This window comes from Deinococcus sp. Marseille-Q6407 (genome assembly GCF_946848805.1).
GTDB lineage: Bacteria > Deinococcota > Deinococci > Deinococcales > Deinococcaceae > Deinococcus.
Genome location: NZ_CAMPFU010000001.1, coordinates 360,762 through 408,075, shown reverse-complemented (window position 1 = coordinate 408,075; position 47,314 = coordinate 360,762). Strand labels below are relative to the sequence as shown.

Here is a 47,314-nt window from a genome sequence, read left to right as displayed (position 1 = left end):
TTGGGGAACTTTTGTGCCCACTCCATCAGAGCGCTGAAAAAGAGGCTTGTCACCGCCTGGCAGCGGGTCCGCTATATTCACCTGCCCCGTCAGCTTATGGACGCCAACTTACGCCGCTATCAATAGAAGAGGTGCGGGTCTTTCTGTCGTTCGTGGAGACCCATCTGTATCTGCATGTCACTTACGAGGAACTGCTGATGCGGCGCACCGGCCACCCGGCCGCCGTACAGGGCCGCGCCGCACATCAGCGGCTGGCAGCTTACGGCGAGGGCCTGCGCGCCCGGCTGCTCTCGCAGGGGCCGACCCAGCCCCTGCTGGAAGAACTGCACCACGTGATGTGCACCTGGCTGCTGGGCCACGTGCCACGGGTGGACCTGGGCGTGCCACTGGCAGCGACCCCAGCGCCCGCGCCTGGGCCGGCCGCAGACACAGCGACGCCGCTGCCCCGGCTGCCACAAGCCGGCTGAGCCAGGATTTGCCCCGGCCACAGCGCCGGCAGCTGCCCCCAATTCAGTTGCCCAGAATCTCGCTGAGGTTGCCGCCCGCAGCCCCGGCGGCGCCACCGAGACCCAAGGTGCCTGGGCCGCCCAGGGTGGGTGCCAGCCAAACCCGGCCGGTGCCGCGGTATACCTGCAGATAGCCCTCGCCGGTGCGGCCAGACCCCAGCAGGCTGCGGGAGCTGCGTTCCACGCTGAACTGGAGGCCAGCGGTATAGGCCAGCACCAGGTTGCCGTCCACCTTGAGGGTATCGTCCTGCAGTTCCAGCACGTCGAATTCGCTGTGGTACACCGGACTCTGCAGGCAGAAGACCCCGCTGCCGCTCAGGCGCGGCTGCACGCGGCCCTCGCCGCTGCCCAGCGTGTTGGCCAGGCCACGGTTCACATGCCGGCCCACCGTGATCTGGCCGGCGGCCGCCACAAAGGCACCGTCGTCTACGATCAGGTCCTCGCCGCGCAGTTCGCCCAGCAGGTAGTGCAGCCGGGTGGGCTCGGTGGTGATCTGGCCGCTGCCCCGGTACACCGTCTTGAACAGTGTCTCGCCGGTGGCGGCTGCAGTCACGGCGCCGCGCAGCAGGCCGCCCAGCCCGCCGCCGCCCTGTGACCCACCGGAGGCAGAAGCTTCCAGCTTGATGTCGCCGCGCAGCCACTGCAGGGCGCCCGGTTCCAGTACGGCGTGCCCACCGTTCAGTTCGACCCGCAGCTGCCGGTAGGGATCAGGGCGGTTCAGGGTCTGATGAAAGCCATGGAGCGGTTCTTCCAGCGGCTGGGCCGTGTATACCAGCACGCTGACCGCCGCGCCGGGCGTGGTGAGGGTCTGGGTCATGCGGGGTTGCCAGGTATAGTTCATAGCCCCAGGTACGTGGTGGCCAGGCGAAAAGTTCCACCAGCAGCCGAGAAAAGCAAAAAGATGAGGATTCTTAGCTCAAAAGTCGCTGTTCCTGTTGGCTGCCCAGCCCTGTCAAAAGAGAACCTGACCAGGTTGATATTTGGGGACCAGAGAGAAGCACACAGAGAATTTGAGAGAGTCAAGTTGGAAGAACAAGTGCCCTGAAACGCCTCCCCGTTTTTTGAGGGGAGAGTCAGAAAGCTTTACTCGGCGGCTTTCTGCTCTTATACTTCCGCTACGGAGGAAAGATGAACTACAAAAGACTAAGTGAACAGGTCCTTGAACTGACCAACCCCCAGCGCAGCGATACCTTTGTGCGGCAGTTTCGTGAAGCGGTGCGGCAGGGTGAACTGAAGGCCATTTATCTGCCCGGAGAACGCTTTACCCTGCCCAAGGAATACACCCGGCGCGGCAAAAGCGGCACCTACCAAAAAGACACCAAGGAAATGCTGTTTGAATACACCCCCGAATTTGAACAGTGGTTCGACGAGAAGAACCGCGAACTGGCTGTGAGCCGCAAGGGCGGCAGCATCAAGGCCACGGTGGAAACTGTGGAAGCCGGCCTGGTGGACTTTGAAGCCCTGGCCCGCGAAACCCAGGAGAAGATGCAGGCCAGCTTCGAAAAGGGCCAGCAGCTGGGCAAGTCACGGACCCGCAAGACCGGAACCCGCAGCCGCAAATAAGTCCCCGGCGCGGTGCCCCTTCTTTCCCCGCCGTGCGCGGGGTTTTTTGTTTCTGCCTGCCGGCTGGCACCGGCCGGGACACCAGGGGTATTCTGGGCGCCATGAATGGAACTCCCCCACCCCAGCCCACCGAATCCAGCCCACCTGCGACTGCCCCGGGGCTGCTGCTGGTGATGACCGGAGCGTCCGGCGTGGGCAAGGGCACGCTGCGCGCCCGCTGGCTGAAAGACCAGAACGTGTTCTATTCGACCTCCTGGACCACCCGCGCCCCGCGTGAAGGCGAGCGCGACGGCATAGATTACGTGTTCGTGGACCGGGATACCTTCAGCGAGCACATTGACCGGGGCGAATTTCTGGAGCACGCCGAGTTCGTGGGCAACCACTACGGCACCCCGCTGGGGCCTATCCGCGACGCACTGGCCCGCGGGCAGGACGTGGTGCTGGAAATCGAGGTGGAAGGCGCACGGCAGGTGCGCGAACGCCTGGGCAACGAAGCCGTGATGATCTTTATCATGCCGCCCAGCCTGGATGAACTGCGCCGCCGGCTGGTGGAACGCGGCACCGAGAGCCCCGACAAGATTGAAAAGCGGCTGGCCCGCGCCGGCACCGAGATGCAGCAGAGCGACATGTTCGACTATCTGGTCGTCAACGACGATCTGGAGCGGGCGGTGGCCGACCTGCACCGCATTCAGCAGGCCGAGCGCAGCCGCCTGATTCCGGCGGCGCAGCGTTCCCCCGAGCAGCAGCAGCTGGCCGGCGCCGCCGAGCATCTGCGCACCCGGAGGGCCTCATGACCCCGGCCCGCGCCCGCCTGAGCCTGGTGCAGGGCGACATTACCCGGCAGCCGGCCGACGCCATTGTCACTGCCGCCAACAGTGGCCTGCGCGGAGGCGGCGGGGTGGACGGCGCCGTTCACGCCGCTGCCGGCCCCGAGCTGCTGGCGGCGCTGCGGCCCATCGGCGGCACCCCCACCGGCACCGCCGTCATCACGCCGGCTTTCCGGCTGGAAGCGCGGGGCGTGCGCTGGGTGATTCACGCGGTGGGGCCGGTCTGGCACGGCGGCGGGCGCGGCGAAGCCGGGCAGCTGGCCGGGGCTTACCGCCAGAGCCTGGACCTGGCCGCCGAAGCCGGCGCCCACAGCGTGGCCTTTCCGCTGATCAGCGCGGGCGTGTACGGCTACCCGCTGGAAGGCGCCCTGGACATCGCCCTGAGCGCGCTGCTGGCAGGGCTGGAACAGCACCCCGAGCTGGAAGCCCGGCTGGTGCTGTTCGGGGAACCCACCTTCCGCGCTGCCGAAGCCGCCCTGGCCCGGCGCTGAGCCGGAGCGGGCGGCGGCCCGGCGCCCAGGCTGGGTTTATTTGGCCTTGGTCAGAATCCGCACGCTGAGCAGTTTGTCCGGCACGGCGCCTTCGATGGGCGCTTCACTGCCACCGTCGCTGGTGGCGGTGCGGGTCAGGCTGCTGAGCGTTTCCTGACCGCTGACCACCTTGCCGAAAATGGTGTGGCGGCCGTTCAGAAAGTCGGTGGGCGCAAAGGTGATAAAGAACTGGCTGCCGTTGGTGCCGGGACCGGAGTTCGCCATCGCCAGCAGGTTCGGCTCGTTGAAGGTCAGGTTCTGGCGAATCTCATCGGGGAACTGATAGCCGGGGCCGCCGGAGCCCCATTCGGCTTTCTTGGACTCGTCCACGCTGAGGGGATCGCCGCCCTGCGCCATGAAGCCGTCAATCACGCGGTGGAAGCGGGTGCCGTCATAAAAATGATTGCGGGCCAGGTGCACGAAATTGTTCACCGTGACCGGGGTGTCGTTTTCCAGCAGGTCAATCAGGACCTGTCCGCGCGAGGTGTCGAACAGGGCGTAGTAGTCGGTGCCGTCTTGCAGGGTGCGCTTGGGCGCCTCGCTGAACTTGCGCACCGGCTCCTGGCTGAGGGGGTCCAGCGCCGTATAACCGGCCGGAATCTTGCCCGGTTCGGTCACGGTGGGGGCACTGCTGGTGCTGGCCGCCGAAGCGGTCGCCGTATCTGAAGCGGCCTCGCCGGAAGCCTCAGTGGCCGCAGCGCTGGCCCCAGCGGCGGCGCCGGAAGTGGTGGTCGAGCTGGTGGTGGTCTTGGTCTGCTCCTGGCAGGCGCTTAGGGCGCCCATGCCCAGCAGGGCCGTGAGCAGCAGCGCGGGGGTCTTGGCAAAGTTCATCGGGTGTCAGTCTAGCCACAGACAGTGGGAAGCGTGTTAAAGGGTGCCCGCTTCCCCCCTGCCCGCCGGCCCTCCCCCACTCCGCCGGCTTACAGCTCAGGCAGGTAGGCGGCCACCTGCGGCAACAGGTCACGGGCCGTCAGGTCCAGCCGCACCGGCGACACGCTGATCAGGCCGCGCTGCACCGCGCCGTAGTCGGTGCGTTCGTCCTCGTGGGCGGGAGCGGTGCTGGTGCCGGCCACCCAATGGTACTCGCGGCCTTCGGGGTCGCGGCGCGAATCGATGCGGTCTTCCCAGCGGTGCATGCCCACCTCGGTCACCTGCACGCCCTGCGGGGGGCCGCCAGGGAAATTCACGTTCAGCAGGGTGCGCGGCGGCAGGCCACGCGCCGCCACCTCGGCAGCCAGGCGGGCGGCGTAAGCGGCTCCGGCACTGAAATCGTACTCGCCATCGGGGCCGGCCTGCTGGCTGAAGGCGATGGACGGCACCCCCAGCGCCAGCCCCTCGATGGCGACCGCCACCGTGCCGGAATGGGTCAGGTCGTCGCCCAGGTTGGGGCCGAGGTTGATGCCGCTGACCACCAGATCCGGCCGGGCCAGCAGGTGAACGCCCAGCACCACGCAGTCGGCCGGGGTACCGTCCACCCGGTAAGCCGGAATCCGCTCTCCGAAGCCGGCCGCCGCCGTGTGCTTGAAGCGCAGCGGCCGCCGGATGGTGATGCCGTGGCCCACCGCCGACTGCTCCACGTCCGGCGCCACCACGAACACGTTGGCCTGTTCCGCCAGGGCCAGCGCCAGCGCCTTGATGCCCGGCGAGAAAATCCCGTCGTCGTTAGCGACCAGAATGGTGGGCTTGCCCGGGTCGGCCGGCTGAAAACGGGGCGGGCGCTCGGGCTGGGGCGCCGGGGCACCCGCTGTGTCAGGGGAAGCAGACGGGTGCAGCGGTTGGGGCTGTTCGGCAGTCATGCTGTCTATCCTGCCATGCGCCCGGCTGCTGGCCGTCAGGCCCCTGTCTGCCCCGAGCGGCCATCCCTGCAACACAAAAGCGGCCGCGCAGGACCGCCTTTGCTGCTCAGCGCCGTATTCAGCGGCGCTTGGTAGAGATGGTGCCCTTGTCGCTGTGCACGGTAACCCGCTTTTGCAGCACCTGTTTCTTGCCGCCCAGCCCCAGCACTTTGGCCAGCAGCAGGGCCGGCACCGCCAGCACTGCCGAGACGGCGTTCCACACAGCACCGGTCAAGCTGGGCAGCACCGGCTTCGGCGCGCTCTGCTGCATGGTCAGCATGGAGTGGGGCTGGTCCATCCGGGCGCTGCGCTGCCAGGCCCGCTGGCGCTGCTGCGGGGACAGGGCGCCGCCGGTTTCGGCTGCGTAGGCAATCGCGCGGGCTTCACGCGGGGTCAGGTAGCCTTCTTCCTTGATCTGGGCGCTGAGGCTGGCCTCGCTGGACCCGAAATGCTTGGCGTAGGCGTAGGTCAGCTCGGCGCCGAAAAACAGAATCATAGAGTTGTAGTAAATCCACAGCAGCAGCAGAATCACCGAGGAGTAGGCCCCGAAAGCGCTGGTCGGCGCAAAGTTGGCAAAGTACCAGCTGATAACGACCTGCAGAATGGAGAACAGCACCGCCGTGATCGCCGCTCCCACCAGCACATCCTTCCATTGCAGGCGCACGTTGGGTAGCTCGCGGTAGATCACCGCAAACACGCCGGTCAGTAGCACCGCACCCAGAATCAGGGTGCCCAGCCGCGCCAGAAAAGCGCCGGCGCCCCAGGCCTGGCCCAGCTGCTGCGCGATGGCCGACATGTAGGTGTTCAGCGCAAAGAACAGCAGCATCACCACCCCGAAGCCCAGCACCATCAGCAGGCCCTTGCCGCGGGTCCTCAGCTGCCCGGCAAAGCCGCCAGTGGCCTCGGACGGCACGTTCCACAGTTCGTTGAGCGAGCCCTGTAGCTGCACGAACAGGTTGGTGGCCCCCCAGGCCAGTGTCAGCAGACCGATCACGGCGCCGGCGGTGATGCCACCGCTGAAGTCCACTTTGCCCTTCTGGCCGTCAAGCATGGTTTGCAGCGCCGTACCCACATCGGCCCCGAAATTGCTGGCCAGAAAGTCCACGATGCGTTGCTGCACGCTGGGGTCGGCCAGCAGGCTGGTCAGAAAGGTGATGGCCAGAATCAGCAGCGGCACCAGCGCGAAGATGGTGAAGTAGGTCAGGGCGGCGGCCAGGCGCGGCGCGTTGTCCTTGCCGAAGGACGTGGCCGCCTCGCGCACCAGCAGAGCAGTTTGGGGTACAGAAAGCATCTTGCCTAGCAGTCTAATCGCCCCTGCCCCGGCGCGGCGCCCGCAGACACTCACAGGCCGTTTAGGGTTCTGCCGGGGGAGGGCCCGCTTGCTGCGGGAACTCGCCCCTGCCCCGTGCAGCCACCAAGACACCGGGAGCACTTTTAACGGCTGAAAGGCTGAGCGGCAGCTGCGGCCGACGACCACCGCCCTATGACAAACGGTCAGATCTCAATTATGCTGTCTGGTATGCCCAGTCCTAATCAATTGACCCGCTACTACGATGTGAAGCGCGACGCGAATGGGCAGCGCTACGTGGAAGTCCACGTGACCGGCTTTCCGCTGCTGCAAATTCCGCTGCTGAACAAATCCACCGGCTTTTCCCGCGAGGAACGCCGGGCGCTGAACATCGAAGGATTGGTGCCGCCGCATACCAGCAGCCTGCAGGAGCAAAAGACCCGCACCTACAACTCCTACCGCAAGCAGACCAGCGATTTCGAGCGCCACGAATTCCTGCGGGCGCTGCAGGACCGCAACGAGGTGCTGTTCTACGCGCTGCTGCTGGACCACCTCGAAGAGATGCTACCGATTCTCTACACCCCCACGGTGGGCGAAGCGGTCAAGAACTTCTCGGACATCTACCGCTATCCGCGCGGGCTGGCCGTCAGCACCGACGACATCGAGCACGTGGAAGAGGTGCTGGACAACGTGCCGCTGAACGACGTGCGGATGATCGTGGCGACCGATTCCAGCGCCATTCTGGGCATCGGGGATCAGGGCTTTGGCGGCATGGCGATTTCTATCGGGAAGCTGAGCCTGTACGTGGCCGGCGGCGGCCTGGGGCTGGACAAGACCCTGCCGGTGGAACTGGACGTGGGCACCGACCGCAAGGACCTGCTGGACGACCCCCTCTATCTGGGGCAGCACCACCGCCGACTGACCGGCCGGCAGTACGACGAATTCCTGGACCGGTTCGTGGAAGCGGTGGCCGAGCGCTACCCGCAGGCCATTATTCAGTGGGAAGATTTTGCGCGGGGCACGGCTTTCCGGGTACTGGAACGCTACCGCCGGGTCATTCCCAGCTTCAACGACGACATTCAGGGCACCGGCGCGATGGCCGTGGCGGGCCTGATCAGCGCGGCGCGGATCAAAGGCGAAACGCTCTCGGATCAGGTGTTCGTGGTGGTGGGCAACGGCGCCGGCGGCATCGGGGTAGCCGACATGATCCGCGAGGGCCTGCGGCGTGAGGGCCTGGACGAGGAGCAGATTCGCCAGCGGCTGTACGTGGTGGGCCGCACCGGGCTGATGGTGGAAGGGCTGGGCTACGAGAAAGACGCCTTTCAGCAGGTGTTTATCCAACCGCGCAGCGCCGTGGAAGGCTGGACGCTGGCCGGCGAGCAGCCCACGCTGCTGGAAACGGTCCGGAGTGCGCGCGCCACCGCCGTGCTGGGCCTGACCGGCTCGCCGGGTCTGTTCAGCGAGGACGTGGTAAATGCCATGCTGGAACACACCCCGCGCCCGATCGTCTTTCCGCTGTCGAACCCCACCAGCCATATCGAGGCGCACCCGGCCGACCTGCTGCGCTGGACCGACGGCCAGGCGATTATCGCCACCGGCAGCCCGTTTCACCCTATCGAGCACGGCGGGCGCGAGTACCGCATCGGGCAGGGCAACAACGCCTTTATCTTCCCGGGCCTGGGTTTCGGCGCCGTGATGAGCCGCGCCCGCGAGATCACCGACGGCATGGTGATGGAAGCGGCGCAGACCCTGGCCGACTGGACAGCCGAATATGCCGGTGAGGAAGCGGTCTTTCCCGCCATCGATCAGCTGCGGGCGGTCAGTGAGCAGGTGGCGGTGCGGGTGGCCCGGCGGGCCATCGCTGAAGGCGTGAGCGCCGAGCGCCGGATTCGCAACATGAGCGACGAGGAGCTGACGGCCTTTATCCGCGAGCATCAGTGGACGCCGGAATATCTGCCGTTCCGCCGCGCCGCCGACGCCGAACTGGCCGGCGGGCTGTAAGCTCTGGCCCGGCGCGCACTCCAACTGGCGCGCACTCCAAACAGAACCCCCAGCCGGGAATCACTCCAGGCTGGGGGTTTTTGCTGGGTCTGCGTCCCCTGGCGTCAGGCTGCCGGAGCCAGAATCCACAGCAGCACGTAAGCCACCATGAGAAAGGGAGCGGCGCCAGTCATGATGCCGAGCAGCACCACCAGAACCCGCAGCAGGGTCAAGTCGGTCTGAGGCAGGTAACGGCGTTGCAATCCGGCCACCACGCCGGCCAGCATCTTGCGGCTTTCGTCGCGGCGGAATTCGGTTGCCGGACGCTCGGGCAGGGGATCTCTTTTCATGCTCCTAGCTTAACGGCCGGCCCCGGCTCCCGCATCCTTCTAAAGGTGGAGGGGAGCCAGCAGCCGTGACCCCGACCTTAGGCCTGGGAAGAAGCCTGGGCCTGCCGCTGACGTTCCAGCGCCGCTTCGACCAGACCGGCAAAAGGCGGGCTGGGGCGCATCGGGCGGCTCTTGAACTCGGGGTGCGCCTGCAGCGCCACGTAGTAGGGGTGGACATTGCGGGGCAGCTCGATGGTTTCCACCAGGCCGGCGCCGCGGCCGTTCATGCCGGGCGTCACGCCGCTGATGACCAGACCGGCGTCTTGCAGCTGCGGCACATAACGGGGGTTCACCTCGTAGCGGTGGCGGTGGCGCTCGGTCACCACGCCGCCCTGCGGCACGCCGTACATCTCGGCCACGCGGGTGCCGGGGGCCAGCTGCATGGGCCAGTCACCCAGTCGCATGGTGCCGCCCAGACCTTCCACTTCCAGCTGCTCGGGCATCAGGTCAATCACCTTGTCCTCGGCGTAGGGGTCGAACTCGGAGGAGTTGGCGTCCTTGATACCGGCCTGGTGCCGGGCGTACTCGATGACGGCCACCTGCATGCCCAGGCAGACGCCCAGATAAGGCACGCCACGCTCGCGGGCGTACTGGGCGGCGCGAATCTTGCCCTCGATGCCGCGAATGCCGAAGCCGCCCGGCACCAGAATGCCGTCGGCATCGCCCAGCAGGGCTTCGATGTTTTCGCCGCTTTCGGAAAGTTCCTCGGCGTTGACCCACTTGATGTTGACGCGGGCGTCGTTGGCGATGCCGGCATGGGTCAGCGATTCCAGCAGGCTGAGGTAAGCGTCGGGCATGGCGGTGTACTTGCCCGCAATGGCGATGGTGACCTCGTTTTCCGGGGTCTTGAGGGTCTTGACGGCGTTGGTCCAGACATTCAGGTTGGGGTGGGTGCGTTCCAGACCCAGCAGGTCCTCCACCGCCTTGCCCAGGCCCTGTTCTTCCAGCGCCAGCGGCACCTCGTAGATGTGCGGCACGTCGTAGCTGCTGAACACCCGGTTTTCACGCACGCTGGTAAAGGCGGCGATCTTGCGGGTGATGTCATCCGGCAGTTTTTCCTTGGAGCGCACCATCACGATGTCGGGGCTGATGCCGTAGCTACGCAGCGCCGCCACCGAGTGCTGGGTGGGCTTGGTCTTGAACTCGTTGGAGGTGCCCAGGTACGGCACCAGCGTCAGATGCAGGAACAGGACATTCTCGTCGCCCTCGTCAAAGCGGAACTGCCGGATGGCTTCCAGGAACGGCAGCGATTCGATGTCACCCACCGTGCCGCCCACTTCCACCAGCACGATTTCGGCGCCGGCCGTTTCACCGGCGGTGCGAATCCGGCGCTTGATCTCGTCGGTCACGTGCGGAATCACCTGCACGGTCTGCGAGAGGTAATCGCCGGCCCGCTCCTTGCGGATGACTTCCTGGTACACCTGCCCGGTGGTGATGTTGCTGCCCTGGGGGATATCCAGGTCAAGGAAGCGCTCGTAGTTGCCGATGTCCAGGTCCGTTTCGGCGCCCGAAGCGGTCACAAAGCACTCGCCGTGCTCATAAGGGCGCATGGTGCCGGCGTCGATGTTGATGTAAGGGTCGATTTTGACAGCGGTGACTTTGTAACCACGGGCCCGCAGCAGCGCGCCCAGGCTGGCGCTGGCGATGCCCTTGCCCAGGCTGCTGACCACGCCGCCGGTAACGAAGATGTATTTCATGCTGAACTCCTTCCGGAAAGAAGCGGTAGGGAGAAGAAAATGGAGATGATACCGGCGAACACGGCTTCTCTGGCCTCAGGGCGGCTCTGGAAAGGCAGGATGGCCCAAGAGAGGCAAACTGGAATAAAAAAAGCCGTGGCAGCTAGGCTCACGGGGTTTCAGGATAGCACGGGGGCGCCGGGGCGCAGAGAGGCCGGGAACACCAGAAAGCCCTGGTCCCTCTGCGCCCTTCTCCCCCGGCAGCCTCAGCTGTGGCGCTCGGCAGCCGAGGTGCCGGCGGCCATCAGTTCGGCCAAGCGTGCGGCCGTGTTCTGGGCGCCCATCTGCCGGGCGGCGTCCAGGGCGCTGAAGCCGGCGGCGTCACGGGCGTTCAGGTCGGCGCCACGGTTCAGCAGCAGTTCCAGCATCTCGCTGCGGTCGAACATGGCGGCCAGGAACAGGGCGGTGCGGCCGTCGGGGCCGGGGCTGTCCACATCCACGCCCAGGTCCAGCATCAGGCGCACCATGTCCAGCTCACCCTTGAAGGCGGCGGCCTGAAGCGGAGTCTGGCCCCGGTCGTTGGCACGCGACGCGTCGGCGCCGGCTTCCAGCAGCACCCGCACCACTTCCGGCTGGCTGTTGTAAGCGGCCAGCATCAGCAGGGTATCGCCCTTTTCGTTGGTCAGGTTGACCGGCACACCCTGTTCCAGCCAGCCCTGCACCTCGGCCGCCTCGCCGGCGCGGGCCAGGTCGAACATGCGCTGCAGCAATTCCAGAATCTGGGGGTCAAGTTCGGAGGCATGGGTCATGCGCCCCAGTGTGCCACAGCTGCTTGCCGCCGCATGGTGAGGCACCCGGCCCTTTGCACTTGGCCCTTTCTCTACGGATTCTCTGCGGGCCAGCTCCCAGCTCTAGGCCGGCTGCTCAGCCTGCTTTTCCTGAGTCAGTGCGGCCAGCTGCTCGCCGGCCAGCCGCATCAGCGCCCACTGCCCCGCCAAGAACCACAGCCCCAGCAGCAAGGCACCCAGATTCAGCAGCCACACGGCCGGCGTCAGCCACTGCCGGGCCTGCTGGACCCGCGTCAGCCAGCCCTGGACCTCGGCCTGCTCGGCGCGCAGCTGCGGCAGGCTGGGACGATGTTCCAGCAACTCCGCCCAGTTGCCGGCCACCGTCTGCAGGCCCTGCAGGGCCTGGTCGGTCACGCCGTTCTGGCTCAGGAACAGCCCGATGATGGGCGCCGAGCGGGCCTGCGCGGCCAGGTCGCCCAGCGTGCGCACGGCGTCCAGCGTCTCGGGGCGGGCCAGCAGGTCCAGCGGGGCCAGTGAAGCGGTCAGCTGCTCCAGGCCGGTGTTCAGGTTGGTCAGACCGGCGCTGGCCTGATCCAGCCAGTGGGCCAGCTGCGGCGCGAAGATCAGGGTCAGGCCCCAGGTGCCCAGCGTGAGCAGCACGGACAAACCTATGCCCAGGCCCCCCAGCAGGCGGGCCAACCGCCAGAACGCGGCCGGAGGGCGGGGACGGGTGGGGGCTGGCGTCATGCCGTGCATTGTACGGCTGGGACGGGAGCGGCAGGGGGGCCACAAGTCAGCGCCCCCGGCCGGAAAGCCCCAGAACAAGCTGAGGCGCCGGCCGGGGGCGCTGCGAAAAAGCAGTCTAGCGGGCGATTTCGGTGGCGCGGCTTTCGCGTACCACCGTGACCTGCACCTGCCCGGGGTATTCCATGTCTTGCTCGATGCGGCCGGCCACGTCGCGGGCCAGCAGCGTGGCCTGCGCGTCGCTCACCTGATCCGGCTGCACGATCACCCGCACCTCGCGGCCGGCCTGAATGGCGTAGGCCTGCTGCACACCGGGAAACGACACCGCAATTTCTTCCAGGGCTTCCAGGCGGCGGGTGTAGGCTTCCAGCTCCTCGCGGCGTGCGCCGGGGCGGGCCGCGCTGATGGCGTCGGCAGCGGCCACCAGCACCGAGTACAGCGTCTCGCCGTTTTCGGGGTCGTGGTGGTGGGCGATGCCGTCAATCACCTCGTGCGGCTCACCGAAGCGGGCCGCCAAGCTGATGCCGATCTCCACGTGGGTGCCTTCCACCTCGCGGTCGATGCTCTTGCCGATGTCGTGCAGCAGCCCGGCGCGGCGGGCCATCACGGCGTCCAGGCCCAGTTCGTCGGCCATGATGCCGGTCAGGTGCGCCACCTGAACAGAGTGCTTGAGGACATTCTGCCCGTAGCTGGAGCGGAAATACATTCGCCCCAGCAGCTGCAGCAGCCCCGGCTTGAGGCCCACCACGCCCGCCTCGATGGCGGCTTCCTCGCCCTGGGTGTGAATAAAGGTGCGCATGTCCTCCTGGGCGCGGCCCACCATCTCCTCGATGCGGGCGGGGTGAATGCGGCCGTCTTCCAGCAGGCCTTCCAGCACGTGCCGGGCCACCTCGCGCCGCAGTGGGTTGAAGCTGCTGAGCATCACCGCTTCGGGGGTGTCGTCGATGATCAGGTCCACACCAGTTAGCGCCTCAAAGGCCCGGATGTTGCGGCCCTCGCGGCCGATCAAGCGGCCTTTCATGGCGTCGCTGGGAATCGGCACCACGCTCACCGACAGCTGAGCGCTGGTTTCAGAGGCGCTGCGCTGAATGGCCTGGGCAATCACGCTGCGGGCCTGCCGGGCAATTTCCTTGCTGCTCAGATCGGCGGCGCTGCGGACGCGGGCGGCCTTTTCCTCTTCCAGCTCGGCGTCCAGGGCGCTCAGAATGCGCTCGCGGGCTTCCTCGCGGCTCAGTCCGGCCACCTCCTGCAAACGGGTACAGACCTCAGCGGCGCGGCTCTGTAGCTCCTGTTCCTGTCCAGCCAGCTCGCGGGCCTGACGCTCCAGGCGTTCTTCCAGGGCGTCGAGGCGTTCGCCGCGCACGTCCAGCTGCTCGGCGCGGCGGCTCTGGCGTTCCAGCTCGCGGTTCATGGCCTCGCGCTCGTTGCGGTATTCCTGGCGGTCGGCGTTCAGGCGCTCGCGGTCCTCGGCCATCTCGGCCTTGAGAGAACTGCGCTCGGCGGCCAGCTGTCCGCGCTCCTGTTCCAGCTGCAGCCGGTCGGCGCTGACCGTGTCGCGCAGCGACTGAAACTGCTGGCGCTGCTCGGCCAGCTGGCTGCGGCGGTCCTCCAGCTGCTGGCGCTGCTCGCGCAGTTGCTCGGCCAGCTGGGCACGCTGCTGTTCGGTCTGTTGTTGGGCCTGTTGGAGAATCTGTGCAGCCTGCGCCTCGGCGTCAGCCTGGGCGCTGGTCCGCAGGGCCTGCACGTCACTGCGGGCCTGCTCGCGCAGCGCGGCCACCTCGGCCTCGGCTTCCTGGCGAATGGCTCCGGCCCGCTCAAGGGCCTGCTGCTCGTGCTGTTGCTCGACCTGCTGGCGGCGCTGGCTGCCCAGCTGCTGCCCGGCCCAGAACGCGGCCATGATTCCCAACAGAGCCAGAATGATGTATGGGACTGTCAAATAAGGCTCCTTCCTGCAATGGTTCTGATGTCTGGAGAAAGTGGTTAAAAACTGGAGAAAGCGGCTGAACACCGGCAGAGGCCTCTGCATAGGCGTGGGCCCGGCAGGACAGCGGCAAAGAGGGGCGAAATTGAGCACCCGAAAGTGAAGAGATGGTCCTCCAGCTCAGTGTAGCCTGTCGGCCCTTCGCTTTAGACCGCTCGCCTCTCCGGCTCTGGACCTTCTCTATCCATGCTCCGGCGTAGGCGTAGGCGTAGGTGTGGGTGTAGGCGCAGTGTGCCCCCAGCCCGGCGGCCGGCGCAGGCCAGATGTTAGACTGGCATGTTTAGCCCGCCGAGCAAATCCCGCTCAACCGCTACGCTTCAGACAGAAACCTCCCCGGCCGCCCCCGGGCCTGCCACCCACCCCAAAGGAGTTCCGTTTTGCCGCGTTCTGCCCAACCCAAAACTGCCAAAACTGCACCTGAAAGTGCACAGCAAAATGCACAGCCCAAAGCTGCCCCGGAGGAGAAGACGGCCGTGGCCGACCTCTCGCCTGACCTTTCGCAGGTGGCCGGCGTGCCCGAAGACACCGGCCAGCCCAGCCCGGCCGGCCGCCGGGCCAATGTGCGCCCGCCGGCCACCCCCGTCACCCAGGCGTCTAACCTGATTGTGCGCGGCGCCCGCGAACACAACCTCAAGAACGTCACGGTCGAGCTGCCGCGCGACCAGTTCATCGTCATTACCGGGGTGTCGGGCTCGGGCAAAAGCACCCTGGCCTTCGACACCATCTACGCCGAGGGCCAGCGCCGCTACGTCGAGTCCCTGAGCGCTTATGCCCGGCAGTTCCTGGGCCTGATGGAAAAGCCGGACGTGGACGCCATCGAAGGGCTTTCACCGGCCATTTCGATTGACCAAAAGACCACCAGCCACAACCCGCGCTCCACGGTGGGCACCGTCACCGAAGTCCATGATTACCTGCGGTTGCTGTTCGCGCGGGTGGGCACGCCCTACTGCCCCATCTGCGGGCGTAAGATTGAGCGCCAGAGTCCCAGTGAAATCACCGACCGGCTGCTGGACGGCTACCCGGACGCCCGCGCCATTCTGCTGGCGCCGGTGGTGCGCGGCCGCAAGGGCGAGTACCGCAAGCTGTTCGGTGACCTGCGGCGCGAGGGCTTTGCCCGCGTGCGGGTAGACGGCGTGCTGTATGAGCTGGAAGAAGCCGAGAAGCTGAAGTTGGAAAAGTTCGAGAAGCACGATGTGGACGTGGTGATTGACCGCCTGAAGCTGCGCGCCGACGACCGGGGCCGCATTGCTGAAAGTGTGGAGCTGGGCCTGCGCCGCGGCGAGGGCCTGCTGCGGGTGATGCTGCCTGATCAGGGCGCCGAGGAACTGTATTCCGAGAAATTCGCCTGCCCCGAACACGGCAGCGTGCTGGAAGAACTGGAGCCGCGCTCCTTTTCCTTCAACAACCCCTACGGCGCCTGCGGCGACTGCTCGGGCCTGGGCTACAAGCAGAAATTCTCGGCCGAGCGGGTGGTGGACCCGGAACTGTCTATTGCGGGCGGGGCCATTTTGCCCTGGTCCAAGAAGGGCTCGACCGGCGGCATCTACTACTGGGACAAGCTGCGGGCGCTTTCCGAGCACCTGGAATTCGACCTCAAAGCACCCTGGCGTGACCTGCCGCAGAAGGTGCAGGACATCATCCTGAACGGCATCGACGAGCCATTCGAGGTGGTCTACCGGCGCGGCGGCAAGGAAACCATGCGCTTTATGACCGAGTATGAGGGCGTGCTGCCCAACCTGGAGCGGCGCTACCTGGACACCGAGTCCGACTACATGCGCGAGAAGCTCGAAGAGATGATGGAGCTGCAGCCCTGCCCCACCTGCGGTGGCACCCGTTACCGGCCCGAAATCCTGGCGGTGCGCGCCGGGGGGCTGAACATCGCGCAGGTCAGCAGCATGAGCGTGCTGGACGCCGACACCTTTTTCGGCCGGCTGGCCGAGAACGCGGTAACGGCGGAGGACGCTGCGCCCTACGTGAAGGGCAACCTGGGCGGCACGGCGCAGGCGGCCCCGGCGCGGCACCCCGAGTACCGGCTGAGCGAATTCGGCGCGGCGGTAGCGGCCCCGATTCAAAAGGCCATCCGCACCCGGCTGAGCTTTCTGGTGGACGTGGGCCTGGATTACCTGTCGCTGGACCGCACCGCCAATACTCTTTCCGGCGGCGAGGCGCAGCGCATCCGGCTGGCGACCCAGGTGGGCAGCGGCCTGACCGGCGTGCTGTATGTGCTGGACGAGCCCAGCATCGGACTGCACCCCAAGGACAACGGCCGCCTGATCGGCACCCTCAAGAACCTGCGCGACCTGGGCAACACCCTGCTGGTGGTGGAACACGACGAAGACACCATGCTGGAAGCCGATTATCTGGTGGACATGGGCCCCGGCGCCGGGGTCCACGGCGGCGACGTGGTTTCGGCCGGCACGCCCCAGGAGGTCCGCGACGACCCCAACAGCCTGACCGGCAAGTACCTGCGCGGCGAGCTGGAGATTCCGCTGCCCGACAAGCGCCGCCGCGGCAATGGCCGCCGGCTGCGGATTTTCGGGGCCAATCAGCACAACCTCAAAGACGTGGATATCGAGATTCCGCTGGGCATCATGACGGTGGTCACCGGCCCCAGCGGCTCAGGCAAGAGCACCCTGATTCACGACATCCTGCACGCCACGCTGGCCCGCGACCTCAACGGCGCCAAGACCAGCCCGGGCCGCTACAACCGCATTGAGGGCCTGGAACACCTCGACAAAGTCATCGAAATCGACCAGTCGCCCATCGGCCGCACCCCGCGCTCCAACCCGGCCACCTACACTGGCGTGTTCACCGAAATCCGCGACCTGTTCACCCGCACCCCCGAGGCGCGGCGCCGGGGCTATCAGGCGGGCCGCTTTTCCTTCAACGTGAAGGGCGGGCGCTGTGAGCACTGCAAGGGTGACGGCGTCATGAAAATCGAGATGAACTTCCTGCCAGACATCTACGTGCCGTGCGAGGTCTGTCACGGTGCGCGCTACAACCGCGAAACGCTGGAAGTCAAATACAACGACAAAACCATCGCCGACGTGCTGGACATGACGGTGGAAGACGCCTGCGAGTTCTTCGAGAGTATTCCCGCAATCGCCGGCAAGCTGCAACTGCTGCTGGACGTGGGTCTGGGCTACATGAAAATCGGGCAGCCCAGCACCACGCTCTCGGGCGGTGAGGCGCAGCGCATCAAGCTGGCGACCGAACTGGCGAAAAGAGCGACCGGCAAGACCATCTACATTCTCGACGAACCCACCACCGGCCTGCACTTCGAGGACGTGCGCAAGCTGATGCTGGTGCTGGAGCGGCTGGTCGAGGGCGGCAACACCCTGGTGATCATCGAACACAACCTGGACGTGATGAAGTCCGCCGACCACATCATCGACCTGGGGCCCGAAGGCGGCGTGCGGGGCGGCACGGTGGTCACGGCCGGCACCCCCGAACAGGTTGCCGCGCACCCCACCAGCTACACTGGGGAGTACCTGCGGATGGTCCGGGGCCTGGTCCCGGCGGCGCAGAGCGAAATCCACTCTTCTCCGGCGGCTGGCAGCAAGTCCGCTCAAGTCGGGGCCGCCAGCAGCAAGGCCACCAAGGCAGAAGCTGACAAGCTCGCACCCAAGCGCAGCGCCGCCAAGGCGGACAAAGCGGCGGAGCCGGCCAAAAAAGCCCCCGCAAAAAAGACCCCGGCAAAAAAAGCTGAGACGGCCGCCGCAAGCAGCAAGCCCCGCAAGGCCGCCGGACAGAAAGGCAAGAAGGCATGAGTCACCCAGAACAGCCCCACCAGGACCCCCGCAGCGGCGCCGCCCCGGAAGAACGCGCCGGGGACGGAACCAATAGCGCCGGGCAGCCCCGCCCCGCCTGGGCCGAGCCGGAGCAGACGGCCAAAGCAGGCCAGCCCGCCGAGCAGGTGGTGGCCGCCGTTCCCCAAGTCACCGAAGTTACAGAAGTCAGCGAGGTTGATGCGGCGCCCATGACCGAGCCGGCCGGCCGGCCGCTGGGCCGGGAGGCCGACGAGGTGGTGGCCGCGCCTGTTGAGCCGCGCCGCACCGGCCCGCAGCTCTCTCCGCAGGAGCGGCTGCGGCGGCAGAACTGGCTGGGCCTGGGCGGCCGGGTCATCGGTGGGCTGGTCACGCTGGCCGCGCTGCTGGCGGTGCTGAGCAGCGGCTGGGAATGGAGCAACGTGCTGTTCCTGTGGGTGCTGCTGGCCATCTTGGCCGACGAGTTCGGCGGCTGGTTCGGATACATCGCCGCCTTTATGGGCCTGCTGACCCTGCTGATGGGCAATCAGCCGGACGACACCTGGAAAGTGCTGCTGCCGCTGGTGGGCGGCGCCCTGCTGGCGCTGCTGGTGGTCAAGCATTCCGGTGGCTGGATCGTGCTGCCGTTCGCAGCGGCGGTGTTTGCCCTGCCGATCATTGCAGCGGCGCAGTTCGGGCACCTGCTGGACGAGAACCTGCTGCTGGTGGCCGACCCTAATTTGCAGCGCAGCGCCCTGCTGGCGATGCTGATGGGCCTGGGCGTCAGCCTGGTGCGGCAGGTCATCCTCTGGATCGTGGACCTGACCGGCCGCCGCGCCGAGCGCCGGCTGCTGCATGCCGATCAGGCGCCCGTGCGCTGAGCCCGTCACCTCTGATTTCCCAGAAGTACTGCCCACCCGGGCAGCGCTTTTTTGTTATTGGCACCCAGCCCAATCAGCGCAGGCGCGGGCGGCGGGGCAGCTGGCTCTGTCTGCGGCCTCACCCCCGCCGTGTAGAATCGGCTCTAACTATGACCAAACTGCAGGGAAACAAGAGCAACAATACGGCGCTGATCCTCGGCACCCTGATCGCTGCCGCTTTGATCGCGCTGGCGCTGTTCGCCGGACGCGGCAAGAACGACGCCAAAGCCCAGGCCGATACGGCCAGCGGCGCAGCTGTCAAGGCCCAGTTCGACCTGAGCAACAAGCCGGTGGTCGGTGAAGCGTCGGCGCCGGTCGAGATGATCGTGGTGGAGGACTTCAAATGCCCGGCCTGCAAGCAGTTTGAAGGCAGCATTTTCCTCAAGGTGGAAAACGATTATGTCCGCTCGGGCAAGGTAAAAGTGTACTCGGTAACCTGGCCCTTCCTAGCCGAGATAGCCAAGCTGCCCGAGGACGATTCCAAGTACGCCGCGCAGGCGGGCGAGTGCGCCTTTGAGCACGGCGGCAACGACGCTTTCCGGCAGTACAAGACCATCCTGTTCCGCGCGCAGGAAGACGAGAACAAGGTCTGGGCCACCAAGGAACGCCTCAAGGAGCTGGCCGCCAACGTGCCGGCGATTGACCAGGCCAAGTTCGGCGAGTGCCTGGACAGCGACGCCACCGCCGCCCGGGTGGACGCCAACGAGGCCGAGGTCAAGGCCAGCGGCGTGAATGGGACCCCCAGCGTCTTTATCAACGGCGACAAGGTCGAGAATCCCGGCGACTACGCGCAGCTGCAGCAGGCGATTGACGCCGCGCTGGCGAAGAAATAAGGGCCAGGATAAGGGGCTGCTGAGGGCATGAACCGTTCGACCCGCCTGTATCTGGCCTGGGTGGTGGCGCTGGCCGCTGCGCTGGGCAGCCTGTACCTTAGCGAGGTGCTGGGCTACCGGCCCTGCAAGCTGTGCTGGTACCAGCGCACCGCCATGTATCCCCTGGCGCTGACACTGGGCATCGCCGCTTTCCGGGACGACCTCAGGTTCCGGGTGTATGCCGTTCCGCTGGCGCTGGCCGGCATCGTGACGGCCCTGCTGCAGAACGCCGAAGTCTGGGGCTGGATCGGGCAGCTCAAGGCCTGCTCCATAGACGCCGGGCAGGAGCCCTGCACCACCATCTGGCCGCTGTGGTCGCAGCTGTTTGGGGAGGGAGCCTCGGCGCTGAATTCCATTCTGACCATTCCGGTGCTGAGCATGACCGCCTTCGGGCTGATTCTGCTGCTGCTGGCCTGGCCGGCGCAGCGGCGGGAAGAGCTGGGGCGGGGGCAGCTGGGTCAGGAAGCTGCCGGGGCCCCCTATACTGAGCCGCATGACCGCGCCTGACCCGACCGCCCCCGCTGCCCAGCCGGCCCAGGCCGACCGCCTCAGCAGCGAGCAGCTCCAGCATCTGGCCTTTCTGGCCCGGCTGGAACTGAAACCCCAGGAAGAAGAAGCCATCAAAGAAGAGCTGAACGACCTGCTGGGCTACTTTCAGCAACTCCAGGCGGTAGACACTGGGGGCGTGGAGCCGCTACAGCGGCCGCTGCCCCTGTCCGGCGAGCTGCGTGCCGATGAACCCGGCATGACCCTGTCACAGGCTGAAGTGCTGGCCCTGGCCCCGGCCAGCGAGCAGGGCTTTGTGCGGCTGCCGCGCACCCTCGACACCGAGTAACGAGTGCGCCGCCGGCACTGAGACGGCTCCGGCGCTCGCCCCGGCTGCCGGGCGCGCCTTTTTTCTGATTCATTTTCTTTTTGCTCTTTCTCCCTTTTGCCGAGGTGCCCCATGCAAGACATCCGTTTTATCCGCGAGAACCCTGACGTTATCCGCAAAGCGATTGCCGACAAGTTCCTCGAGCTCGATCTGGACGAGGTGCTGGCGGCCGACCGCGCCGTGCTGGACGTACGCCAGCAGGTCGAAGCGCTGCAGGCCGAGCGCAACGCCAACGCCAAGCTGGTCCCGAAAGCCAGCGCCGAGGACCGCCCGGCCCTGATTCAGAAGGGTAAGGACCTGGGCCAGCAGCTCAGCGACCTGGAACCGAAGCTGCGCGAACAGGAAGAGGCGCTGCGCGGCCTGCTGCTGCGGGTGCCCAACATTCCCCACCCCTCGGCGCCGGTGGGCCCCAGCGACGAGGAAAACGCAGAACTGCGCCGCGAAGGCCAGCTGCCGGCCTTCGACTTTCAGCCGCTGGACCATGTGGACCTGCTGGAGCTGCAGGGCTGGGCCGATCCCGAGCGGGTGGCCCGGGTGTCGGGCAGCCGCTCGTACCTGCTCAAGGGTGAAGCGGCACGGCTGGAGATGGCGATTCTGACTTTCGCGCTGGACTTTCTGGCCGAGCGCGGCCTGGAGATGCTCAGCACCTCGGCGCTGGTGCGCCCGGAAACCCTGGTCGCCACCGGACATTTTCCGGGCGGCGAGGATCAGGTCTACCGCCTTGAAGGCGAGGACCTGCTGCTGGCCGGCACCAGCGAAGTGCCGCTCAACTCGCTGTACGCCGGCGAAATCCTGGCGGGAAGCGACCTGCCGCTGGCTTACGCCGGTTTCAGCGCCGCCTTCCGCTCCGAAGCCGGCAGCGCCGGGCGCGACGTGCGCGGATTGATCCGGGTCCACGAGTTCCGTAAGGTGGAGCAGTACGTGATCTGCCGGCCTGAAGACGGCCCGGCCTGGTTCGACAAACTGCTGGCCAACGCCGAAGGTATTCTTCAGGCGCTGGAGCTGCCCTACCGGGTGGTGCAGAATTCCACCGGCGACATGGGCCTGGGCAAGCACCTGATGATGGACATCGAAACCTGGGTGCCCAGCGAGGAAAAATACCGCGAAACCCACTCCTGCTCGTACCTGACCGACTGGCAGGCCCGCCGCACCGGCCTGCGCTTCAAGGGTGAAGGTGGCAAGCCTCAGTTCGCGCATACCCTCAACAACACCGGCATCGCCAGCCCGCGTATTCTGGTGCCTTTCCTGGAAAACCACCAGCAGGCCGACGGCACGGTGAGGATTCCGGCGGCGCTGCAGCCTTATATGGGTGGCCGCGCGGTGATCGGCAAGCCCCGGCGCTGAGAAAGGATGACGGAAAAGTAAAGGCTCTTTCAGATTCCCGTCAGGACCCCCCCAGAATGTAGTCATGAAAACATTTTTACCTGTTGCCACATTGTTGGCTCTTGGTTTCGCTTCTGCTCAGGCTGCTCCGGGAGCGGCTGCACCCACCAGCTGGCTGGGACAAAAGGTGGACCCGGCCCAGACCACCTTCTGCCGCACCCACGGCTGCAGATTGGTCACGGTGCGCCAGAACGGCGAGGGAACGATGGGCTGGCATGACGGCACACAGCGCACCTACCGCCTTGGGGACGGCAGCCAGATGCAGGTGGAGGTGCGCCCGCAAGGCTGGATCAGCACTGCTCGGCTGCTGACAAAAGGCCAGCCCCAGAAGAACGGCACCACCGCCATGAATCCGGCCCATTACCCGCTGGCCGCCGAGTTCCTGAGTGCAGTGACCGGCCGCCGCTTCAGCGCCGAGAAGATTGCGGCCTGCGAGCAAGCTGGGGTGGCCCTGAACGACCCGGAAGTCTACGGGCCTGCCGCGCCGCTCTCGCACTGGACCACACCGGGCGGGCTGCCGTACAGGGCCCGCTGCGGCATCAACAGTCAGGTGGGGGTGTGGGCCGGCTGGCAGCAAGCGTGAATTAGACTGCCGGCATGACTGCACCCCAACCCCTACAAGATCCTGCCGTGCTGCGCCACTTCGGCCAGACTCCCACACAAGTCCAGGCTGCCCTGAGTGCCCAGCTGGACGCCTTCGAGGCCGAGCTGCGTACCCGCGAACACGACTGGACCACGGTGCAGCCGGGCCGCGAGTGGTCGCCGGCGCAGGAAGCCGAACACGTTGTGAAAATCAACAGCGGCATCACCCGCCTGTTGGGTCTGCTGCTCTCGGACCGCGAGCTGCGCCCGACGCCGCAGACACCCGGCGTGCTGAACGTGCTGAAAGACGGTAAGCGGCAGGCCCCGCCCGAAAGCCTGCCGAGCGCCGCTGGTCTGCCCTGGCAGAGCTGGGAAGAAGTCTGGAGCGGGCACCGCGCCGCGCTGGAAACGGTGGCCGCCGGCATCCATGAAACGCCGGGGCGCACGGCCTGGCACCCCTTTTTCGGTGAGTTGGACGCCCTCGACTGGCTGCGAATGGTGGCCGCGCACCTGCACAGCCACCGCGAACTGCTGGAACGGAGCGCCGCGGCCCGGCAGGACTGATAGACCAGCAAGACCGAGTAGTGCGGGCGCTTAGCCCTCACCCAGCTCTGCTGGTCTAGCCCAGCTGGTCTATCAGCGCGGCCGCGTCCACCTGCAGGTTCAGCGCAGCAGCGTCGGCGGCGGCTGTGATTTCCAGGCCCTGCCGGGTGACCCGCAGGTCGTCCAGCTGAAAGCCGCCAGGCTCGGCGCGCAGGCTCAGCCCCGGCCGGAGGGTGGCTGGCAGCCCCGCTGCGGCGCTCTGTTCCAGCGCCGTCAGCTGCGGCGCTAGGTCGAAGCGGGCAATGCGGGCCAGGGCTGCACTCAGGCGCTCCGACAGGAACGGGGCGAGCCACCGCTGCCCGGGCAGCTCGGCGTCCAGCTGCACCTGCACATTTTCCAGGGTGACGACCCGGCCGCCGGGCCGTAGCCAGGGCCGCCCGCCCACCCAGGCAGTGATGCGGCGCGGCCGGCCCAGACCACTCAGGGTCAGCCGCGCCGTCAGGTCCAGGCGCTGCTCCTGTGGCGAGCCGGCCACGTCCAGCCCTTCCAGCTGCAGGCGGGGTGCCCAGCCGGGCAGCGGCAGTTCCGCCAGCTCACGCTGCGCCGCCGCAGTGACCAGCCGGGCCAGCGCCACAAACGGCAGCAGCACCGGCGCCCGCAGGTGCAGCTCGCCGGGACCGCCGGCCTGTGCTGTCACCCGCAGCTCCGGCAGCAGTGCGCGGCCCGCCGGTGCCCGCGGCGGCTGGCCCAGTTCGGCGCGCAGGTAGCCTTCGGCTTGCAGGGTCAGCTGCAGGGCGTCGCCGCGCAGCCCCAGCCCGGCCACCCCCAGCGTCTGCGGCATCGCCTGTGCGTAGGCAGGCCCCAGCGCATCCACTTCCGCGTTGCCGGCAGGCAACGGCAAAGGCCAGGGCTGCTGCAGCTGCGTCCAGACCGTCTCGGCCCGCTCACGCAGTCCGGCGGCCTCGCTCACGGCGTGGGCCACCTCTTGCGTGACCCGTGTCAGCTGTGACCGCACTGCACTTTCGGCCAGCGCCGCCACGCTCAGGCGGGTTCCCGGCAGCAGTTCAGCCGATAGAGGCTCGGTCCAGCGCAGTTCGCCGCTGACCTCGGCGCCGGCTTCCCAGTCGGAGCGCAGATAAGGCCGGAGCCGGAGCCGCACCGTGGCCGCCCCGCTGAGGTCACGGGTCAGCGAACTGGACAGGCGGTCGGCCCAGCCGGCGCCGCTGCCCGGCAGTTCAGGGCGCACCGAGAAAGTGGCCTGCAGCGGCACTTCCAGCTCCAAGGCATCGCCGCTGCCTCCCTCACTGGCCGGCACCACCTGAATATCGCCCTGCCGGGCCACCACGCCGTAGATCCGGATGCCAGCCCGTCCGCCCAGTACCCGCTGCTCCCTGTCTATACGGGCAAATTCACGCGGAATGCGGGCATTGAGTGCCTCGCGCACGCCGGCCAGCGGTACGGTGACCGGCAGGCTGAGACTGGACAGCGGCAGCGGTGCCGGCGGCAGAGCATTTTCTGGCACAGCGTTCGGTGGGGCGGCATCACTGGAGGTCATGTCGCCTTTCACCTTATCCCGGCTTCCCCGCTGCGTTCACAACCTTCAGCTTAGGCTGGGCTTTACTGGCGGCTGGCCCGCCACAGCAGCAGCGCGCCGGCCAGCAGGGCCACCACGTCCGGCCCAAAAGCGGCCACCGGCGCAGGCAGAGCGCCATTTTCACCCATCACCCGGAACACGCTCCAGGTGGCGTAGTAGGCAAAGCTCAGCAGCAGTGCCCAGACCAGCCCCAGGTTCAGCCCCGAGCGGAAGGTATACAGCGCCAAGCTAACCGCGAAAAAGGCCAGCGCCAGCGCCGAAAGCGGCTGAGCGAACTTGCGGTACAGCGCCGTGAAGTCGGCCGGTGAGTGAATACTGCTTTCCCGGTACGAGTCGGTGCGCTGCTTGAGGGTCGCCAGCGGCAGGTAAAAAGGGTCCAGACCCTTGCCGCCGTCAAAGCTGGCCTGCACGTCCTGCACCGGCAGATGCCCGGACTTGAAGGTCAGCACCGTGACCGGACGCGCGCCCTGATACGACACCCGCTGACCGCCGCGCAGTTCCAGCACGTTGCTGCCCGCCGCCAGGGTGCCTTCACTGGCCGTGATCACCTCGCGGGGGGGCAGCCCCGGCTGCATGGTCACGATGCGCAGGTTGTGCAGGGTGCCGTCCTCGCCCACGCTCCCCACGCTGATGGCGCGGTTCAGGGCGTCACGCAGCACCAGGCCGCCGCTGGCCGTCTGCGCCAGCCCAATCACCCGGGGGTTGTCCAAAATAATCTGGCGCTGCACGCTCTGGGCCTGCACCTTGGCGCGGGTGACCAGCGCCTCGTTGATGCCGAACGACAGCAGCGTGACCAGCCCGGCCAGCAGCAGCACCGGGCGGAACAGCGTGGTGCCGGGAATCCCGCCCGACAGGGCCGCCTTGATCTCGCTGTCGCCGCTCAGGCGCGAGAGGGCCAGCAGCGCGGCGAACATCAGCGCCAGCGGCAGCCCAAAAGCCATCGCCTCGGGCACATTCAGCGCCAGCAGCTGCGCCACCAGCGCGGGGCTGGCGCCCTTGGCCAGCAGCGGGGCCAAGACATCTTCCAGGCCCTTGAGCATCAGCAGCACGATCAGGGCGCTCAGGGCCGCCACCAGCAGCGGCAGGATCTCAGAGAGGATATAGGTCTCGAACCGTTTCATGCCTGGTCTCCCTTCATGGCCGCTGGTGCCGGCTTCATGGCCTTTAGCCTCACCGCAGCCTCCAGGCCAGCGCCGCTGCCAGCACGATAAAAATCAGGTTGGGCAGCCAGGCCACCAGCGCCGGAGACAGCGCTCCACCCGCTGCCAGCTGCGGCCCCAGTGTCCAGGGCACGTAATACACCACGATCACCAGCAGCACCGCCGCAAAAGCCCAGGCGCGGTTCGGCATCAGCAGGCCCAGCAGCCCGGCCGCCAGCGCAAAAATCACAGCGGTAAAGGAATCGGCGGTGCGGCTGGCCAGCTGGTGCTCCAGCGTGCGGCGCTCGGCCCCTTGCAGCTCAGGGTCGGTCAGGTCGGCGCGCAGCTGGGCGCTGCTCAGCTGGTCGGCCTCGGGGCGGGGCGGGGCCAGGGTGTCCTTTTCTGCCAACGTCAGCGGCCCGCTGGTCTGCTGCGGCACGCCACCGGGCCGAGTCACCCACGGATCGGTCAGGGTCCAGGTCTGGGCAGCGGTGTTCCACACACCACTGTCAGCCGTGATCACCTCATTGCCGCGCTGCACCATCACGCCGTTCAGCAGGGCTTGCTGTGCTTGCTCGCTGCTAGACACTCGCCCGGCGTAAAACAGCGTCTCCCCTTCCGAGTAAGCGTACATTTCCTTGGTGGGCGGCTGCGGAGTCATGCCGTAGATATCGTACCAGGCGTCGTACCAGCGGGCATTGGCCCAGGGCGCCACCCAGCCGGAGTTCCAGAAAGTCAGCGCCCCGACCACCAGGAAAGGCAAAGCCAGCGGCCAGACCAGCGAAAGAGGCCGCACGCCCGAAGCGTACATCGCCTTGATTTCGCTGTCGCCCTGCATCCGCCCGAACGAAAGCAGCACCGCGAACGGCACCGCCAGCACCAGCGAGCGGTTGAGCAAAGTAGGCAGGTTATACAGCAGCGTCGACAGTGCCTGCTGCGGCGAGGCGTGGTAGTTCAGGAACACGCCCGCCGTCTGGCTGATCACGTCGGTCATCTGCAGCACCACGAACAGCAGAAAACCCATCACATACCACTTCAACACGTCAAGCAGGATGTAACGGGTCAATCTGGACATAAGTTCTATTTTAAGCGCAGCGGATGAGAAGCAGCTAGAGCCAGGGCGGGCTTCAGTTCTCGTCCTCGTAATACTCGAAGCGGAAGGTACCGATTTCTACGGTGTCGCCTTCGCGGGCGCCGGCGCGCTTGAGGGCGTTGTTCAGGCCCTGGCGCTTGAAGAGGTTGGCCAGGTACTCGGCGGCGTCTTCCAGGTGCCGGGCAAAGCGCACCAGTTTGTCCTCGAAGCCGCCCCCATGCACCGTCCAGATGCGCTCGTTCTCCTCGCCCTCGCCGGCTTCTTCCTCGTGGAATTCGATGCGCAGCGGTTCTTCGCGGACCGTATCGTCTTCCTCGTCCAGCGCGTGCGTCTCGGCCCACAGCTCGCGGCTGGGCAGCAGGTCGAAGATGGTGCCACGCAGGTCGTCCAGACCCTGGCCCTCGCGGGCACTGACCGGCAGCACCGCCAGGCCGAACTCGGCCGCTAGGTCGTCTTCCACCATCAGGGCCAGGTCTTCTTCGACCAGTTCCACCTTGTTCAGCGCAATCAGCGCCGGGGATTCCAGCAGCTGCGGGTCGTAGGAACGCAGCTCGGCCTGCAACTGCCGCAGTTCCTCAACCGGGTTCACGGTCACGTCCAGCACGTACACCAGCAGCCGGGTGCGGCTGATGTGGCGCAGAAATTCCAGGCCCAGGCCCTTGCCCTCGCTGGCCCCTTCGATGATGCCGGGGATGTCGGCCAGGGTAAAGCGTTCGTCCGTGCCGGGCCGCTCCACCACGCCCAGGTTGGGGCTGAGGGTGGTGAACGGGTAATCGGCAATGCCGGGCCGGGCGTTGCTCAGCGCGGCCAGCAGGCTGCTTTTGCCCGCATTGGGGTAGCCCACCAGGCCCACGTCGGCAATCAGGCGCAGTTCCAGCCGCAGCCGGCGCTTCTGGCCGGGAATGCCCAGCTCGGCAAAGCGGGGGGCCTGCCGGGTGGCGCTGACAAAGGTGGAGTTGCCGCGCCCGCCGGCGCCGCCCCGCGCCACCACTTTTTCCTGGCCGGCTTCGGTCAGGTCGGCAACCACCCGGCCACTGTCACGGTCAAAGGCGGTGGTGCCCACCGGCACCTCGATAAAGAGGTCCTCGCCGTCGCGGCCCTGGCGTAGCCGGCCTTCGCCGTAGCGGCCGTTTTCGGCCTTGAACTTGCGCCGGCCCACCATCCGCTCCAGCGACTCCACGCCTTCCACGGCCCGCAGAATCACGCTGCCGCCATGCCCACCATGCCCGCCGTCGGGGCCACCTTTTTCCAGATATTTGGCCCGGTGAAAGCTCATGGCACCGTCGCCACCGTTTCCCGCCGCCACTTCGATTTCCAGGGTGTCTCTAAAAGCCATCATTTCTCCCTTGGGCGCCTGACGGGCACCCCTTCAACTTCATAAAAAAACACCCTCCCCGGAAGCGGGCGAGGGTGCGGGGGCTCAGCGTGTGCGGAGCCGGTTACTCGACGCTGATGAAGCGGCCCTTCTGGCCACGGTCGTTGAACACGACCTGCCCGTCCACCAGGGCGAACAGGGTGTGGTCGCGGCCCATACCCACGTTGGGGCCGGCCTTGAACTTGGTGCCGCGCTGGCGGACCAGGATGTTGCCGGCCAGCACCTTTTCGCCGCCGAACTTCTTCACGCCCAGGTACTTGGGGTTGCTGTCGCGTCCGTTCTTGGACGAACCTACGCCTTTTTTGTGTGCCATTTCAGATTCTCCTTAAGAGGGTAAGTGGGCTTAGGCCGTGATGCCGGTGATCCGGATCGCGGTGTAGCTCTGGCGGTGGCCGGTGCGGCGGCGGAACTGCACGCCGCTCTTGTACTTGCGCACGTAGATCTTTTCGCCGCGGCCGTGCTCCACTACTTCGGCGTTCACGGTGTAGCGGCCGGCGTCGTCGCCGTAGGCGGTCTGTTCGCCGCCCACCAGCACCGGAGTAAAGTCCATCTTGTCGCCGGCTTCGCCCTGCAGGCTCTCCACGCGGATTACGTCGCCTTCAGATACGCGGTACTGTTTTCCACCGCTCTTGATAATTGCAAACATCTTGTTTCCTCCCGCTGCGCCGCCTTGTCTGCCCCGGTCCGGTTTCTGGATTTCGGTCAGGGTGCCCCCTCCGTCTGACCGCCGGCCTCCAGCGAACTGGAAGGCGGGGAATCACTGGGCAGGGCCGAACGTGCTTTCTGGGCGCAGGCGCATAGCCCCACGTCAAGCAGGGCAACCGAAGGGGGATTTTATCATGCGAGCGTCCTCCGGAGCAACCAAGCACCCCCGTCGGGAACCCGGGGCCGCTCAGCCGCGTACCGGCCACCATGAGCAGCGCAGCCGGAGGCCCGGTGCCGGCCGGGCATGCGGCCCGCGGGTACACTAAGAGCCAGCTCCCCCTTTTCCCCCGCACCGCTTCAGACCAGACAGGAGCGCCATGAAACGCAGCACACCCAAAAAGACTTCTGATTCCTCCGACTTCAGCCAGCAGCGCAAGCGGGACCGCCGCTTCGCCACTACCGAGGTGCAGGACGTGCCAGTGGTGATTCTGCACGAGACTCCGCCGGAGGTCAGCAGTCCGCTGGTCAGCCCGACAACGACCCCAGCCGCGCCGCTGGGGCAGCCTGTTCCACATTTTTCGGCCAAAGGGCGGCAGGGCCTGCAGGTTTATGCGCTGAATGAACTGGAACGTCTGGAACAGGCCATGCGCTCCCTGGGGGCCGACGTGCGCCAAAGCCGGGTCACGCTGCACTGGCTGCCCGACACCGCCGACCGGCGCGGGCGCGAGGGCCTGCAGCTCGTTGCGGTGGCCGACCTGGGTGGGCGGCTGTTCACGGTGCAGCCGGACCAGCGCGACCCGGCCGCCGCCGAGCTGACCGCGCTGCAGGCGCAGGCCCTGCAGGCAGGCGACCGCATTGCGGTTACGCCGCAGGACTGGGCGCAGGTGGACGCCTGGCGCAACTTCGGCGGCGAACCGCTGCGCTGGGTGCAGCAGATAGAGGGCAGTTCCTTCTCCTGGCTGCCCTGGGTACTCATTACGGTCACGACGTTTTCCAGCGGCCTATGGTGGCTGGGGATAGCTTGGATTTTCGGCAGCATGTACCTGTTTTCCGATGACCGGGTGCGCGATTACCGCAGCGGCTACTTTGAGAACCGGGGAGCAGCGCCACCGTTCAGGGAATGGCTGTGGCACACCCTGCGGAGCCCCACCGCAGCCAATCTGGTGCCGGGCGCGCTGGCTCCGGTCACGAAACCCGTGCCGACTGTATCCAGCGCGCCCGGGCAGGCAGAAGTCCGGACAGAAGCCTCCGCAGCGCCCACTGCCACCCCAGCCGCCTCTACCCCCAGCGGCGGCGGTAGTGACGCGCTGACCAGCCGGCTCCCGGACGACCTGGCTGCCGGGCTGCAGATGGTGCGTGACCGGGTGGCCGACCTGCCGGAGGAAGACGTGATCACGGCCGAGGGCTACCGCCTGCGCGGCCTGGCCGAACGCTGCGAGGAAGCGGCGCGGCTCTACCTGCGCCTGCCGGCCGGCAGTGCCGCCGCCGCGACCGCTGCCGCCGAGGTGCGGGCCATGCTGGAAGACAGCCTCCAGTCTCTGTCCCAGGCCGGGTCGCGTTCTCAGCAGCAGCAGGAAGAAACCCTGCGGGCCATTCAGAACCTGCGGCAGTCCAGCGTGCCGAGCAGCGATCCTCTGCGGCTGGACTGAGCGGGCCGGCGAGTAGGACTGGATCTCACCCCTACTGAGGCTGGGTCATCACCTGAAAGGCCCAGCCGCGCGTGCCGGCCGGCAATTCCAGCGGCGGCACCGCGCCCTGCCAGCGGGTGACCAGCAACACCAGTTCGCCCGCGCTGTCGGCTTGTGCCGGGCTGTGCAGCACCTCGGCGCCCAGAAAGCCAGGCAGACTGGCCCACGCCTGTGCCAGCGCCCAGAGGGCCGCCGCGCCGCCCCGCCGCTCTGCAAAATGAACCCAGTGGCCTTCTTCAACCGAGTGCGTCATGAACCCAGCCTACGCGCTAGCCTGGGCAGGCATGAGTGACGCCCCGCCCCAGTTTCCGCCCGACCCCGCCGCCCCGCGCCCGCTGCACTACGCGCCGCCAGAGGGCTGGACGCGGGTGCTGCTGACAGCGGCCTGGGACGGCAGCGCGTACGGCGGCTGGCAAAGTCAGCCCAACGCGCCCAGTGTGCAGGACACCCTGCACGCCGCTCTGACCCGGCTGGGGCTGGACGCCGCCCGCCCGGTGGCCGCCGGCCGCACCGACGCCGGAGTCCATGCCCTGAGCATGCCGGCGCACGTGGATCTGCAGGCCCCCCGCATCCCGGCGGAGCGGCTGGCGCTGGCGTTGGCCCGTCAACTGCCGCGCAGCGTGGTGGTGCTGGACGCCCGCTCGGCCCCGGCAGGCTTTCACGCCCGCTTTTCCTGCACCCAGCGGCAGTATCTCTACCAGATTCTAAACGCCCCGGCGCGGCATCCGCTGGAAGAGGGCCGCTCGCTGTGGGTACGCGGCGCGCTGGACCTGGCCGCCATGAACGCCGCCGCCGAGCACCTGACTGGCCTGCACGATTTCGCGGCGTTTGCCACCAAGGAGGACCGCCAGACCGTGCGCGAGTTGCAGCGGTTGGCAGTCACGGCCTCAGCCCTACCTTACGGCCGGCGGGTCACTCTGGAAGTGGTGGGCGAAAGCTTCCTGCGCCACATGGTGCGCGGGCTGGTGGGCACCCTGCTGGCGGTGGGTCAGGGCAAACTGCCCCCGGAAGCGGTGGCGGACATCCTGGCCAGCACCGACCGGCGGCAGGCCGGCATCAACGTGGCGCCGGATGGACTGTATTTTGCCGGTGCTCACTACGCGGGGTTCCCGAACCTGTACCCAGCCAGGCGCAGCGGCTAGAAGCGCTGCCGCTGCGCCCCGGGTCCTCTGCCCGCCTTACTCGTAGCCCAGTTCGCGCAGGGCTTCGGGGTCTTCACGCCAGCCGGGGATCACCACCACTTCCAGGCCCAGGAACACTTTGGCGTTCAGCAGGGTTTCCAGCTGCTTGCGGGCGGCAGTGCCGATTTCGCGCAGCTGCTTGCCGCCGCTGCCGATCACCATACCCTTGTGGGCCACCTTTTCCACCACGATCTCGCCCTCAATGCGCTGCAGGCCGTCGTCGCGCTCGGTCCAGCGGTTGACCCGGGTCGCCACCGCGTAGGGCAGTTCGTCGCGCAGCCGCACCATCGCTTCTTCGCGGATGATCTCGGCAGCCCACTGCTCGCGGCTCTGGTCGCTGGCGCTGCCCTGCGGAAAGAAGAACGGGTTTTCCGGCAGTACGTCCAGTATCTGCTGGCGCAGCGCCGTCACCTTGGCGTCATTTTTCTGGGCGCTCAAGCTGGTCACGCTGGTGTCGCCCTCGCGGCCTTCCAGCAGCGCTTCATACAGGCGGGTGGCTTCTTCGGGGTACTTGGCGGCGTCCTGCTTATTGCCCACCAAAAACAGCGGCTTGGGCAGTTCGCGGATCTGCCGGGCCACCAGTCGGTCCTCGTCGGTGGGTGGGTGGCGCAGGTCCACCACCCAGATCACCGCGTCAATATCCGACAGCGCCGTGCTGACTTCATTGTTCATGTACTTGCCCAGGGCGTCTTTGGGCTTGTGGACACCGGGAGTATCCACAAACACGATCTGGTGGGTCTCATCGCTGAAAATGCCGCGCACGCCCCTGCGGGTGGTCTGGGGACGGTTGCTGGTCGGCGCCACCTTGGTGTTAAGAAATGCGTTCAGCAGGGTGGATTTGCCCACGTTGGGCTTGCCGACAATCGCCACAAAACCGGCGTGGGTGTCGTTCTGGAGCTCGGGATTGGTCATCCTTCTATTGTGTCATGCGGGGCGGCGGGAGCGGTGTGCGGCAGGCAGAGGCTTCATTTACGTCTCTTGCTCCGTCTCTTGCGCCACGCATACGCCACCACCATTTTCTCTTCCGGCCTCCGCTTACACTGCGGTGGATGACCTACACCGACCTTTCCGTCAGCCCCGATGACCGCGCCCGCCTGGACCAGATTTTCATGCAGGTGGTGCTGGACGTGCAGGCCCAGGCCCAGCAGACCCAGCCCCCCCAGGCCGGCAACCTGGCCGCCATGTTCCACAAGGAGCAGGTGAGTGAGGTGCTGCAAGGCTGCGCCATGCTGATTGCCGGCTGGAACCAGGGCCGCATTGACGGCGCCGGCCTGAGCCGCACAGTCAAGGGGTTAAAGGCGCTGGAACTGCCGGAACTGGCCGGCCGGACCGAGAACCTGCAGCACATCGCCGAAGGCTGAGCGACCGGGAAAGGCTGGCGGGAAACCGCTCGGGCAGAACTTCAGCGAGCCGACGGGAGAAAGCAGGCGTCCTCGCAGCTTCAGCTTCTCTAGAGGGGTGTCCCTTACCAGGTATCCCCGCCGCCCGAGGGCGGCCAGGCGCCGATGCTCTGGCGCACGCTGATGATCTGCCCGAAATGGTGCGCGGTATGCAGCGCGAAATCGGCCAGCAGCTCGCCCACCGTTTCCTCGAAGTTGACCGGGTTGGATAGGTCCGGGCGGGCGGCGTGGGCATCTATACGGGCCAGCAGATCGTAGAACTCGGTCTTGACGGCATTCCATTCCCCGGCTGGCACCTCGCGCCAGGTGTCGGCAGCGTGCTCGGGATAGGGCTTGGCCTCGCCGCTTTCCAGAATGTCCAGCATCCAGCGGTTCCACCAGTTCACATGGTCCAGCAGGCTCGCCACCGAGTGCGGCAGCCGCTCCGGTTGCTGCGCGGCCTGCTCGGGACTGATGTCGGAAATGATTTCCTCCACGCTGAGAAAAGCCTGTCCGCCCCGGAACAGTTTGGGCAGTAGGCGGGCAAAGGCCAAGGTCGAGGCCTGGGCGCGGGGGTCGGCTTGGGTCATGAGAGCCAGTTTACCCCGGCTCCAGGCCAGCAAAAACCGCCCATCCCTGGAGATGAGCGGTCAGAATCAGCTGAGGTGAGTCTGGGGCTTATTTGCCGTTCAGCGCGTCGCTGATCTGGTCTTTGGCCTTGTCGAAGGAGGAGTTGGCCTGGGCATTGTCCACTTCGGCGCGCAGGCGGTCGGCGCCTTCGTGCAGCTTGTCGCTGGCCTTGTCCAGCAGGCTGCCTTCGTTGCTGGCGATGTTATGACCAGCAGCGCTGGCGCGGTCGGCCCCTTCGTTCACTTTGGCGCTTGCGACATCGGCCAGATTTTCCAGGATACTTTTATCTTCTGCCATGAGTATGTCCTCCTTGAATTGGAATGGGGACAGCATGGCTGCATATACGCCGGGTCCGGTAAGGAATCAATCAAGGCGCCTTGACCTTCAGGCGGCGTCCGGCCCCGCCGGATATACAGCTGCCCTTACCGCCGTAGTGACAAGACAGCCCCTTTATGACACGCTAGACTGAGGAACGTGGAAAGTAAGATTAAAGTTCCGGAACAGGGCGAGAAGATCACCATGCAGGGTGGTCAGCTCCAGGTGCCCAACCGCCCCATCATTCCTTTCGTCGAAGGCGACGGCACGGGCCGCGACATCTGGCGCGCCAGCGTGCGCGTGTTTGACGCTGCCGTGGAAAAAGCCTACGGCGGCCAGAAAAAGATCGAGTGGATGGAAGTCTACGCCGGTGAAAAGGCCAACGAGGTCTACGGCGAAGCTGTCTGGCTGCCCGACGAAACGGTCCAGGCCTTCCAGGATTACCTGGTCGGTATCAAGGGCCCGCTGACCACCCCGGTGGGCGGCGGCATTCGTTCGATCAACGTGGCGCTGCGCCAGGAGCTGGACCTGTACGCCTGCGTGCGCCCGGTGCAGTACTTCCGGGGCGTGCCCAGCCCGGTCAAGCGGCCCGAGGACATCGACATGGTGATCTTCCGTGAAAACACAGAAGACATCTATGCCGGCATCGAGTTCAAGGACGGCACCCCCGAGCGCGACCAGCTGCGCGACTTCCTGATCGGCACCATGGGCGTCAAGAACATCCGTTTCCCCGACACCACCGGCCTGGGCATCAAGACCGTGTCCAAGGAAGGCACCGAGCGTCTGGTGCGCGCCGCCATTCAGTACGCCATTGACAATGACCGCAAGTCGGTGGCGCTGGTGCACAAGGGCAACATCATGAAGTTCACCGAAGGTTCCTTCCGCGACTGGGGCTACGCTGTCGCCAAGAACGAATTCGGCGCCAAGGAGCTGGACGGCGGCCCCTGGATGGAACTGCCCAACGGCATCGTCATCAAGGACGTGATTGCCGACAACTTCCTGCAGCAGATTCTGCTGCGCCCCACCGACTACGACGTGGTGGCGACCCTGAACCTGAACGGCGACTACCTGTCCGACGCTCTGGCGGCGCAGGTGGGCGGCATCGGCATTGCGCCCGGTGCCAACATCAACTATGTGACCGGCCACGCCATCTTCGAGGCCACCCACGGCACCGCGCCCAAGTACGCCGACAAGGATGTCATCAACCCCTCCAGCGTGATTCTGAGCGGCGAGATGATGCTGCGTCACCTAGGCTGGAACGAAGCGGCCGACCTGATCATTCACGCCCTGGACAAGACCATTCAGGACAAGACCGTGACCTACGACTTTGCCCGCGACATGGAAGACGCCACCCAGGTGAAGACCAGCGAGTTCGCCGACAACATCATCAAGAACATGGATCAGGTGAAGTAAGACCCTTTTCCGGTGTTGTGAAGCAGGCTGCGGGCATCCGGCTCCGCAGCCTGTCTTGTGATGTGGGACGGCCCGGAAGAGCAGCGGCGCCGGCGGGCTTATCCTGACTTATGCCCCATCCTCAATTCACGGCAGCGGCCCAGGCCGCCTGGCAGGAACGTTTCGGCGAGCAGTTCACCCTGGCGGCGGCGGTACGCGAACAGCACGGCCGCGACGAGAGCCGCGAGACACCCGTCTTGCCCGACGCGGTGGTGTTCGCCCGCAGCGAGGAAGACGTGATTGCCGCGCTGCGGCTGGCTTCCGAGCAGGGGCTGCCGGTGGTGCCCTGGTCGGCCGGCAGCAGCCTGGAAGGCCAGCTGATTCCGGTGCAGGGCGGAATTTCGCTGGATCTGAGCGGCCTGAACCGGATTCTGGAAGTGCGCCCCGGCAGTTTTCAGGCCACCGTGCAGGCCGGCGTGACCTACCCGGAGTTGAACCGGCAGCTGCGGCGCGAAGGGCTATTCTTTCCGGTGGACCCCGGCGCGGAAGCCTCACTGGGCGGCATGGCCAGCACCAACGCGTCGGGCACGGCGGCGGTGCGCTACGGCACCACCCGCGACAACATTCTGTCGCTGCGGGCGGTGCTGCCCGGCGGCGAGGTGGTGCAGCTGGGCAGCCGCGCCCGCAAGACGGCGGCCGGCTACGACCTGCGTGGGCTATTTATCGGCGCCGAGGGCACCCTGGGCGTGATCACCGAGCTGACGGTGCGGCTCTATCCTCTGCCGGCCCACGTGGTAGCGCTGCGGGCCAATTTCGGCAGCATCGAAGAAGGGGCCGCCTGCGCGGCGCTGCTGATGGGCGCCGCCCTGCAACCCGAGCGCCTGGAACTGATTGACGCCGGCGAGGTGGCAGCGGTGAACGAGTACCTGGGCCGCGGCTACACCGTGGCGCCAACCCTCTGGATGGAGTTCGCGGCGGCCACCGAGGGGGCGCTGGAAGGCACCCTGGCCCTGGCCCGCGAGCTGTGTGAGGACAGTGGCGGCACCGGCCTGGAAACCGCCTACAGCGAACCCGAGCGGGCCGCCCTCTGGGAAGCCCGGCACAAGGCCTACTACGCTATTACGGCGCAGCACCCCGGCCACGCTTTTCTGACCACCGACATCTGCGTGCCGATTCAGAACCTGCCGGACATGGTGGCCTACACCGCCGAGCTGTGCCGCGAGGAGAACCTGGACGCCAGCCTGGTGGGCCACGTGGGCGACGGCAATTTCCACATGACTTTCCATGCCGCGCCGGACGACACCGCACGCTGGGCGGCCATCCACGGGGTCTACGACCGGATGATCGCCCACGCCCTGGAACACGGCGGCACCTGCACCGGCGAGCACGGGGTGGGCCTGCATAAAAAAGGCCACCTTGCCAGCGAACACGGCGACACCCTGGAACTGATGCGGCAGATCAAGGCCGTCTTTGACCCGCAGGGCATCATGAATCCGGGCAAGATTTTCTAAGCCCGGCTAGGCAGGCGGGGTCGGTTCCGGCCGCCCCGCCCACGGCACCTCAGCTGGTGCGGCGCCGGTCCACCCACTTTGCCAGCGGGCCGTCGAAGCGGGCCAGCACCGGTCCAAGGATGGCGGTCATCAGCACGTAGGCAGCGGTAAGTGGCCCCAGCACCGGCGTCAGCGCTGCGCCCAGACCCGCGATCAGGATGGAGAACTCGCCGCGCGGAATCAGGGTGACGCCAGCGCGGATACGGCCCCGCGTCTGTACGCCGGCGCGGGCCGCACCCTGCCAGCCCACCACAAATTTGGTGGCCGACGTGACCAGGGTCAGCAGCAGCGCCGGCAGCAGCACGGCTGGCAGCGACGCCACATCCATTTCCAGGCCGAAGAACACGAAAAAGACCGCCGCGAACAGGTCGCGCAGCGGTTCGATCAGCACCCGTACCCGGTGGGCCACTTCCCCGCTGAGCGCAATCCCCACCAGAAACGCCCCGATGGCGGCCGAGACATTGATCATGTCGGCCAGCCCAGCCACCGCCAGCACCAGGCCAAAGGTGGACAGCAGCAGCACCTCGGCGCTCTGCACGTTCATGATGCGGCTCAGCACGTGGCCGTAGCGCAGCGCCAGGAAAAAGGTCAAGCCGAACGCGCCCAGCGCAAACAGGAGGTTGCCGCCGATCTGCCAGGCCGTGCCGCCGATCAGGAGCGCCGCTACGACCGGCAGGTAAAAGGCCATCGCCACGTCTTCCAGCACGCAGACCGCCAGAATGACCGGCGTTTCACGGTTGCCGAAGCGGCCCAGGTCGGCCAGCACCTTGGACACGATGCCGGAACTGCTGAGATAGGTAATGCCGCCCAGCAACAGCACCGCCAGCGGCGGAAAGCCCAGCAGCAGCCCGGCCAGCACGCCCGGCGTGAAGTTCAGCGCCAGTCCAGCAAGCCAATGCGGCTGTTGGCCCGCAGGTTGTCTTCCAGCTCGCGGCTGGTGTATTCCAGGCCCAGCATGAACAGCAGCAACACAGAACCGATTTCGGCGCCCACATGCACGAAGCTGGCCGCGCCGCCTTGCAGCGGCATGAATTGCCCCAGCAGAATGCCGGCAATCAGGTACAGCGGAATAGGGGTCAGGCCGATGCGGCCGGCAAAGCGGCCCATGAACGCCAGCGCCAGAATGACGGCGCCCAGCTGCAAGAACAGTTGCCCAAGGGAAAGTGCAGCGCCCTCCATCAGCTTGCAGGTTTACCGTTGAGAAAGTTCTCGGCCCGCAGCACACCGGCCGGTGTGTCCACCACCACCAGCACGTCGCCGAGGGCCAGCGGATGCGCGGGGCCAGGGGCGGGAATGGCGGTGCCCTGCCGCACGATGGCAACGATGCTAGCGCCAGTATTGGTGCGCAGCATGGTTTCGCCCAGGGGCCGGCCGCTGAAGGGTGATCCTTCTTCTAGGGTGACCCAATCAAGCGCCAGACCCTTGATTTCCTTGGTGAGGGTGGTGACCTGCCGGGTGACGGTGCTGCCACCCAGCATGTCGGCCACCGCTTCGGCCTCCTCGGGGGTCAGGATGATGGCTTCGTCGCAGGCGTCCGGGTCCTCGCGGCTGGCGACAAACACTTCACGCCGGCCGTCGCGGTGGGTAATCACACCAACGCGTTTGCCGTATTCGGCATCGAAGTCAAAGCGGCGACCAACGCCGGGCAGAGCAGTTTCTTCTATGCGGGGCATCTTTCTAGGGTAGACCAGCGGGGCCGCAGCAAATCCCTTACGCACAACAGGGCTTTCTGGAAATTTTCCAGATGAAGAAGTGGTAAGCACCAAAAAAGCCCCGCAGAATGAAGGTAGGGTGAAAGTCCCGCCTCTCAGACCTTAAGCTGGGGGCATGTATCTACAACATCAGAATATTGCCATCATTGGGGCGGGGGTCAGCGGGCTGGCGCTGGCGGGTGCACTGAAGTTGCAGGGCGTGAGCAGCCGGGTGTATGAGGCCAGCGATCAGCTGTGGTCGCTGGGCGGCGGCCTGATTATTCCGCCCAACTCGGTGCGGGTGCTGGAACAGCTGGGCCTGGATACGGTGCTGAAAGTGCGGGGGGTAGAGCTGCACGATATGCGAATTTACGATGTCTCGGGCCGGTTGCTGTACGCCCGCTCCCAGGGCGAGGTGGCCCAGCGGCACGGGCACCCGCTGCTGGGGCTGGCTCGCGAGGACCTGCACCGAGTGCTGGCCGAACACCTACCGGAAGGCACCGTGCAGACCGGGCACCGCCTGACCGGCCTGGACAACGAGTTCCATGAGGCGGTGGCCCACTTTCAGAACGGGCAGACGGTCCACGCCGACCTGCTGGTGGCCGCCGACGGCCGGGATTCGCAGGTGCGCACTCTGCTGTACCCCGAAACCCGGCTGGTGCCCACCGGCGACGTGGCTTATAGAGGCGTCACGGCGCAGCGGCCGGGCGGCGAGCTGGATCAGGCGTTCAGTGAATTCTGGGGGCCAGGCCGGCGCTTTACCTGCTTCCGGATGAGTGACGGCCTGACCTCCTGGCACGCGCCGGTGCGTCAGGGCGCAGGCACACCGCTGCTGGATAAAGCCGGGTTGCTGCACGCCATGCGGGACTTCCCGCCGGCCGTGCTGGGCCTGATCGAGGCGACCGACGCTGACCAGATCACTGCGCTGCCGCTGCAGGACATCTCGCCGCTGCCCGAGTGGTGGAACCGCCGCACCGTCCTCATCGGTGACGCCGCGCACGCCACCAGCCCTAACCTGGGACAGGGCGCCGCGCAGGCCCTGGAAGACGCCGCCGCGCTGGCCCAGCACCTGGCCGCCGCCCCTGACCGCTACAGCGCACTGGAAGGCTACCAGCAACAGCGCGAGGGCACCGCCAACGCCGCGACTGCCACCGCTCGCGCGTTCGGGGAGTTGGGCCGGGCAAGGGGCGTGGCCCGCTTTGCGCGCAACTTGGCCCTCAGCCTCAACCCGGAGCTGGCCCGGCGGCGGATTGAAGCGTTTTATGGTGATCCAGTCGGCTGAGAACAGCGCCCAAAAACATGCCGTGAGCAACAATCCGCAAAAAGTGCTCATGGCGTAAAAAGCATCTCTATGATCTAAACATGAAAATCGTTGCTCTTACCAGGCGTTCCATCGTTTTTGGTCTGGCCATGGGAATACTGAGCCCTATGGCTGGAGCGCAGCTCAGTAGGTGACAACTTCAGTTTGACCTCGTTCCAGACGGGAAAAACCAACAGTCGGTCCCATCAAGCTTGATGGGGCCGTCTGTGTGCGGTCTTCTGAGAGTGTGAAAACAACAGAATCCGCTGCTCAGCAGGCTACCGCACTCACCCAGCACTTCAAAGCGCACGCCAGTCATCTCCGCATTGACACCCTTCAGCGCTTGATTGACGTCCTTCTGGCGATGATTGCCGCGAGGAGCATCAATCATCACGACCTGAGTGCCCACATGCCGGGTATCAGCATGCCCCAGGCTAAGAAAAGGCGGGCAGACCGCACCTTCCGGGATGAGCAGCTGGACATGGACTTTTTCATCGCTCTGCTCGTCGTCCATCTTCCACCGGGGAAGGTGTTGCTGAGTCTGGACCGCACCAATTGGGAGCATGGGGAAACGCCCATCAATTTTCTGGTGCTTGGAGCCGTGGTTCATGGCTTCACCCTGCCCCTGATTTGGGTTCCTCTTGATGAGTCTTGGAACAGCCACACCTACGCCCGTATGTGGTTGGTATTGAAGCTCCTCCGCGTCTTGCCAGCGAAACGCTGGCAAGGCCTGGTGGCTGACCGTGAGTTCATCGGTGCGGAGTGGTTCCGTTTTCTCCGTCGTCAAGGCATCAAGCGGGCGATCCGCATTCGGCACAGCGACATGCTGGACGACATGAATGGGAAGGAATGGTTTAAGCACGTCCAGCACGGTCATTTCCATGAAATCGACGAAAAGGTGTTCGTGTTTGGCGAACTCATGCGGGTGGTCGCGACGAGGTCATCCACAGGTGACCTCGTCATCATTGCCACAGATTTCAGCGCTCGGAAGACCTGGAAGCTGTACAAGCAGCGCTGGTCAATCGAGTGCACCTTCAGCAGCTTCAAGAAGCGAGGCTTCGACCTGGAGCGGACTGGGATGACGGAAAGGAGCCGTCTTCAGCGGCTCTTCGGCTTGGTGACACTGGCCTGGATGTTTTGTTTGCGCTTGGGGGTCTGGCTCAGCCAGACCCAGTCCATCCCCATTCTCAAGCATGGTCGTAGAGCGGTCAGTCTGGTGCGGTACGGTGCTCAGCATCTCGTGGATGCCTTACGATGGAAACCACAACAGTTCATGGCTGTCCTAGACCTGTTGACCCAGCCTTTTTGCCCACCAGGAGGGGCTGGAAGTGAAGTTCTCAGAACTTGCACCTGAATAGGCGGACAAAAAGCGCTCCCAGAGCTGAAATTCTGGAAGTGTGAATCAACCGGTTTCAGGGGAGCGCACCCATATTCTCTCACAGCGGATTCTGGACATTCCAGAGACGCTGTATCAGCAGCGGGTAGTGGCTACATCAACGTGACAAGTTGTATCGGTGGAAGGCCAGAGTCAGGCTGGCTTCGAGCATTTCGTCCGTCTTCGAGAAAGACAACGACTTACGAACAAGCCGACCCAGCCGCTGTCTCAGCGTGCAGTTCAATCGTTCGACATGATTCGTTTCTCCCTTCCGGGTTAGCCGCTTTACCCCCAAGAGCGGTTCATCGTAGGCTCGCCACAGATCGGTGCAAAACGTCCCTTTCAGTCGCTGCTCAAGGGACAATGGTAAGCGTTCCCAGAGCTTGAACGCTGTTTGCTCACTGCGGTCACCCAATACCCAGGCCAGCACCCTGCGGGTGCTGCGCTCCAGGGCAATCCAGATCCACCTCGTCTGTTTTTTCTTGGCAACGAAGGTCCACATTTCATCCAGCTCAATGACCACTTCTTCTGGAGGTGTCATGCAGACTGTACCAGTCTGCATCACTTCACGGGCCCCTTTTTTATCCACCGGATCACGGTGTTGCGGTGAACACCAAAGACGCGCTGTACTCCTCTCAGACTCATCCGCTCGTGGACAGCATCAAGAATTTGTTGCCGGGTCGCTTCACTGTGCGCTATAGGGCGGGCCTCCGGGTGGAAACGACGGCCACAACCCTTACATAAGTAGGTCTGGGTGCCATTTTTGGCCTTCCCATTTTTGACAGTGTGTGTGCTTTGACAGGCTGGGCACTCCGGCATCCTGTCAGTAGATCACGTTGGTACAGCCACTACCCAGCAGCGAAGCTTGCAAGCTTCGCTGCACCTCTTCCACAGTCCAGGTCAGAAGACCAACTTCAGCCAGGCTGAGGGAGTCAGTCCCAGTGCACTCAGCAGTTTCTTCAACATCTACGACTGGGATTCAGACCGTTGCTGGGAAGAGATGCAGGACACCCAATGGCGCATGTTGCTGGACGCGGCTCGTCACAAACGCAGACCTCGTCTGCGTCTCAGTGTGGACCTGACCACGGTGGAAAAGGTGGGGACTCAACTGCCCTACGTCAGCGTCTACAACGGCAGGCACGGCATCCATCTGGTGGTCTTGTTCGCCGAAAATGGGGAACTGAAGTTCCCCATTTCTTACCGGATCTACCAGGGCAAGCACACCAGCACCCCGGTCACACTGGCCCTCGACTTGCTGGAAGAGGTGCCAGACTTCGTGGGGAAACGCTTTCAGGTCTGCGTACTGGCGGACAGCGGATTCGAATCTGCTGTCTTTCTGGAAGGTGTGCAGCGTCTAGGTTTCGAGTTCGTGGTGGGTGTGCGGAGCAACCGACGCACGGATCATCCTGGGCGGGTGACAGTGGCGGATTGTCCGCACGGAGGGTATGTCAACCTCGCCAACTGGCCTCTGGAAACGCTGTCTCTGGGGAGAATAGACCGTGGGGACCGTGAATTCTTCGCGGTGTCGTCTGAGCTGTTAGAGGGGGATGACATCCTGGCCGAAGGAAAACGGCGCTGGGCACTGGAGTCGTTTTTCAAAGAAGGGAAGCATCAGTTTGGGTTGGCGCAGTTCGCGCTGCGAACTGCCAGGGGTCTGGACCGCTGGATTTTGATGGTCTTCCTGGCCTTCACCCTGACGACGCTGCACCGCTCAGAGGCCCTGACCTTGAAGGAAGCTGCACGCCTGGCTCTCTACGCCTTGTTCCCCGAAGTCAGGCTGAACCACCTGCTGAGCCAAATTCAAAAGGAGCAAGAATTCCTGCGCCAGCACGGCTATTCGCTCAGCTATGCAAGGTGCAACTTATGAGAAGTTGTCACCCACTGAGGGAGCGCAGAACAATTGCACCAATCCCAGCAATAATTTTGATGGTCTGTATTGCCTTAGCAAGGATTATTACCATTTAGACGAGCAGTTAAACGCGACCTATCAGGCATTGAGCCGTGCCCTTCCGGCTGAAGCAAGAGCCACCCTGACGCAAACGCAGCGGGCCTGGATTCAGAAACGCAACGGACAATGCAGCACCAGTGATTACGGCGGTTTCTATATCGATATGCAGTGCGCAGTCAGAACAACGCAGACGCGCCTGGATTTTCTCAAAGCGCGTCTACGTGAATGCCAAAACGGACGTTGCCGTGCAGATAAATTGCAGTAAATCCTACTCAGAGGGATTCAGAGTCAGCCGCTGACTGGTCGTTCTCGCGGTCCTGCCAGGTGCGGTGCAGCTCGGCGTACAAACCGCCCTGCTCCAGCAACTGGGCGTGGGTGCCGCGCTCCACGATCTGGCCCCGGTCCAACACCAGAATCTGATCGGCGTACTGCACCGTGCTGAGGCGGTGGGCAATCACGAAGGTGGTGCGGCCATCCATCAGCACGTCCAGCGCGGCCTGCACCAGAGCTTCGGACTGGTTGTCCAGGGCACTGGTGGCCTCGTCCAGAATCAGCACCCGGGGGTTTTTCAGCAGGGCGCGGGCAATGGCGATGCGCTGGCGCTGTCCGCCCGAGAGCTTCAGGCCGCGTTCGCCCACCACCGTGGTGTAGCCGTCCGGCAATGCCTGGATGAACTCGTGCGCGTTGGCCGCCTGCGCCGCCGCCCGCAGGTCAGCCTCGCTGGCGTCCGGGTGGCCGTAGCGAATATTTTCCTCGACCGTGCCGGAAAACAGCTGGGTGTCCTGCGGCACCAGCCCGATGTGAGAGCGCAGTTCACCCAGGTCGTAGCTGCGCACGTCGTGACCGTCCAGCTCAACCTGCCCGGCGGTCACATCCCAGAAACGCGGAATCAGGTTGACCAGGGTAGTTTTGCCGGCGCCGCTGGGCCCGACCAGCGCCACCGTCTGCCCCGGTTCGGCGGTCAGGGAAATGTTCTGCAGCACGTCCTCGCCGCCGTAGGAGAAGCCCACGTTCTCAAAATGCACCTGCCCGCGCGGCTGGGCCAGCGGCAGCGGGTTGGCTGGGCTGCTCAGCTCGGAGCGTTCACCCAGCAGCTCAAAGATGCGGCCCGAGGCCCCCGCCGCCTCCTGAAACTGGTTGACCAGCCCGGTCAGCGCGGCAATTGCGCCGGCCACCTGAATGGCGTAGAACAAAAAGGCCACCAGCGCGCCGGGAGTCAGGTCGCCGGCCATCACCTGCCGGCCGCCGAACCACAGCACCAGCGCCAGCGACCCGAAAGTCAGGAACGACATGATGCCGCCCATCAGCGCCTGCCAGCCGGCCCGGCGCAGCGCCGCGTCGAAGCTGGCCCGCACGCCCGCGCCGTAGCGGCCGCGTTCCAGGGTCTCGGCGGTGAAGCTCTGCACCACCCGCACCCCGCTGATGGCTTCCTCGGCGCTGGCGTTGGCCCCGGCCACCGCGTCCTGCACCTCGCGGCTCACGGCCCGGATGCGCCGGCCGATCACCACAGCCACCGCGATGATCAGCGGCAGGCCGATCAGGGCGTAAAGGCTGAGGCGCGGGTTGGTGGTGATCAGGAGAATGGCGCTGCCGATCAGGGTGACGCCCTGGGCAATCAGCTGCGCCAGTGCGGTGCTGCTGACCCCCTGCACGGTGCCCACGTCGGCGGTCAGGCGGCTGGTCAGGTCGCCGGTGCGGTGGTCCGAGAAAAAGCGCGGCGACAGCGTGAGCAGGTGCCCGAACAACCGCTCACGTAGGGTCGCCACCACGCCGGCCCCCACCCGCGCCAGCAGATAGGACTGCGCCGCCGCAAACAGCGAGGAGAGCGCGAAGATGCCCAGCAACAGCAGCACGGTGCGGTCCAGTGCGGAAGTGTCGGTGCTGCCCACCTGCAGGAAGGAAGCGTCCACCAGCCGGCCGAACAGCGCCGGGAAAGCCAGGTTGAGCCCACTGGACACGAGCGAGGCCACCACGCCCAGCCAGAACAGCGGGCGGTAGGGGCGGGCGATCTCCCACAGGGGCCGCAGGGCCGACACCAGCGAGGCGGGTTTCATGCGTGGTCGGCGGCCCGCCGGGCCGGAGGCAGCAAAGGAGCGGGAAGGACGTGACATGAGAGCCAAGCTAGCAACTGCGGAGCCGGGGGAATGGGGGCATTTGGCTTTTACGGCCCCCGGTCAGGCCGGCCCAGCCTCAGTCCTCGAACTGCAGATAAATTGCCTTGAGGTACTGCGCTTCCGGGAAGCTGGCGTGGTGGTCGGGGGCGTGCCGGGTGCGGGCCACCTCGCGCCAGGGGCGGCCGCTGCGGTCGGCGGCGGCGCGCACCGCGTCCCAGAACTCCTCGGCGCTGACGTGGGCCGAGCACGAGGCACTCAGCAGCAGGCCGCCGCGTTCCAGCCGGCGGATACCGTCCCGCGCCAGCCGGCCGTAAGCGCGGATAGCGCCTTCGCGTTCGCTCTCGCGCCGGGCCAGCGAGGGCGGGTCCAGAATCACCAGGTCAAACAGCTCGCGGCCTTCCGTCAGCCACTCGAACACGTCGGCCTGCACCGCCCGGTGGGGCGCCGTCAGGGCCGGGTTGAGGGCAAAGTTGCGCTCGCTGCTGTCCAACGCATGCCGGCTGATGTCCAGGCTGACCACCTCGCTCACCCTGCCCTGCGCGGCGTAGAGGCTGAAGCCCCCGCTGAAGCTGAAGGCGTTCAGCACCTTCTTTCCGGCGGCCAGGTCGCGTACCCGGCGGCGATTCTCACGTTGGTCCAGGAAAAAGCCGGTCTTTTGCCCGCGCACCACATCAGCCTCGAAGGCGATGCCGGATTCGTGAAAGACGACGGCCCCCTCCGGCGCCTCGCCCACCAGGGTCTGCCCGTCGGCCAGGCCCAGTTCCGCCGCCAGCGCCCCGATATTGCGGCTGAGGCGCAGCACCACCCGCAAGCCCGGAAAAGCGCCAGCGAGCAGGTCCAGCACCAGCGGCAGATGCGGAAACCAGGCCGCCGAGTACAGCTTGAGCACCAGCGTGTCCGCGTAGCGGTCCACCACCAGCCCCGGGAACCCGTCCGACTCGCCGTTGATCACCCGGTAGCCGTCGGTCTCGGGGCCGAAGAGGCCGGCACGGCGCAGCAAGGCGGCATCAAAGCGGGCCTGCCACCACGCCCGGTCCACCGTGGCCGGGCTGCCGGCGTGCAGCACCCGCAGCCGCAGCGGCGAATGCGGGTCGTACAGGCCCACCGCCAGAAAGCGGTTGCGCCGGTCGTAGACCACCGCCAGTTCGCCGGCCTCGCCGGGGCGGTTCTGACCGCGCACGCTGGATTCGTACACCCAGGGGTGCCCGGCCCGCAGCGAGCGCTCGGCGGCGGGCGAGACGGTGAGTTTGAGACGTGGGGTGGCAAGAGGCGCAGAAGTGGGCACAGACGGAGAAGGCACAGACACGCTCCCAGGCTAGAGCATTCCCGCGCCCGAGCCAGGGCCATCATTCCCCAGACAGCCAGACACCCAGACAGCCGGGATACCTAGACAGACTGGGCTTGACAGTCGGGATACCTAGACGCACTATGTAGGCAGACAAGGCTTTGTAGGGATGGCAACCGGCCGGGACGCTGGCAGGCCGACATCCCATGTCCCGTTCTCTTCACGTTCTGGAGGCACCCCGCAATGACCCCATCCGCCCCCGGCTTCCCCAGTCCTGACCTTTTGCGCGGCCACCTCGACCTGATTCTGCTGACCATTCTGGAACGGCAACCGCTGTACGGCTTCGCCATCATTCAGGAGGCGAGGGCGCGCACCGACGGGTATTTCGACTTCCGGGAAGGCAGCCTTTACCCGGCGCTGCACCGGCTGGAAAAAGCCGGGCTGCTGTCCACCCACGACGGCGAAACCGGGCGCAACGGCAAGCCGCGCAAGTACTACGCCCTGACTGCCGAAGGAGTGCGCTGGCTGGCGCTCAAGCGTGACGAGTTCGAGCAGTTCACAGGGGCCGTCCGTAGCCTGGGCCTGGGGGCGCT

Annotated in this window: 46 protein-coding genes and 1 pseudogene (1 of these 47 running past the window's edge); 23 read left to right on the top strand and 24 right to left on the bottom strand. The window is 65.9% G+C overall.

Annotated elements, in window-relative coordinates:
* Positions 1–131 precede the first annotated feature (131 nt).
* Entirely contained in the window at positions 132–467 is a 336-nt protein-coding gene (locus OCI36_RS02035; protein WP_261663393.1) for a hypothetical protein, read from the top strand.
* Positions 468–510: 43 nt separating this feature from the next.
* Here OCI36_RS02035 and OCI36_RS02030 read toward each other — a convergent pair whose 3' ends face one another.
* Positions 511–1,323, bottom strand: coding sequence for an AIM24 family protein (locus tag OCI36_RS02030; protein ID WP_261663392.1), 813 nt, complete (start codon positions 1,321–1,323; stop codon positions 511–513).
* 311 nt (positions 1,324–1,634) lie between these two features.
* Here OCI36_RS02030 and OCI36_RS02025 point away from each other — a divergent pair, with 311 nt between their 5' ends.
* The 3 genes from OCI36_RS02025 to OCI36_RS02015 all read left to right on the top strand — a co-directional run bounded on the left by OCI36_RS02025 (position 1,635) and on the right by OCI36_RS02015 (position 3,387).
* Positions 1,635–2,069 carry a hypothetical protein gene (locus tag OCI36_RS02025; protein WP_261663391.1) on the top strand — a complete coding sequence of 145 codons (435 nt, stop codon included), beginning with the start codon at positions 1,635–1,637 and terminating at the stop codon, positions 2,067–2,069.
* Positions 2,070–2,170: 101 nt separating this feature from the next.
* Positions 2,171–2,863, top strand: coding sequence for a guanylate kinase (gene gmk / locus OCI36_RS02020; RefSeq protein ID WP_261663390.1), 693 nt, complete (start codon positions 2,171–2,173; stop codon positions 2,861–2,863).
* The gene (locus OCI36_RS02015; protein WP_261663389.1) at positions 2,860–3,387 is read left to right on the top strand and encodes a macro domain-containing protein; all 528 of its coding nucleotides are present in this window, start codon (positions 2,860–2,862) and stop codon (positions 3,385–3,387) included. Before gmk ends, OCI36_RS02015 begins: the two co-directional genes overlap by 4 nt.
* Before the next feature lie 36 nt (positions 3,388–3,423).
* Here OCI36_RS02015 and OCI36_RS02010 read toward each other — a convergent pair whose 3' ends face one another.
* The 3 genes from OCI36_RS02010 to OCI36_RS02000 all read right to left on the bottom strand — a co-directional run bounded on the left by OCI36_RS02010 (position 3,424) and on the right by OCI36_RS02000 (position 6,552).
* A complete protein-coding gene (locus tag OCI36_RS02010; protein WP_261663388.1) occupies positions 3,424–4,257 on the bottom strand; it encodes a peptidylprolyl isomerase in 834 nt (277 codons plus the stop codon).
* A gap of 89 nt (positions 4,258–4,346) precedes the next feature.
* Positions 4,347–5,222, bottom strand: coding sequence for a 5'/3'-nucleotidase SurE (gene surE, locus OCI36_RS02005; RefSeq protein WP_315941230.1), 876 nt, complete (start codon positions 5,220–5,222; stop codon positions 4,347–4,349).
* Between the two features lie 118 nt (positions 5,223–5,340).
* Positions 5,341–6,552 carry a YihY/virulence factor BrkB family protein gene (locus OCI36_RS02000; protein ID WP_261663387.1) on the bottom strand — a complete coding sequence of 404 codons (1,212 nt, stop codon included), beginning with the start codon at positions 6,550–6,552 and terminating at the stop codon, positions 5,341–5,343.
* 228 nt (positions 6,553–6,780) lie between these two features.
* On the opposite strand from OCI36_RS02000, the gene OCI36_RS01995 reads away from it, so the two are divergent.
* Positions 6,781–8,550: an NAD-dependent malic enzyme gene (locus tag OCI36_RS01995; protein WP_261663386.1), complete on the top strand. Its 1,770-nt coding sequence runs from the start codon at positions 6,781–6,783 to the stop codon at positions 8,548–8,550.
* 104 nt (positions 8,551–8,654) lie between these two features.
* On the opposite strand, the gene OCI36_RS01990 is transcribed toward OCI36_RS01995, so the two are convergent.
* The 5 genes from OCI36_RS01990 to rny form a co-directional block, all read right to left on the bottom strand.
* Positions 8,655–8,879, bottom strand: coding sequence for a PspC domain-containing protein (locus OCI36_RS01990; protein WP_261663385.1), 225 nt, complete (start codon positions 8,877–8,879; stop codon positions 8,655–8,657).
* A gap of 77 nt (positions 8,880–8,956) precedes the next feature.
* A complete protein-coding gene (locus tag OCI36_RS01985) occupies positions 8,957–10,615 on the bottom strand; it encodes a CTP synthase (RefSeq protein WP_261663384.1) in 1,659 nt (552 codons plus the stop codon).
* Positions 10,616–10,860: 245 nt separating this feature from the next.
* Positions 10,861–11,403 carry an ankyrin repeat domain-containing protein gene (locus OCI36_RS01980; RefSeq protein WP_261663383.1) on the bottom strand — a complete coding sequence of 181 codons (543 nt, stop codon included), beginning with the start codon at positions 11,401–11,403 and terminating at the stop codon, positions 10,861–10,863.
* A 102-nt stretch (positions 11,404–11,505) separates the two neighbouring features.
* Positions 11,506–12,129 carry a hypothetical protein gene (locus OCI36_RS01975; RefSeq protein WP_261663382.1) on the bottom strand — a complete coding sequence of 208 codons (624 nt, stop codon included), beginning with the start codon at positions 12,127–12,129 and terminating at the stop codon, positions 11,506–11,508.
* Between the two features lie 115 nt (positions 12,130–12,244).
* Positions 12,245–14,062 (bottom strand): ribonuclease Y, encoded by a 1,818-nt coding sequence (rny, locus tag OCI36_RS01970; protein WP_261663381.1) that lies wholly within the window; start codon positions 14,060–14,062, stop codon positions 12,245–12,247.
* Between the two features lie 605 nt (positions 14,063–14,667).
* On the opposite strand from rny, the gene uvrA reads away from it, so the two are divergent.
* The 8 genes from uvrA (at position 14,668) to OCI36_RS01930 (ending at position 23,048) form a co-directional block, all read left to right on the top strand.
* The gene (gene uvrA / locus OCI36_RS01965; protein WP_261663420.1) at positions 14,668–17,877 is read left to right on the top strand and encodes an excinuclease ABC subunit UvrA; all 3,210 of its coding nucleotides are present in this window, start codon (positions 14,668–14,670) and stop codon (positions 17,875–17,877) included.
* The gene (locus OCI36_RS01960) at positions 17,874–18,734 is read left to right on the top strand and encodes a hypothetical protein (RefSeq protein WP_261663380.1); all 861 of its coding nucleotides are present in this window, start codon (positions 17,874–17,876) and stop codon (positions 18,732–18,734) included. The genes uvrA and OCI36_RS01960 overlap by 4 nt, the downstream gene beginning before the upstream one ends.
* Before the next feature lie 149 nt (positions 18,735–18,883).
* Positions 18,884–19,606 carry a DsbA family protein gene (locus OCI36_RS01955; protein WP_261663379.1) on the top strand — a complete coding sequence of 241 codons (723 nt, stop codon included), beginning with the start codon at positions 18,884–18,886 and terminating at the stop codon, positions 19,604–19,606.
* 27 nt (positions 19,607–19,633) lie between these two features.
* A complete protein-coding gene (locus OCI36_RS01950) occupies positions 19,634–20,152 on the top strand; it encodes a disulfide bond formation protein B (RefSeq protein WP_261663378.1) in 519 nt (172 codons plus the stop codon).
* Positions 20,139–20,480, top strand: coding sequence for an Asp-tRNA(Asn)/Glu-tRNA(Gln) amidotransferase subunit GatC (gene gatC / locus OCI36_RS01945; RefSeq protein ID WP_261663377.1), 342 nt, complete (start codon positions 20,139–20,141; stop codon positions 20,478–20,480). The genes OCI36_RS01950 and gatC overlap by 14 nt, the downstream gene beginning before the upstream one ends.
* Before the next feature lie 111 nt (positions 20,481–20,591).
* Positions 20,592–21,863: a serine--tRNA ligase gene (gene serS / locus OCI36_RS01940; protein WP_261663376.1), complete on the top strand. Its 1,272-nt coding sequence runs from the start codon at positions 20,592–20,594 to the stop codon at positions 21,861–21,863.
* 64 nt (positions 21,864–21,927) lie between these two features.
* Positions 21,928–22,485 (top strand): hypothetical protein, encoded by a 558-nt coding sequence (locus tag OCI36_RS01935; RefSeq protein WP_261663375.1) that lies wholly within the window; start codon positions 21,928–21,930, stop codon positions 22,483–22,485.
* 14 nt (positions 22,486–22,499) lie between these two features.
* The gene (locus OCI36_RS01930) at positions 22,500–23,048 is read left to right on the top strand and encodes a DinB family protein (protein ID WP_261663374.1); all 549 of its coding nucleotides are present in this window, start codon (positions 22,500–22,502) and stop codon (positions 23,046–23,048) included.
* A gap of 55 nt (positions 23,049–23,103) precedes the next feature.
* Here the strand turns inward: OCI36_RS01930 and OCI36_RS01925 are convergent, their stop codons facing one another.
* From OCI36_RS01925 to rplU, 6 genes are all read right to left on the bottom strand, one after another.
* The gene (locus OCI36_RS01925; protein ID WP_261663373.1) at positions 23,104–24,582 is read right to left on the bottom strand and encodes a DUF4403 family protein; all 1,479 of its coding nucleotides are present in this window, start codon (positions 24,580–24,582) and stop codon (positions 23,104–23,106) included.
* A gap of 62 nt (positions 24,583–24,644) precedes the next feature.
* Positions 24,645–25,742 carry an LptF/LptG family permease gene (locus tag OCI36_RS01920; RefSeq protein ID WP_261663372.1) on the bottom strand — a complete coding sequence of 366 codons (1,098 nt, stop codon included), beginning with the start codon at positions 25,740–25,742 and terminating at the stop codon, positions 24,645–24,647.
* 49 nt (positions 25,743–25,791) lie between these two features.
* The gene (locus OCI36_RS01915) at positions 25,792–26,835 is read right to left on the bottom strand and encodes an LptF/LptG family permease (RefSeq protein ID WP_261663371.1); all 1,044 of its coding nucleotides are present in this window, start codon (positions 26,833–26,835) and stop codon (positions 25,792–25,794) included.
* 52 nt (positions 26,836–26,887) lie between these two features.
* Positions 26,888–28,189, bottom strand: coding sequence for a GTPase ObgE (gene obgE / locus OCI36_RS01910; RefSeq protein WP_261663419.1), 1,302 nt, complete (start codon positions 28,187–28,189; stop codon positions 26,888–26,890).
* A 103-nt stretch (positions 28,190–28,292) separates the two neighbouring features.
* Positions 28,293–28,541, bottom strand: coding sequence for a 50S ribosomal protein L27 (gene rpmA / locus OCI36_RS01905; RefSeq protein WP_261663370.1), 249 nt, complete (start codon positions 28,539–28,541; stop codon positions 28,293–28,295).
* Between the two features lie 30 nt (positions 28,542–28,571).
* On the bottom strand, positions 28,572–28,874 hold the full coding sequence (rplU, locus tag OCI36_RS01900; protein WP_261663369.1) for a 50S ribosomal protein L21: 303 nt from the start codon (positions 28,872–28,874) through the stop codon (positions 28,572–28,574).
* Positions 28,875–29,250: 376 nt separating this feature from the next.
* On the opposite strand from rplU, the gene OCI36_RS01895 reads away from it, so the two are divergent.
* Positions 29,251–30,522, top strand: a complete 1,272-nt coding sequence (locus tag OCI36_RS01895; protein WP_261663368.1) for a hypothetical protein — start codon at positions 29,251–29,253, stop codon at positions 30,520–30,522.
* Positions 30,523–30,553: 31 nt separating this feature from the next.
* Here OCI36_RS01895 and OCI36_RS01890 read toward each other — a convergent pair whose 3' ends face one another.
* Entirely contained in the window at positions 30,554–30,814 is a 261-nt protein-coding gene (locus OCI36_RS01890; RefSeq protein ID WP_261663367.1) for a hypothetical protein, read from the bottom strand.
* Positions 30,815–30,845: 31 nt separating this feature from the next.
* On the opposite strand from OCI36_RS01890, the gene truA reads away from it, so the two are divergent.
* The gene (gene truA / locus OCI36_RS01885) at positions 30,846–31,703 is read left to right on the top strand and encodes a tRNA pseudouridine(38-40) synthase TruA (protein WP_261663366.1); all 858 of its coding nucleotides are present in this window, start codon (positions 30,846–30,848) and stop codon (positions 31,701–31,703) included.
* A 36-nt stretch (positions 31,704–31,739) separates the two neighbouring features.
* Here truA and era read toward each other — a convergent pair whose 3' ends face one another.
* Positions 31,740–32,654: a GTPase Era gene (gene era / locus OCI36_RS01880; RefSeq protein ID WP_261663365.1), complete on the bottom strand. Its 915-nt coding sequence runs from the start codon at positions 32,652–32,654 to the stop codon at positions 31,740–31,742.
* 137 nt (positions 32,655–32,791) lie between these two features.
* Here era and OCI36_RS01875 point away from each other — a divergent pair, with 137 nt between their 5' ends.
* Entirely contained in the window at positions 32,792–33,103 is a 312-nt protein-coding gene (locus OCI36_RS01875) for a hypothetical protein (protein ID WP_261663364.1), read from the top strand.
* 104 nt (positions 33,104–33,207) lie between these two features.
* On the opposite strand, the gene OCI36_RS01870 is transcribed toward OCI36_RS01875, so the two are convergent.
* The gene (locus tag OCI36_RS01870) at positions 33,208–33,711 is read right to left on the bottom strand and encodes a DinB family protein (protein WP_261663363.1); all 504 of its coding nucleotides are present in this window, start codon (positions 33,709–33,711) and stop codon (positions 33,208–33,210) included.
* Between the two features lie 88 nt (positions 33,712–33,799).
* Positions 33,800–34,048: a hypothetical protein gene (locus OCI36_RS01865; RefSeq protein ID WP_261663362.1), complete on the bottom strand. Its 249-nt coding sequence runs from the start codon at positions 34,046–34,048 to the stop codon at positions 33,800–33,802.
* A gap of 177 nt (positions 34,049–34,225) precedes the next feature.
* Between OCI36_RS01865 and icd the strand changes: the two genes are divergently transcribed.
* Both icd and OCI36_RS01855 read left to right on the top strand, forming a co-directional pair.
* On the top strand, positions 34,226–35,479 hold the full coding sequence (gene icd / locus OCI36_RS01860; RefSeq protein ID WP_261663361.1) for an NADP-dependent isocitrate dehydrogenase: 1,254 nt from the start codon (positions 34,226–34,228) through the stop codon (positions 35,477–35,479).
* Positions 35,480–35,589: 110 nt separating this feature from the next.
* Complete coding sequence (locus OCI36_RS01855) at positions 35,590–36,969, top strand: FAD-binding oxidoreductase (protein WP_261663360.1); 1,380 nt, start codon at positions 35,590–35,592, stop codon at positions 36,967–36,969.
* A gap of 49 nt (positions 36,970–37,018) precedes the next feature.
* On the opposite strand, the pseudogene OCI36_RS01850 reads toward OCI36_RS01855, so the two are convergent.
* Both OCI36_RS01850 and OCI36_RS01845 read right to left on the bottom strand, forming a co-directional pair.
* Positions 37,019–38,115: pseudogene (locus tag OCI36_RS01850) on the bottom strand (cation:proton antiporter).
* A 71-nt stretch (positions 38,116–38,186) separates the two neighbouring features.
* Positions 38,187–38,681, bottom strand: a complete 495-nt coding sequence (locus OCI36_RS01845) for a cation:proton antiporter regulatory subunit (protein ID WP_261663359.1) — start codon at positions 38,679–38,681, stop codon at positions 38,187–38,189.
* A gap of 154 nt (positions 38,682–38,835) precedes the next feature.
* Between OCI36_RS01845 and OCI36_RS01840 the strand changes: the two genes are divergently transcribed.
* Both OCI36_RS01840 and OCI36_RS01835 read left to right on the top strand, forming a co-directional pair.
* On the top strand, positions 38,836–39,981 hold the full coding sequence (locus OCI36_RS01840) for an FAD-dependent monooxygenase (RefSeq protein WP_261663358.1): 1,146 nt from the start codon (positions 38,836–38,838) through the stop codon (positions 39,979–39,981).
* 382 nt (positions 39,982–40,363) lie between these two features.
* On the top strand, positions 40,364–41,353 hold the full coding sequence (locus tag OCI36_RS01835) for an IS4 family transposase (RefSeq protein WP_261663418.1): 990 nt from the start codon (positions 40,364–40,366) through the stop codon (positions 41,351–41,353).
* A 139-nt stretch (positions 41,354–41,492) separates the two neighbouring features.
* Here the strand turns inward: OCI36_RS01835 and OCI36_RS01830 are convergent.
* Positions 41,493–42,193 (bottom strand): IS1 family transposase gene (locus OCI36_RS01830; protein ID WP_148231767.1). Its coding sequence is split into 2 segments (ribosomal slippage): positions 41,493–41,959 and positions 41,959–42,193, totalling 702 coding nucleotides; the frame shifts between segments, so codons are not numbered across the junction.
* Here OCI36_RS01830 and OCI36_RS01825 point away from each other — a divergent pair.
* Positions 42,192–43,241 (top strand): transposase, encoded by a 1,050-nt coding sequence (locus OCI36_RS01825; RefSeq protein ID WP_261663417.1) that lies wholly within the window; start codon positions 42,192–42,194, stop codon positions 43,239–43,241. The genes OCI36_RS01830 and OCI36_RS01825 overlap by 2 nt on opposite strands.
* Positions 43,222–43,587 (top strand): lysozyme inhibitor LprI family protein, encoded by a 366-nt coding sequence (locus OCI36_RS01820; RefSeq protein ID WP_261663357.1) that lies wholly within the window; start codon positions 43,222–43,224, stop codon positions 43,585–43,587. Before OCI36_RS01825 ends, OCI36_RS01820 begins: the two co-directional genes overlap by 20 nt.
* Before the next feature lie 7 nt (positions 43,588–43,594).
* Here OCI36_RS01820 and OCI36_RS01815 read toward each other — a convergent pair whose 3' ends face one another.
* Both OCI36_RS01815 and OCI36_RS01810 read right to left on the bottom strand, forming a co-directional pair.
* A complete protein-coding gene (locus OCI36_RS01815) occupies positions 43,595–45,433 on the bottom strand; it encodes an ABC transporter ATP-binding protein (protein WP_409996707.1) in 1,839 nt (612 codons plus the stop codon).
* 79 nt (positions 45,434–45,512) lie between these two features.
* Positions 45,513–46,736 carry a 23S rRNA (cytosine(2499)-C(5))-methyltransferase gene (locus tag OCI36_RS01810; RefSeq protein ID WP_261663415.1) on the bottom strand — a complete coding sequence of 408 codons (1,224 nt, stop codon included), beginning with the start codon at positions 46,734–46,736 and terminating at the stop codon, positions 45,513–45,515.
* Between the two features lie 228 nt (positions 46,737–46,964).
* Here OCI36_RS01810 and OCI36_RS01805 point away from each other — a divergent pair, with 228 nt between their 5' ends.
* On the top strand, positions 46,965–47,314 hold the 5' portion of the coding sequence (locus OCI36_RS01805; protein ID WP_261663356.1) for a PadR family transcriptional regulator. 4 nt of this gene lie beyond the right edge of the window; the window shows 350 of its 354 coding nt (coding positions 1–350); its start codon is at positions 46,965–46,967; its stop codon lies off the right edge, out of view.

What these genes read in the sequence shown, in the direction of transcription:
- OCI36_RS02030 (WP_261663392.1), bottom strand. Translation starts at nt 1,323, where the DNA reads ATGACCCAGACCCTCACCACGCCCGGCGCGGCGGTCAGCGTGCTGGTA.
- OCI36_RS02025 (WP_261663391.1), top strand. Translation starts at nt 1,635, where the DNA reads ATGAACTACAAAAGACTAAGTGAACAGGTCCTTGAACTGACCAACCCC.
- gmk (WP_261663390.1), top strand. Translation starts at nt 2,171, where the DNA reads ATGAATGGAACTCCCCCACCCCAGCCCACCGAATCCAGCCCACCTGCG.
- OCI36_RS02015 (WP_261663389.1), top strand. Translation starts at nt 2,860, where the DNA reads ATGACCCCGGCCCGCGCCCGCCTGAGCCTGGTGCAGGGCGACATTACC.
- OCI36_RS02010 (WP_261663388.1), bottom strand. Translation starts at nt 4,257, where the DNA reads ATGAACTTTGCCAAGACCCCCGCGCTGCTGCTCACGGCCCTGCTGGGC.
- surE (WP_315941230.1), bottom strand. Translation starts at nt 5,222, where the DNA reads ATGACTGCCGAACAGCCCCAACCGCTGCACCCGTCTGCTTCCCCTGAC.
- OCI36_RS02000 (WP_261663387.1), bottom strand. Translation starts at nt 6,552, where the DNA reads ATGCTTTCTGTACCCCAAACTGCTCTGCTGGTGCGCGAGGCGGCCACG.
- OCI36_RS01995 (WP_261663386.1), top strand. Translation starts at nt 6,781, where the DNA reads ATGCCCAGTCCTAATCAATTGACCCGCTACTACGATGTGAAGCGCGAC.
- OCI36_RS01990 (WP_261663385.1), bottom strand. Translation starts at nt 8,879, where the DNA reads ATGAAAAGAGATCCCCTGCCCGAGCGTCCGGCAACCGAATTCCGCCGC.
- OCI36_RS01985 (WP_261663384.1), bottom strand. Translation starts at nt 10,615, where the DNA reads ATGAAATACATCTTCGTTACCGGCGGCGTGGTCAGCAGCCTGGGCAAG.
- OCI36_RS01980 (WP_261663383.1), bottom strand. Translation starts at nt 11,403, where the DNA reads ATGACCCATGCCTCCGAACTTGACCCCCAGATTCTGGAATTGCTGCAG.
- OCI36_RS01975 (WP_261663382.1), bottom strand. Translation starts at nt 12,129, where the DNA reads ATGACGCCAGCCCCCACCCGTCCCCGCCCTCCGGCCGCGTTCTGGCGG.
- OCI36_RS01960 (WP_261663380.1), top strand. Translation starts at nt 17,874, where the DNA reads ATGAGTCACCCAGAACAGCCCCACCAGGACCCCCGCAGCGGCGCCGCC.
- OCI36_RS01955 (WP_261663379.1), top strand. Translation starts at nt 18,884, where the DNA reads ATGACCAAACTGCAGGGAAACAAGAGCAACAATACGGCGCTGATCCTC.
- OCI36_RS01950 (WP_261663378.1), top strand. Translation starts at nt 19,634, where the DNA reads ATGAACCGTTCGACCCGCCTGTATCTGGCCTGGGTGGTGGCGCTGGCC.
- gatC (WP_261663377.1), top strand. Translation starts at nt 20,139, where the DNA reads ATGACCGCGCCTGACCCGACCGCCCCCGCTGCCCAGCCGGCCCAGGCC.
- serS (WP_261663376.1), top strand. Translation starts at nt 20,592, where the DNA reads ATGCAAGACATCCGTTTTATCCGCGAGAACCCTGACGTTATCCGCAAA.
- OCI36_RS01935 (WP_261663375.1), top strand. Translation starts at nt 21,928, where the DNA reads ATGAAAACATTTTTACCTGTTGCCACATTGTTGGCTCTTGGTTTCGCT.
- OCI36_RS01930 (WP_261663374.1), top strand. Translation starts at nt 22,500, where the DNA reads ATGACTGCACCCCAACCCCTACAAGATCCTGCCGTGCTGCGCCACTTC.
- OCI36_RS01925 (WP_261663373.1), bottom strand. Translation starts at nt 24,582, where the DNA reads ATGACCTCCAGTGATGCCGCCCCACCGAACGCTGTGCCAGAAAATGCT.
- OCI36_RS01920 (WP_261663372.1), bottom strand. Translation starts at nt 25,742, where the DNA reads ATGAAACGGTTCGAGACCTATATCCTCTCTGAGATCCTGCCGCTGCTG.
- OCI36_RS01915 (WP_261663371.1), bottom strand. Translation starts at nt 26,835, where the DNA reads ATGTCCAGATTGACCCGTTACATCCTGCTTGACGTGTTGAAGTGGTAT.
- obgE (WP_261663419.1), bottom strand. Translation starts at nt 28,189, where the DNA reads ATGGCTTTTAGAGACACCCTGGAAATCGAAGTGGCGGCGGGAAACGGT.
- rpmA (WP_261663370.1), bottom strand. Translation starts at nt 28,541, where the DNA reads ATGGCACACAAAAAAGGCGTAGGTTCGTCCAAGAACGGACGCGACAGC.
- rplU (WP_261663369.1), bottom strand. Translation starts at nt 28,874, where the DNA reads ATGTTTGCAATTATCAAGAGCGGTGGAAAACAGTACCGCGTATCTGAA.
- OCI36_RS01895 (WP_261663368.1), top strand. Translation starts at nt 29,251, where the DNA reads ATGAAACGCAGCACACCCAAAAAGACTTCTGATTCCTCCGACTTCAGC.
- OCI36_RS01890 (WP_261663367.1), bottom strand. Translation starts at nt 30,814, where the DNA reads ATGACGCACTCGGTTGAAGAAGGCCACTGGGTTCATTTTGCAGAGCGG.
- truA (WP_261663366.1), top strand. Translation starts at nt 30,846, where the DNA reads ATGAGTGACGCCCCGCCCCAGTTTCCGCCCGACCCCGCCGCCCCGCGC.
- era (WP_261663365.1), bottom strand. Translation starts at nt 32,654, where the DNA reads ATGACCAATCCCGAGCTCCAGAACGACACCCACGCCGGTTTTGTGGCG.
- OCI36_RS01875 (WP_261663364.1), top strand. Translation starts at nt 32,792, where the DNA reads ATGACCTACACCGACCTTTCCGTCAGCCCCGATGACCGCGCCCGCCTG.
- OCI36_RS01870 (WP_261663363.1), bottom strand. Translation starts at nt 33,711, where the DNA reads ATGACCCAAGCCGACCCCCGCGCCCAGGCCTCGACCTTGGCCTTTGCC.
- OCI36_RS01865 (WP_261663362.1), bottom strand. Translation starts at nt 34,048, where the DNA reads ATGGCAGAAGATAAAAGTATCCTGGAAAATCTGGCCGATGTCGCAAGC.
- OCI36_RS01855 (WP_261663360.1), top strand. Translation starts at nt 35,590, where the DNA reads ATGCCCCATCCTCAATTCACGGCAGCGGCCCAGGCCGCCTGGCAGGAA.
- OCI36_RS01845 (WP_261663359.1), bottom strand. Translation starts at nt 38,681, where the DNA reads ATGCCCCGCATAGAAGAAACTGCTCTGCCCGGCGTTGGTCGCCGCTTT.
- OCI36_RS01840 (WP_261663358.1), top strand. Translation starts at nt 38,836, where the DNA reads ATGTATCTACAACATCAGAATATTGCCATCATTGGGGCGGGGGTCAGC.
- OCI36_RS01835 (WP_261663418.1), top strand. Translation starts at nt 40,364, where the DNA reads ATGATTGCCGCGAGGAGCATCAATCATCACGACCTGAGTGCCCACATG.
- OCI36_RS01820 (WP_261663357.1), top strand. Translation starts at nt 43,222, where the DNA reads ATGCAAGGTGCAACTTATGAGAAGTTGTCACCCACTGAGGGAGCGCAG.
- OCI36_RS01815 (WP_409996707.1), bottom strand. Translation starts at nt 45,433, where the DNA reads ATGTCACGTCCTTCCCGCTCCTTTGCTGCCTCCGGCCCGGCGGGCCGC.